This is a genomic window from Paenibacillus sp. OSY-SE (assembly GCF_000283315.1).
Classification (GTDB): domain Bacteria; phylum Bacillota; class Bacilli; order Paenibacillales; family Paenibacillaceae; genus Paenibacillus_B; species Paenibacillus_B profundus.
On the sequence record NZ_ALKF01000180.1, the window covers coordinates 57,672 to 98,988 of the forward strand.

Annotated in this window: 33 protein-coding genes (1 of these 33 running past the window's edge); 10 read left to right on the forward strand and 23 right to left on the reverse strand. The window is 48.8% G+C overall.

Annotated features, from left to right (window positions below; genetic code table 11):
• From A372_RS0114235 to A372_RS0114245, 3 genes are all read left to right on the forward strand, one after another.
• Positions 1–500 carry the 3' portion of an FAD-dependent oxidoreductase gene (locus A372_RS0114235; protein WP_019421535.1) on the forward strand. The gene continues 739 nt to the left of window position 1, outside the view, so 500 of the gene's 1,239 nt are visible here — the last part of the coding sequence; the start codon falls outside the window, past its left edge; its stop codon occupies positions 498–500.
• A 187-nt stretch (positions 501–687) separates the two neighbouring features.
• Positions 688–1,020 (forward strand): hypothetical protein, encoded by a 333-nt coding sequence (locus tag A372_RS0114240; RefSeq protein ID WP_019421536.1) that lies wholly within the window; start codon positions 688–690, stop codon positions 1,018–1,020.
• Positions 1,021–1,198: 178 nt separating this feature from the next.
• The gene (locus A372_RS0114245) at positions 1,199–2,227 is read left to right on the forward strand and encodes a phosphotransferase (protein WP_019421537.1); all 1,029 of its coding nucleotides are present in this window, start codon (positions 1,199–1,201) and stop codon (positions 2,225–2,227) included.
• A gap of 265 nt (positions 2,228–2,492) precedes the next feature.
• Here the strand turns inward: A372_RS0114245 and A372_RS0114250 are convergent, their stop codons facing one another.
• The 6 genes from A372_RS0114250 to A372_RS0114275 form a co-directional block, all read right to left on the reverse strand.
• Positions 2,493–2,921 carry a PaaI family thioesterase gene (locus A372_RS0114250; protein WP_019421538.1) on the reverse strand — a complete coding sequence of 143 codons (429 nt, stop codon included), beginning with the start codon at positions 2,919–2,921 and terminating at the stop codon, positions 2,493–2,495.
• A gap of 59 nt (positions 2,922–2,980) precedes the next feature.
• Positions 2,981–4,660 carry an AMP-binding protein gene (locus A372_RS0114255; RefSeq protein WP_019421539.1) on the reverse strand — a complete coding sequence of 560 codons (1,680 nt, stop codon included), beginning with the start codon at positions 4,658–4,660 and terminating at the stop codon, positions 2,981–2,983.
• A 35-nt stretch (positions 4,661–4,695) separates the two neighbouring features.
• Positions 4,696–6,474 (reverse strand): acyl-CoA dehydrogenase family protein, encoded by a 1,779-nt coding sequence (locus tag A372_RS0114260; protein ID WP_019421540.1) that lies wholly within the window; start codon positions 6,472–6,474, stop codon positions 4,696–4,698.
• Between the two features lie 30 nt (positions 6,475–6,504).
• Entirely contained in the window at positions 6,505–7,686 is a 1,182-nt protein-coding gene (locus A372_RS0114265; protein WP_019421541.1) for an acetyl-CoA C-acyltransferase, read from the reverse strand.
• A gap of 22 nt (positions 7,687–7,708) precedes the next feature.
• Complete coding sequence (locus tag A372_RS0114270) at positions 7,709–10,105, reverse strand: 3-hydroxyacyl-CoA dehydrogenase/enoyl-CoA hydratase family protein (RefSeq protein ID WP_019421542.1); 2,397 nt, start codon at positions 10,103–10,105, stop codon at positions 7,709–7,711.
• A 292-nt stretch (positions 10,106–10,397) separates the two neighbouring features.
• Positions 10,398–12,572, reverse strand: a complete 2,175-nt coding sequence (locus A372_RS0114275) for a (Fe-S)-binding protein (protein WP_019421543.1) — start codon at positions 12,570–12,572, stop codon at positions 10,398–10,400.
• 207 nt (positions 12,573–12,779) lie between these two features.
• Here A372_RS0114275 and A372_RS0114280 point away from each other — a divergent pair, with 207 nt between their 5' ends.
• Genes A372_RS0114280 through A372_RS0114295 form a run of 3 tightly spaced genes read left to right on the forward strand, consistent with a single transcriptional unit; the run spans position 12,780 to position 15,182 of the window.
• Entirely contained in the window at positions 12,780–13,364 is a 585-nt protein-coding gene (locus A372_RS0114280) for a TetR/AcrR family transcriptional regulator (protein WP_019421544.1), read from the forward strand.
• 23 nt (positions 13,365–13,387) lie between these two features.
• Positions 13,388–14,146, forward strand: a complete 759-nt coding sequence (locus A372_RS33955) for an electron transfer flavoprotein subunit beta/FixA family protein (RefSeq protein ID WP_019421545.1) — start codon at positions 13,388–13,390, stop codon at positions 14,144–14,146.
• A gap of 55 nt (positions 14,147–14,201) precedes the next feature.
• Positions 14,202–15,182 carry an electron transfer flavoprotein subunit alpha/FixB family protein gene (locus A372_RS0114295; protein WP_019421546.1) on the forward strand — a complete coding sequence of 327 codons (981 nt, stop codon included), beginning with the start codon at positions 14,202–14,204 and terminating at the stop codon, positions 15,180–15,182.
• Positions 15,183–15,819: 637 nt separating this feature from the next.
• Here the strand turns inward: A372_RS0114295 and pgmB are convergent.
• From pgmB to A372_RS0114335, 7 genes are all read right to left on the reverse strand, one after another.
• Complete coding sequence (gene pgmB, locus A372_RS0114305) at positions 15,820–16,488, reverse strand: beta-phosphoglucomutase (RefSeq protein ID WP_019421548.1); 669 nt, start codon at positions 16,486–16,488, stop codon at positions 15,820–15,822.
• Between the two features lies 1 nt (position 16,489).
• Positions 16,490–18,835, reverse strand: coding sequence for a glycoside hydrolase family 65 protein (locus tag A372_RS0114310; RefSeq protein WP_019421549.1), 2,346 nt, complete (start codon positions 18,833–18,835; stop codon positions 16,490–16,492).
• Positions 18,836–18,865: 30 nt separating this feature from the next.
• The gene (locus tag A372_RS0114315) at positions 18,866–19,696 is read right to left on the reverse strand and encodes a carbohydrate ABC transporter permease (RefSeq protein WP_019421550.1); all 831 of its coding nucleotides are present in this window, start codon (positions 19,694–19,696) and stop codon (positions 18,866–18,868) included.
• Positions 19,696–20,571, reverse strand: a complete 876-nt coding sequence (locus A372_RS0114320; protein WP_019421551.1) for a carbohydrate ABC transporter permease — start codon at positions 20,569–20,571, stop codon at positions 19,696–19,698. The genes A372_RS0114315 and A372_RS0114320 overlap by 1 nt, the downstream gene beginning before the upstream one ends.
• A 12-nt stretch (positions 20,572–20,583) precedes the next feature.
• Positions 20,584–21,870: an ABC transporter substrate-binding protein gene (locus A372_RS0114325; RefSeq protein ID WP_019421552.1), complete on the reverse strand. Its 1,287-nt coding sequence runs from the start codon at positions 21,868–21,870 to the stop codon at positions 20,584–20,586.
• A gap of 99 nt (positions 21,871–21,969) precedes the next feature.
• Positions 21,970–23,529, reverse strand: a complete 1,560-nt coding sequence (locus A372_RS0114330) for a response regulator transcription factor (protein WP_019421553.1) — start codon at positions 23,527–23,529, stop codon at positions 21,970–21,972.
• A 9-nt stretch (positions 23,530–23,538) separates the two neighbouring features.
• Positions 23,539–25,278, reverse strand: coding sequence for a sensor histidine kinase (locus A372_RS0114335; RefSeq protein WP_019421554.1), 1,740 nt, complete (start codon positions 25,276–25,278; stop codon positions 23,539–23,541).
• A 229-nt stretch (positions 25,279–25,507) separates the two neighbouring features.
• On the opposite strand from A372_RS0114335, the gene A372_RS0114340 reads away from it, so the two are divergent.
• Positions 25,508–28,681: a bifunctional cytochrome P450/NADPH--P450 reductase gene (locus tag A372_RS0114340; RefSeq protein WP_019421555.1), complete on the forward strand. Its 3,174-nt coding sequence runs from the start codon at positions 25,508–25,510 to the stop codon at positions 28,679–28,681.
• A gap of 409 nt (positions 28,682–29,090) precedes the next feature.
• Here A372_RS0114340 and A372_RS0114345 read toward each other — a convergent pair whose 3' ends face one another.
• Positions 29,091–29,687: a DUF4291 domain-containing protein gene (locus A372_RS0114345; RefSeq protein ID WP_019421556.1), complete on the reverse strand. Its 597-nt coding sequence runs from the start codon at positions 29,685–29,687 to the stop codon at positions 29,091–29,093.
• Positions 29,688–29,934: 247 nt separating this feature from the next.
• Between A372_RS0114345 and A372_RS0114355 the strand changes: the two genes are divergently transcribed.
• A complete protein-coding gene (locus A372_RS0114355; RefSeq protein WP_019421558.1) occupies positions 29,935–31,203 on the forward strand; it encodes a hypothetical protein in 1,269 nt (422 codons plus the stop codon).
• Positions 31,172–31,324: a DUF5780 domain-containing protein gene (locus A372_RS39080; RefSeq protein WP_272943471.1), complete on the forward strand. Its 153-nt coding sequence runs from the start codon at positions 31,172–31,174 to the stop codon at positions 31,322–31,324. The genes A372_RS0114355 and A372_RS39080 overlap by 32 nt, the downstream gene beginning before the upstream one ends.
• A gap of 220 nt (positions 31,325–31,544) precedes the next feature.
• Here A372_RS39080 and A372_RS33960 read toward each other — a convergent pair whose 3' ends face one another.
• The 4 genes from A372_RS33960 to A372_RS0114375 all read right to left on the reverse strand — a co-directional run bounded on the left by A372_RS33960 (position 31,545) and on the right by A372_RS0114375 (position 36,551).
• The gene (locus A372_RS33960) at positions 31,545–31,865 is read right to left on the reverse strand and encodes a CbrC family protein (protein WP_019421559.1); all 321 of its coding nucleotides are present in this window, start codon (positions 31,863–31,865) and stop codon (positions 31,545–31,547) included.
• Positions 31,866–32,706: 841 nt separating this feature from the next.
• Entirely contained in the window at positions 32,707–34,035 is a 1,329-nt protein-coding gene (locus A372_RS0114365; RefSeq protein ID WP_019421560.1) for a citrate:proton symporter, read from the reverse strand.
• A gap of 168 nt (positions 34,036–34,203) precedes the next feature.
• Entirely contained in the window at positions 34,204–34,926 is a 723-nt protein-coding gene (locus tag A372_RS0114370; RefSeq protein ID WP_019421561.1) for a response regulator, read from the reverse strand.
• On the reverse strand, positions 34,923–36,551 hold the full coding sequence (locus tag A372_RS0114375) for an ATP-binding protein (RefSeq protein ID WP_019421562.1): 1,629 nt from the start codon (positions 36,549–36,551) through the stop codon (positions 34,923–34,925). The genes A372_RS0114370 and A372_RS0114375 overlap by 4 nt, the downstream gene beginning before the upstream one ends.
• A 255-nt stretch (positions 36,552–36,806) precedes the next feature.
• Between A372_RS0114375 and nfi the strand changes: the two genes are divergently transcribed.
• Positions 36,807–37,496 carry a deoxyribonuclease V gene (gene nfi, locus A372_RS0114380; RefSeq protein WP_019421563.1) on the forward strand — a complete coding sequence of 230 codons (690 nt, stop codon included), beginning with the start codon at positions 36,807–36,809 and terminating at the stop codon, positions 37,494–37,496.
• A 159-nt stretch (positions 37,497–37,655) separates the two neighbouring features.
• Here the strand turns inward: nfi and A372_RS0114385 are convergent, their stop codons facing one another.
• From A372_RS0114385 to A372_RS38135, 5 genes are all read right to left on the reverse strand, one after another.
• Positions 37,656–38,897 carry a macrolide family glycosyltransferase gene (locus A372_RS0114385; RefSeq protein ID WP_019421564.1) on the reverse strand — a complete coding sequence of 414 codons (1,242 nt, stop codon included), beginning with the start codon at positions 38,895–38,897 and terminating at the stop codon, positions 37,656–37,658.
• Between the two features lie 41 nt (positions 38,898–38,938).
• The gene (locus A372_RS37970) at positions 38,939–39,295 is read right to left on the reverse strand and encodes a hypothetical protein (protein ID WP_192813612.1); all 357 of its coding nucleotides are present in this window, start codon (positions 39,293–39,295) and stop codon (positions 38,939–38,941) included.
• Between the two features lie 615 nt (positions 39,296–39,910).
• The gene (locus A372_RS37370; protein WP_157259559.1) at positions 39,911–40,084 is read right to left on the reverse strand and encodes a hypothetical protein; all 174 of its coding nucleotides are present in this window, start codon (positions 40,082–40,084) and stop codon (positions 39,911–39,913) included.
• Positions 40,085–40,192: 108 nt separating this feature from the next.
• Positions 40,193–40,756 carry a hypothetical protein gene (locus A372_RS0114395; protein WP_019421566.1) on the reverse strand — a complete coding sequence of 188 codons (564 nt, stop codon included), beginning with the start codon at positions 40,754–40,756 and terminating at the stop codon, positions 40,193–40,195.
• The coding region (locus A372_RS38135; protein WP_036704235.1) for a hypothetical protein at positions 40,756–41,317 on the reverse strand (562 nt) is incomplete at its 5' end. The genes A372_RS0114395 and A372_RS38135, both read right to left, overlap by 1 nt.

The following is a 41,317-nucleotide window of genomic DNA, read 5'->3' on the forward strand; positions in this document are numbered from 1 at the left end:
CTAATACGGAGCTATTCAAAGAGTTGATCGATTTGACTCCGCAAGGTTACATCCACACCAATGAACAGATGGAAACGAACGTTTCCGGTATTTTTGCCGTAGGCGACGTGCGGAATAAATGGTTAAGACAAGTCGCAACCGCTGTTGGTGACGGAGCTATCGCAGGGGTGGCTGCCGAGCGGTACATTGAAGAGAACGATTATTTTGAAACCGAGATCCTGCAGAAAGAGCTGCCCGCGCTCGTATTTTGCTGGGACCCGCGGGATGCGGCATGCCGCGATTTGTTGCCCGAGCTGGATAAAGTCAAAGCGCAATGGAACAATCAGCTCAAGGTCATCGCCATCGATATTTATAAAGGAGCCACTCTCGCGGAAAGGCTCGGACATAGGGGATCTCCTGCCATTCTGGCTATGCGGGACGGCAAAGTAATTCAGATCTATCAACTTGAAGGCGGAAACGCCGACTTTGAAGCAATCGCCAAGGATTTAGTGAAGTCATAAGGATGTCATGTCAATTGGCACAATCGATCGACCGCTCTCTCTGCAAAGAGGGCGGTTTTCTTGTCCATTAAATTAAAGGTTGAGGACACAAATAAATTAATTTTATTTTGTAATAATTTGGATGGACATCATTTACATTAAGAAATAATATTTAACAATTATTTCATACATATTGGAGTTGGGATTAGTGGTTATTTGGAAAGGGTTTGGCATCCTCAATGTCATTATTGTAGCTGTATGTTTCATGGTGATTAGCTGGATATTGTCCTTATATGGCATGGAATCCATCGATTCGCGCGGGCCGCTGGCTGTAACTTTCATCCTGTCTGGCGTCATCATCTGGTACGCCGGCAAAGCACTCAACACTAGTTCCGGTAAAGTATTAATCGATCCGGAGACGGGCCAGCAATATCAAATGGGGACACAACACAGCTTATTTTTCGTTCCAATGCAATTTTGGGGACCTATCGGCATTGTTATCGGCATCATCTTGCTGATCGCATCACTTGTCATAAGGTAAACCCTTATTACTTTTCATGTTCGTAGCGGGAGAAGGAATATAGTTATCCTTCTCCGCCTCGTTTTAACGCCACATTCAAACATGGCCTTCAAAAAAAAATGTTATCCGTTACCGCACACGAGCCGCCGAATAAACTGTCAACAGGCCCCATTACTGAAATGAAACGGAGGATCACGGTGTGGCAAACCGATTCCATAAAGCGCGGTTCAAAACTATCGTCAGGAACTACGGGCTCCAACTGCACAATGTTAAATCTTACGCTTCCCTGTACAAACCAAACGCGGCTTTCCGGGTGTCTACGGATGAGGGCGATTTTTTAATCAAACCCTTTTACCGAAGAAAGATCGGAAACAAACTAACTACCAAGCAGCAAATCGTCCGGCTCTCTTCGTACATCCAAAAATTAAAGGAACACGGATATCCCCATTTGCCTAATTGGCTGGTCACAAAGTCCGGCGGGTACTGGGTTACCCAGAGCGGAAGACCCTACTATATGATGGAATGGGTTGAGGGCGGCCAGCTGCAAAGCGAGCAAGACTACGAAAACTTGGGAAGCGCCCTGGCAACTCTTCATAACATTTGCAAGGGCTCTCTTCCTCCTATGTCTCGATGTACCCGTAACCAAACCAAGCTATTCAAAATGCAGGATATACTCTTTCGCCGCCGCTTGCCAACCATTCGTAAGAGAAAAGGCGCAGGGAAATGGTTTAATGAACATGGCGGCCATTGCATCAAGCTCGCGAACGAAGCATGGGGTGCCATCGACGCGCCAGAACCGAAACATATTATGGAAGAGGAAATTAACCATCCCGCATTGATTCACGGGGATGTCACGTCCCCTAATGTCATTATTCATTCGAACGGACTATTTCTGATTGACTGGGATCAGTTACGAATCGATTCGACCTACTACGAAATCGTGAAAACCTTGTTGAACACTACTAATTATAATCAGGTACAGATCGATGCTCTACTGCGGGGGTACGAACAATTAAAACCATTGATACCTGCGGAACGTGTGTTAGTCAGCTCTTTGTTCCGTTTGCCGGTCGAAGCATGGATTGCAGCCCGGGGAATTGCATCCGGCAGAGGTTCGCGCGTTTTTCGTCTGTTGGAGCGAACATGGGATGCACGTCTCAGCGCCATCCAGTGGATGGACGAATGGGCCCGGCGTCAGCCAAGTGACATCGCTTTCGTTCCGCACTGACCGCTTGAGGCGGCTTGGGAGTTAGTTGAGGTCTGCTGTGCCGAGTTCGTCTGAAAATTTTATTTTGGGCAGAGCAACGCCCCTGACGGAACCTTCCGTTCAGGGGCTGTATAACGCTCTGTTGGGCAAGAGTATTTTGTGTGACAGAACCGAGCACGTGCAGATATGGTAACAGGCTCTACCAACTATCGGCGCATGTTCGCTCGGCTAGCGTGCGTTCCGTACTGTTCGACGGGCGTCCCTGCGTGTTAATGGTTCGCCCGCGTCAAATGACGCGGAACGTCGCTGTCGCAAGCGATCCGAGCTGTCCATCCGCGCCTATCACCTGTCCAGTGCAGGTGATCGTTCGGCGCGTCTCGTGCGCAATGTCCGCTGTGACGCGAAGATCGCCTGCATGCAACGGTGCGACAAAATGAACGTTCAAGTTCGATGTCACCGTATTCTCGCCGGGACGAGCCAGCATCGTGACGAGTCCCATCGCGTTGTCCAAGAGAGATGACTGCACGCCGCCGTGCACGATGCCGATCGCGTTCAAATGGTGAAGCCCGGCGTCAAGCTTCAGGACAACCCTACCGGGCGCAGCCGACACCACCTCGCAGCCGAGATATTCCCAGAAGGTGCCCCGCGCCTGTTCGAACAGCTTTTTAAACTGTGAGCTCTCTAACGCTAAAGGTGCCGCCGTTTGATTCTTCATACAGGTCTCACCTCCGCTCCATTCCTTCGTTCGTATTCGTTGCATGTGACCCGTAACTCTTATCGCTTCAGCAGCATTTCTTCCTCTTCGAGAAGCTTTCTGCGCAGCACCTTGCCTGCAATCGTCTTCGGCAGTTCGTCGCGGAATTCGTATTGGCGCGGCACTTTAAAGGAAGCGAGACGTTCCCGGCACCAGAGATTGAGCTCTTCCGCAGTCGGCGCGCTTCCCGCACGCGATATGATATATGCCTTCACTGTCTCACCCCGGTACGGATCCGGTACGCCTACGACAACGACCTCCTGCACCTGCGGATGCTCGAACAGCACTTCCTCCACTTCGCGCGGATAAATGTTGAAGCCTCCTGCGATAATCAAATCTTTTTTCCGGTCCATGATGGTGAAAAATCCATCCTCGTCCACCCGCGCCATGTCGCCAGTATAGAGCCATCCGTCTTTAAGCGCCTTCATCGTTTCCTGCGGCCTATTCCAATATCCCTTCATCACTTGGGGACCGCGGACGACAAGCTCGCCGACTTCACCCGGCGGCAGATCCTCTCCGGAGTATGCATCGACCACCTTCGCATCCGTATTCGGGAAAGGAATTCCGATCGAGCCGTTCTTACGCGTGCCCCATAACAGGTTCGCATGCGTAATAGGCGAAGCCTCCGTCAATCCATATCCTTCGATAAGCACGCAGCCCGTCAACGATTCAAACCTTTCCTGCACCTCAAGCGGCAACGAAGCCGCGCCGCTGAGGCACATGCGGATCGAGGACAGATCATATTCATGAATGTCAGGATGGTTGATGAGAGCAATGTACATGGTCGGCGCTCCGGGGAACACGGTCGGACGCTGCTTGTGAATCAGACGCAGCACCTCGCCCGGTTCGAACTTCGGCACCAGCACGTTCATTCCCCTGCAAAGCATGCATAGGTTCATCAGTATCGTCATGCCGAACACATGGAAGAAAGGAAGCGCTCCCAAAAATATTTCTTCACCCCGCTTCACCTTATAGAACCATGTGCCGGCTTGCATCGTATTGGCGACAAGATTGCCATGGGTCAGCATAACCCCTTTCGAGGTACTCGTCGTGCCGCCAGTATACTGCAGCAGAGCCAGGTCGTTCTCCGCGTCGACATCGACGCAGGAGAAGCGAGGCGGAACGCTCTTCAGCAACGCGGTGAAAGCATGGACATCCTGGCCGTAACTCACCTCAGCTGTTTTTCCGCTCCGCTTGGCCTTGATCGGATAGAGCACATTTTTAGGAAACGGCAGGTAGTCCTTGATGGAAGTCACGATGGTGTGGCGCAGCTTCGTGCGAGCCTGAACGGCACGCACGCGCGGAAATAAAGCATCAAGCGTCACGATGGCCACTGCGCCGGAATCGGCCAGCTGCAGCTCGAGTTCACGCTCCTTATACAGCGGATTCGTGAGCACGGCGACACAGCCGGCCATCAGCGTGCCGTAATAGGCAATGACCGTCTGAGGACAGTTGGGCAGCATAATCGCCACCCGTTCCTTCCTCGCGATCCCAAGGCGCGTAAGCGCATTGGCGAAACGGCAGCTCTCCTCGTGCAGCCGCTTGTACCGCAACTGCTTCCCCATGAATTCGAGCGCGGGACGCTGCGGACAATCCCGCGCCGCGTCGATAAGAAATTGGGCGACATTATGCCGCGGGTAGTCATACGTCGGGTAGATTTCCTGCGGGTAATGACGGAGCCATGGTTTCTCCAATGGCATACCAACTCATCCCTTTCTCGCGGAATTGGCGCGTATTACGAGACCGCGTATTTTTCCGCCTGAATGACACGTGCCGCTATTTCGCGTTTCATGCTGACAGAATCGATCGGTGAGCTTTTGGTCAGCTTTTTCAGGATGGACAACTGCGTGCGCAGCATGTCGCCCGATTCCATGGCGGCCAACGTCTCCTTGGCGATTCGTTCGATGTCGGCAAACGCTTCGTGCACATAGACGGTCGTCATCTGTACGGCCAGCTTCGCCTTCGCTTCGCCGCCCTTGGCCATCAGCTTGCGCGTGCGCAGCAGGGCGCTCTCCATGGCATATACCGCAATCATCAGATCAGCGAGGTTGCTGAGTGTCTCCTGATGCTGCTCTAACGCCGTGCCGTACTTCTGCGCCGCCAAGCCGCCGACCATGAGGAACACCTTTTTCGCCATGGACACCAGGTGCCCCTCCTGCTCCAATGCGCCGCCCGCATCTGGCACGGATACGATCGACATCAGATCGGATTGCAGCGCCTGTGCCTTTTGCATGAGCGGAAGTTCGCCCTTGGCCGCTTTTTTGAGCAGAATGCCCGGAATGAGCAACCGGTTGATTTCGTTCGTGCCCTCGAAGATGCGATTGATGCGGGAATCACGGTAGATGCGCTCGATTTTATATTCTTGGGTAAAGCCGTAGCCGCCGTGAATTTGCACGCCTTCGTCGGCAACGAAGTCGAGCGCCTCGGAAGCAAATACTTTGTTGATGGAGCATTCGAGCGCATATTCGGCAATGCCCTTGGCCGACAGCATGCCTGAGTCCGGGTGCTGATGATCGATATCCTTGAGCGCGGCATCAACCAAGCCAGACGTGCGGTACACCATGCATTCCGTCACATAAGTGTGGATATTCATTTCTGCGAGCTTTTTGCCGATGAGCGGGAAAGAGGCTAGCGTCTTGCCGAACTGCGTGCGCGCATTCGCGTATTTCGCGCTCAGCTCGATCGCTTCCTTCGAAGCGCCAAGGCAGCCCGCACCCAATTTGAATCGCCCTATGTTCAAAATGTTAAACGCAATGACGTGGCCGCGGCCGATTTCACCGAGCAGGTTCTCCACCGGCACCTTGACATCCTCAAAAAATAACGGGCAGGTGGAAGATCCTTTAATGCCCATCTTCTTCTCTTCCGGACCGATCGTGAAGCCTTCCATCCCTCTTTCTACAATAAAGGTGGTGAAATCCTTACCGTCCACCTTCGCGTAAACGATGAAAATGTCGGCGAAGCCTGCATTTGTTATGAAAATTTTGGAGCCATTCAACACGTAATGGCTGCCGTCTTCGGACAGCTTTGCCGTCGTCTTCGCTCCGAGCGCATCCGATCCGGATGACGGTTCGGTAAGGCAATAGGCGGCGATTTTCGCTCCTGTCGCCAAGTCGGGCAAATATTTGCTCTTTTGCTCCGGCGTGCCGAAGAATACGATTGGCAGTGTCCCGATACCGACATGTGCGCCAATGGACAGTGCGAATCCGGACGCTTTCGTCAGCGTCTCGCCGATAAGCGTCGAGCTTACCTTATCGAGACCGAGGCCGCCATATTCCTCTGGAACGTCGGCACTGAGCAAGCCGAGTTCCCCGGCTTTGCGCATCAGCTTTACCGTCAGCTCATAGTCCAATTTCTCCAATGCTTCGTCGTTAGGCAACACTTCGCCTTCTACATAATCGCGGGTTGTTTCCACCATCATGCGTTGCTCTTCGCTGAAATCCTCCGGCGTGACGATCGCTTCCGGTTCTACATCCTCAATAACAAAGCTGCCGCCTTTAATCTTCGTTTCCAACATCGCAATCTTCCTTTCCAATGAATTGTTAAGTTAAGCAAATACTTCAAACACGCCGGCGGCTCCCATTCCCCCGCCGATGCACATCGAGACGACACCGTAGCCGCCGCCCCGGCGGCGCAGTTCATGCACGAGCGTCGCCGTCAGCTTCGAACCCGTGCAGCCGAGCGGGTGGCCGAGCGCAATCGCGCCCCCGTTCACATTCACTTTGCTCTCATCCAGCTCCAACTGGCGGATGATGTGAATGCATTGCGAGGCGAACGCTTCATTCACCTCGAACAGGTCCACTTGCTCCTGCGCAATGCCCGCCATACGCAGCGCCTTCGGGATCGCTTCAACAGGGCCTACGCCCATAATGTCCGGCTCGACGCCGGCGATAGCGAAGCTGCGGAATGCGGCCAGCGGTTGCAGGCCGAGCGCTTGCGCCCGTTCAGCGCTCATCAGCACGCAAGCCGCCGCGCCGTCGCTCATCTGCGAGCTGTTCCCCGCCGTAACGCTGCCTCTCGCGGCGAACGCCGGCTTCAGCCGGGCAAGAGCTTCTGGCGTCGTATCCGGCCGGACGCCTTCGTCCATATCGAACGTTATTTCTTTCTCCCATGGACGGCCGTCGGCGCCTACGCCTTTTTGCGACGTATTCACAGGTACGATCTCATCGCGGAATTTCCCTTCCGCGATGGCGGCCGCCGCCTTACGGTGGCTGTCCGCCGCGAAGCGGTCCTGATCCTCGCGGCTGATACCGAACCGTGTCGCTACATTCTCCGCGGTATACCCCATGCCCATATACACCTCCGGCATCTCGGATATAAGCTTCGGATGCGGCGACAGCTTGAATCCGGTCATTGGAACCGCGCTCATGCTCTCTATGCCGCCGGCCACGATCGTCTCGGCGGAGCCGGCCCTGATTCGTTCCGCAGCGAACGCTATCGACTGTAGGCCTGACGAACAGAAACGGTTAATCGTCACCGCAGGCACAGTCTCCGGATAACCGGCATACAGCGACACGATGCGCGCCATGTTCAACCCCTGTTCGCCTTCCGGCATCGCGCAGCCAATAATGACATCCTCGATCTCCGACTTGCTCAAGCCCGGTGCCCGCCGAACCGCCTCATCCAACACGATGCGGCCCAGATCCTCGGCGCGCGTGTGCGCGAGGATTCCCTTCTTTGCCTTGCCAACTGGCGTACGCGCCATAGATACAATGACTGCCTCTTTCATTGCAATCTCACCTCATTCATAATTAATTGCGCAGCGGCTTGCCTTTGGCCAGCATGTGCTGCATGCGCGCCTGCGTCTTCGGTTCGCCGCACAGGCTCAAAAATGCTTCCCGCTCCAAATCGAGCATATACTGCTCAGTCACAAGGCTGTTCGCCGGCACATTGCCGCCTGCGAGCACATGCGCAAGCTTGTTCGCGATAAGCCGGTCATGATCCGAAATGTACCCGCCGAGATGCATCGTATAGGCTCCCAGCTCAAGCACCGCCCTGCCCGGCTCTCCGATGACGCGGATGCGCTCCTCTTCCTGCGGCTCGTATCCCGCGCTATCCATTGCCAGCACGGCCATCTTTGCTTCATGTATGCGGCGGTCCTCATTAATGACGACGGAATCGCGCGGTCCCATGTACCCTAGCCGCTTCGTGTCATAGCCGCTCGTCGACACCTTCGCCATTGCGACCGTCTCGAAATACCCGCTCACGAACGGCTGCAAATCAGCGTCCGTATGGCCCGCCATCCGGCTTGAGCGCAAGGCCAATTCCTTGCAGCCTCCGCCTCCCGGAATTAGGCCGACACCCGTCTCCACCAGTCCGAAATACGTTTCCGCCGAGAAAATGATCTTGTCGGCAGGCAAGCATGCTTCCACCCCGCCGCCCAGCGTCATCTGATGCGGCGCTGCGACGACCGGTTTTTCCAGCCTCTTGAGCGTCAGCATGGTGTTCTGGAACTGGCGGATAATGAGGTCGATCTCATCCCATTCCTCTTCCTGCGCCTCCATCAACAGCAGCATCACATTCGCGCCGACGCAGAAGTGGCGTCCTTCGTTCGCCACGACGAGTCCGCGGTAATTGCGGCGCACCTCGTCGACGCTCTTCTGTATCATCGTCAGTATGTCGGCCCCGATGGCGTTGTTCGGCGAATGGAATTCAAGACATGCGACACCGTCGCCGATATCAATTAAGCTAGCGCCCGGATTGGACAGCACGACTTGGTTCTGTTGCTTGAGCCCTCGCAGCGAAATATGCTCGGCTGGCATCTCAAGCTCGCTCCAGTCCCCATTGCGGACATAGAAGCTTCTATTGTCCCGCTGCTCATAAAATCCGGTATGGCCGGCGTCTATCCAGGCACGCACCCACTCCGGCACCGTATCGCCCTCGGCCTCCATGCGTTTGGCGGTCGATGCCAAGCCAATCGCATCCCATATCTCGAATGGACCGAGATCCCAGTTGAAGCCCCACTTCATGGCGTTGTCAATATCGGCTATCGTGTCCGCGATCTCGCCCAGCTTGTGCGCCGCATAGAGCAGCACTGGCTTGAGCGTGTTCCAAGCCAGCTCGGAATACCGGTCCTTCGTCCCGAGCAGCGCCCTGATTTTATTGGCCGCCCCCTTCGCGGTCTTGGCCGCTTCGAGCGAAGCCGATGAGACTTTGCGCGACAGCGTGTACTCCATCGTGTCGAAGCGGAGCGCATGAATTTCCTTGCCGGCCTCCGTCTTCACCTTCTTATAGAAGCCTTGACCCTGCTTCTCGCCGATCCAGCCAAGCTCCACCATCCGGTTCAGGACATCGGGAGCGCTAAATACGTCCTTCTCTGCCGTGGCAGCCGTCTGACCATGCACGTTGGCCGCAACGTGGACGAACGTGTCGAGTCCGACGAGGTCAAGCGTGCGGAACGTGGCGCTCTTCGGCCGTCCCAAGGCCGGTCCAGTCACCGCATCGACTTCTTCGATCGTGTATCCCATTTCAAGCATATTGCGCAGCGTGACGAGCAATCCGTACGTGCCAATGCGGTTGGCTATGAAATTGGGCGTATCCTTGGCCACAACGACGCCTTTGCCGAGACGGCGCTCGCAGAATTCGTGCATGTACGACACAATTTCCGGATCGGTCGTTGCTCCCGGTATAATTTCAAGCAGCTTCATATAACGCGGAGGATTGAAAAAATGAGTACCTAAAAAATGACGTTTGAACTCTTCTCCGCATGAAGCAACCATGTCATTGATGGAAATGCCGGACGTGTTCGACGATACGATGGTGCCCGGCTTCCATACCCCCTCGATGCGCCCGAATAGCTCCTGCTTGACGTCAAGCCGTTCGACGACGACTTCAATAATCCAATCCACGTCGGCCAGCTTCGGAAGATCGTCATCCAGATTGCCCGGCGTGATTCGTTCGGCAAATGCTTCGCTGTATAAAGGTGCCGGTTTTGTCTTTTTCAAACGTGTGATTGCATTAACGGCAAGACGGTTGCGCACAGCCGGGTGCTCAAGCGTAAGTCCCTTCTGTGCTTCTGCTTCCGTAAGCTGAGCCGGCACGAGGTCAAGCAAGAGACACCGAATGCCGGCGCCTGCCAAATGGGCGGCGATCGCCGCTCCCATTACGCCGGATCCGATAACGGCGGCGCGTTGAATCGATTGGATCATATGCAGATTCCCTCCCAGATTGAAATGTTCTGTTTCAACATGATGAGATGACTGAATCGTTGTTGGTTGTGTTGACATGTACAGGATGTCGTTGCTTTGGAGTCGGACGTTGTTGTTTGTGACAGGTCATTGATGATTGGCTATATCGGGTAGGTCATTGTTGGTTGTAATCGTTGTGGTTGATTCATTGAGGTTTGTTCATTCGATGTCCATTCATTCGATGTTCGTTCCATATTAGTTCGATGTTCATACGTTGAAGTCGCAGTGCTTTCCATACAAAAACAATGTTGATTTACACGCTGACTGGCTGCTTGTCGTCTGACTTCACCGGGCCGAATACGGCCAATTCCAGAATCTCGGCGATATCTCGCGTCTGTACCGCTTCTTCCGCCTCCAGCAGCTTGGTGCCATCTTCCATCATGGTGAGGCAATACGGACAGGCCGATGAAATGACTGACGGCTTCGTGGCAAGCGCCTGTTCGGTGCGTGCCAGATTGACGCGCTTGCCGGCGGTTTCCTCCATCCACATCATACCGCCGCCCGCTCCGCAGCACATGCCGTTCTCGCGGCTGCGCTCCATCTCAAGCAATGTTACACCCCGGATTGCCCGCAAAATGTTGCGCGGCTGATCGTAGACGCCGTTGTACCGCCCTAGGTAGCACGAGTCGTGATACGTTATGCGTTCCTGCACTTCATGGCGCGGTACGAGACGCTCTGCGCGGATTAACTCGTCGAGCAGCTCGCTGTGATGAAGAACTTCGGCTTCAAGGCCGAATTCAGGGTATTCATTTTTCAGCGTGTTATACGTGTGCGGGCAGGCGGTTACAATCTTGCGCACGTTGTATTTTTGGAACGTGCCGATGTTCTCCTCGCACAGTTGCTGGAACAGAAACTCATTGCCCATACGCCGCGGGGTGTCGCCCGAGTTTTTTTCCTCGTTGCCAAGTATGGCGAAGTTCACTCCGGCTTCGTTCATGAGTCGCACGAGCGAACGCGTTATCTTGCGGCTGCGATTGTCGTACGAGCCCATCGAACCAACGAACAGCAAAATGTCGAATTCGGGGTTCTCCTTCACCGTCGGCACATGCAGCACGCCTTCAGGATCGATTTCCTGCACCCATTTGGCGCGATCGCTGCGGCTGATTCCCCATGGATTGCCCTGACGCTCGATGTTCTGCAGCGCCCTCTGCCCATCATGGGGCATGCTGCCTTGCGTCAGCACGAGATATCGGCGCATGTCGACGATTTTGTCGACGTGTTCATTGGCGACAGGGCATTGATCCTCACAGTTGCGGCAAGTCGTGCACGCCCATATTTCAGCTTCGGACATGACATCGCCTATAAGCTCCAGCTCTCCCGGCGCACGATTCGCCGTCGTCTGCCAAGATGCGGCTTGCGCCCGCATCGTCGGTCCGATGTCAGTCATCCCCTCGCCTTGCCACGCGCCGAGCTCTTGACCTCCGGTCTGCATGCCGTGTGTGCTGGCAGTCGAGAAGGCGAATGCCGGTATCCAAGGCGAGCGCGAAGTGACGGCCGCGCCTTTGTCCGTCAAGTGATCCCGCAGCTTGACAATCATGTGCATTGGCGAGAGCCATTTGCCCGTTCCGGCAGCCGGACAAACATTCGTGCAGCGCCCGCATTCGACGCAAGCATACAGATCAAGCAGCTGCTTCTGTGTGAAATCTTCCACCTTGCCGGCACCGAACGATTCCGCTTCTTCGTCTTCGAGATCGAGCTTGCGGAGACGCCCGGGCGATTCGGTACGCCGCAGCAGCAGATTGACCGGGGCTGACAGCAGATGAAAATGCTTGCTCTGTGGCACGTAGACAAGAAACGCCAGCAGAATAAGCAGATGCGCCCACCAGAATGTCACATACAGCGCCTCGGCCACGCCTCGGGACAACCCGGCAAGCGGAACCGCGATCAGAGACGATATGGGCGCGTATGGCGACTGGCCCTCCCCCTCGACCAGGCGATCGAACGCCATCGTCAACAGGACGGACAGCATGAGCGAAAAGATAAAGAAGACGACGATGGAAGGCTTCCATCCGCGTTTCAATCGCTCCAGCTTCTCGCCGTACCGGCGGTAAGCGGCATAACCCATGGCGACCAGCACGAGCGCCACCGTTGTTTCTTGCAGCAGCTCGAACGCCGCATAGCCGGGAATCGGAAGCGGCTGGCCCGACAGTCCTTTATAGATGATATCCAGCGCACCCAATTGCAAAATGATAAATCCGTAAAAAATGACAATGTGCATCAGACCGCTCTTCTTGTCCTTGAGCAGCTTCGTCTGGCCGAACACCTGAACGGCGAATTCACGCAAGTTATGCTTCGCTCGCCCGCTCCAATCCACCGGCTGGCCCAGCTTGACGTACATGTACCGATGGATGACCGCTTTGGCGAACCAGTAGACACCGAGTCCCGTGACGGCCAAAAACAGGACGAGCTGCACGATCGCTCCCGGCATCGGAACCATCTCCTTTCCCCTTTTGTAAATGAACGAATGCCCTCATAGGAATCGCTTCCATCGGCTGATATCACATGTAATCGTCTTGATGCGCACCCATTTTTCATCCAATCATTGACAAGGGTTTCGTTCTATTTTATGATATCAGCAGAAAATGAATGAGCGTTCATTCATTCGTATTCCACATTTTAGCACTGAGGTGATTCCATGGCAAGTCAGAAAAAAGAAAAATATACCCAAATCCTCGATGCAGCGGTCAAGGTATTTGCAGAAAACGGATTTCACCGTTCGCAAGTTTCCAAGATTGCCAAAACGGCCGGAGTCGCTGACGGTACTATTTATTTATATTTCAAACGAAAGGAGGATATCCTCATTTCCTTGTTCCGCGAGAAGCTGGGCGAGCTTGTCGCCAAGTTTCACGCCAGCCTCGAAGAAGCGACAGGGGCTAAGGAAGCGCTGCGCAAGGTATGTGAAATTCATTTTACCGAACTCGAAAATGATCCCGATTTCGCCTTCGTGACGCAGATCGAGCTTCGACAGAGCTCGATCGAACTCCGCAAGGAGATCGGCAAGACGATTAAGCCGTACATCGTGCTGATTGAACAAATTCTGCTGCAGGGCATTGAAGAGAAAGTGTTCCGTTCCGATCTGGACGTGAAGCTCACCCGTCTTCTTATTTTCGGTTCCATGGACGAGGTCGTTACCTCATGGCTCATCTCCGGGCAAAAGTATTCTCTCTCCGGACAACTGGACGGTGCGGTAGGCTTCTTTTTAAAAGGGCTCGAGGCATGAAAAAACGAAAGGGGCAATGAAAGATGAATATCATCGTATTAGTCAAGCAGACGTTCGATACGGAGGAAAAGATCTTCATCGCAGAAGGAGGCGTCGTCGAAGACGGGGTCAAATTCGTGCTTAATCCCTATGACGAATACGCAGTGGAAGAAGCGATTCGCATCCGTGATGATATGGGCGGCAAAGTGACCGTCGTCTCCTCCGGTCCCGAGCGCGCAGCCGAAGCGTTGCGCACGGCGCTCGCCATGGGCGCCGACGAGGCCGTGCTGCTGAACGACGAGCGTATCGGCGCGGATGAACACGCGGTCGCGCAAGCGTTAGCCGCTTTCGTCGGCACGGAGCCGTACGACCTTGTCCTGGGCGGCAACTTCTCCGTGGATAACGGTGCGGGGCAAGTGGCCGTAAGACTGGCGAAGCTGCTCGGCATCCCGCATGTGTCGGCCATTACGAAGCTGGACATCGCCGACGGACGCGCCGTGTGCTCCCGGGACGCCGAGGGTGATACGGAGATCCTTGAGCTGCCGCTGCCGGCGCTATTTACGGCCCAGCAAGGGCTGAACGAGCCGCGCTACCCTTCGCTGCAAGGCATTATGAAGGCGAAGAAGAAGCCGTTCCGCGAGCTGACGCTGGACGACTTTGGCGTGACAGCCGAAGCGCGCACCGCGCGCGCCGAGCTGTTCCTGCCCCCACAGCGCCAAGCGGGCAAGCTGATCTCCGGGGAACCGGGGGAGCAGGCGCAGGAGCTGTTCCAGCTGTTGCGTACAGAAGCGAAGGTTGTATGATTCCGATTCTGATTCCGATTCCGGCAAGGTCCATATTTGAAGGAGGCGATTGACCATGTCCAGAACAATTCTTGTTGTAGCCGAAGCGAAAGGCGGCGTTCTTCGGCAGGTATCTTATGAAGCGATCGGTGCGGCCCGCACTGCTGCCGGCGACGGCGGAACCGTGGCCGCTGTCATCATGGGTTCTGATGTAACCCGGCTTGCGGGCGATTTGGCCGTCTACGGCGCGGATTGTATTTATTCCGTTGATCATTCCGCTCTCACTCATTATCATCCGGAAGCTTACTTTGCCGCGTTGCAGGCAGTCATGCAGGAAGTCCGCCCAGACGGCGTGTTCTTCGGCCATACCGCGTGGGGCAAAGATCTTTCGCCCCAATTGGCTGCCGCGCTCGGCGCCGGCCAGATCTCCGACGTCATCTCCATGGACACGGACGACAGCGGCGAACTGCTGTTTACCCGTCCGATCTATGCAGGCAAAGCTATGGAGAAGAAAAAATTTATGTCAACGCCGTGGATCGTCACGATCCGCCCGAATAACATTCCGCCTCTGGCCGCTGAAGCAGGCCGGACGGCACCGGTAACAGCTGTCGCTTATCCAGAGCCGCCGCTGGCCGCCGTCATCCGCGAGGTTGTGCAAAATACGGCCGGCAAGATGGATCTGAGCGAAGCGAAGGTCATCGTCTCCGGGGGCCGGGGCGTCCGCAGCGCCGAGGGCTTCAAGCCGCTGGAGGAGCTCGCGGACGTGCTGGGCGGCGCCGTCGGCGCTTCACGCGGCGCGTGCGATGCGGCCTATTGCGATTATGCCCTGCAAATCGGCCAGACTGGCAAGGTCGTCACGCCGGAGCTGTACATCGCCTGCGGCATCAGCGGCGCGATCCAGCATCTAGCCGGTATGAGCCAATCACGGGTCATCATTGCGATTAACAAAGACCCGGAAGCGCCTATTTTCCAGGTTGCCGATTACGGCATCGTAGGCGACTTGTTCGAAGTTGTGCCGCTCTTGACCGAGCAGTTCAAGCAGGCGCTGCAGACGTAGGATGTAGCTTTTCCGTATCCGCTCATTCGGCCATCATTTCATACAAGAAGGGCATCAGGCAGCCTAATTAGAAGGCTCGGGATGCCCCTTAAATCCCAGTGCTTTTTTACTATTAATTATTCGATCATATCGTTCGCCATAGTTGTGACTCAGGCGGGGGAGGCTGCGAGTAACTCCCGCCCTGCAGTCACTTTTTTCTGGTTTGTTCCCCACTCCCACTTCGTTCCCCATTTCTGAATGCGCTCATTCATGTTAGGAAAGTTGATGTTCAGTACGGTCGAAGCTTGTTTCCATTGGAAAGCGTACAGCAGAAAGTACGGGTTAAGCTGCTCAACTGCATGCAGACTGTATTTTATACAGTAGATCCGGCTGTTTCTCGGCGATTGAGCCCGATAAGTGTCAAACCATTGGATGAACTCCAATGGAACCTGCCGCTAAGCGATATACACGCTGATTCCATTGGACAGAATCCAATGAATCATAATGAAGACGCCTAACCTGCGTCCTCGAATCACCTTTATCAACAGACCATCGTTAGCGATGCAACTCCATAATAAAAGCCGATCCTCAAAGTTGAGAGATCGGCTTCTTAGTGATACTGCCATATTCAGCTGCACTGGCACTGCCCGCAATCCCATTATTCCATAGACGCGGCTTTTAATAATGACGAGAGGTTCAATTCAGCTGTACTCTCGTATACGATATTCGCTCCTGCTATACGCAATACTCGCTCTTCACCAATGCCTACTGCGTACATTCCCGCAGCTTTGATAGCTTCAATGCCTGCTTGAGCATCTTCAATTCCGATGCAATATCGCGGGTCAGCTCCTACGGCTTCAGCACCATTCAAGAATATATCGGGAGCAGGCTTTCCCGGAATTCCGTCCGGACTCACCATGTATTGAAACATTTCCTCCAGTCCCAGCGACGTTAAAATGCGAGGCGCATTCTTGCTGGCCGAGGCAAGAACGGCAGGCACCTTTTCTTGCTTTAACTGTTCTAGCAATTCTCCAATCCCCGGATACGTATGTTCAGGCGAGAGCTGTGTCAGCAAAGAAATATAGTGTTCATTCTTCTCCTGTGCCAAGACTGTGCGCTGGTTAGGCGTGAAGTCTTGCGCACGGTTACCATGAATCAGGATGCGTTCAAGAGACTCCATCCGGCTGATTCCTTTCAGCGCCTCATTGAATTCGCGGTCAATCCCAATACCTATGTTCTCCGCCATTTGCTTCCACGCCAGATAGTGATACTCTGCCGTATCTGTAATGACACCATCCAAATCAAATAATACTGCTTGCAGCTTCATCTTAGTTATCCCCCGACGCTAGATTGACAGTTAACACGTGATCGAAGCTGTATTCCGTTCCATATACTTCTAGCGTTACTGGAAGCTGATCGAGAGCCGTTATAACGAGCTTGTCCTTCCCAATGGCAACCTCCAAGCGTTGGCCTTTCCAACTGATCGAGAACTCCAGCTTGTTCCAGTGCGCCGGCAGCTTGGGGTTCATTCTCAGCTTTCCATGGATCATGCGCACGCCCGCAAATCCCATAACGATAATTTGCCAAATTCCCCCAATGGAGGCCGTATGCATACCTAAATCCGAGGATTTCATATCTGGCCCCAAATCAATCTCGCATGCCTGCTGATACAATTGATACGCTAGCGAACGATCATTCAAGTCATTTGCCAGTATCGCATGCGTAGATAAGCTTAAAGATGAGTCATGCAATGTCTTCGGCTCATAGTAATGGTAGTTGGCGATTTTAACCTCTTCACTAAACTTATCCTCTAGCAAGTAAAACAGGATCATCAGATCAGCCTGCTTCGATACCTGAATGTCACTAAGCTGCTCCAAGCTATAGTCTTCAAAGATGGTGTTGACATGGGTTTGATTTTTATATTTCGTCAGATCAATGATTCGCTTCGTCAAGTAAGTGTCATCTTGCGGCACCAGCAAATCGGTGTCGCGCGGCTGAGGCAAATATAGTTTGTCGATGGCCTCATTCCATGCAATAGCGGCTTGTTCCAACTGAAGCTTCGCGTTTAATTTTTGATATACAGCCGTGTCCAGCTCCCGCAATTGCTGATAATACGTCACCGCAAGCTCTAAGTTAAAATGCGCGAAATAGTTGGTAAACGCATTGTTGTCAACATGCTCTTTGTATTCATCCGGGCCGATTACATCGTTGATAGAATATTGCTGCCTGCTGTCGTCCCATTCCAAGCGGCTCGCCCAGAATTTTGCTGTATCAAATATGATTTCATAGCCGAATTCTTCCATGAATGCTTGATCGTCTGTTGCCATGTAATACTGCCATACGGCAAAAGCTACATCAGCGGTAATGTGCTGCTCAATAAACCCTGTCCAGATCTTCGTTTGCTTCCCTGTAACAACATCAACCCGGCCCCACTCGGGCGCAACTTCCCCGTCGCTCGGCCATGCCGCTTCCCAAGGATACATGGCTCCTTCATATCCGTTGCTTTTTGCTTTTTTCCGCGCGCCTTCCAGTCCCAAATAGCGATAAGTCAACAACGAACGCGCAATCTGAGGATTCGAATAAGTAAAGAACGGCAAAATAAACATTTCGGTATCCCAAAAGGAATGGCCATGATACCCTTCACCGCTCAAGCCTTTCGCGGCTATTCCCATCCGTTCATCATGAGCAGGCGTCATCACTGTCAAATGGTACAGGGCGAATCTGGCTGCGAGCAAGTCAAAATCATTCTCGGAATCAATGTGTAACGGGTACACTCCCCATACTTTTCGCTCCCATGCTCGGGTATGCTCGAGAAGCAATGCATCATAGCCTTTGGCAGCACAGGCCCGCAAGCTTGACAATGCTTGTTGACGCATATCCTGCAGCTCCATTCCCGCCAGGTCTTTATCCCGCGAGGTATGGACCGTAGTCAGCTTCTCCAAAGAAAGCTTTTGGCCTTTAGCCACAGCGCTCTTAAACGTCAGCATCACAACTCTGCGATCAATGCGCATGAAGGGCTCTTCTAGCTCAACGCCGTCCAGACTTGCATGATGAACCGTGTGGAACATGAAATCGATTTGCGATTCGACTGTTTTTTGTATCATCTCGATATATTTCTTATCGTATATACGTTTCTCGCCTTCATAAAAGTGCTGTGAACCGCTATTGGCCACTTGCGCATTAATGCCGCTCTCGATGCTGATTTGTACATCCGCATCGAGAGCTTCGATCTCCAGGCTCATCGCAATGACGTGCAGGTTATCCAGCGATACAAATCGTTTGAATGTAAATGCCACTTCTTTTCCGGCTGAGGTCGTCCAAATGAATGAGCGAGTCAGCTCGGCTTCCTTCAAGTTCAAGGCGCGAACATAGTTGGCTGTTCGGGAGGGAGCTGCATCCAATCGTTCTCCGTCAACCCGGATATCGAGCCTGGTCACGTCTGCAGCGTTCGGCAGCTCGGATACTTCGATTCGATCCGATTGATTGAAGGTGCCGGCAACGAATAAGTTCCTTACTTCGCCAACATAAGGTTCTTCCGTTGCGCTCCGCAATCCCATATACCCATTGCCCAGGGACATAACAGCTTCGGCCTTGCCTAATAAATTTCGAGAAAAATCTGCTTCGGCAACGATCCAATTTTTAAAGTCGCCCTCTCCTAAGTCGTATTTCATCATAGCCATCTATTCCTCCGTTATACCGGCCCATCAGCCTTTTACCGCTCCTGCCGTAATTCCCTCAATAATATTTCGTTGCATAAAGACAAAGAACACGATTACCGGTATGGAAGCCATCGTCAATGCCGCCATCGCCAAATGCCATTCGTTCATATATTGACCGAAGTAAACGGATGATGCGATCGGAATCGTCTGATTCTTCTTGGAACTGAGCGTGATGAGCGGCAGCAGGAAGTCGTTCCAGATCCACAATGACTGCAAAATAGCAATCGTAGTCGTAACTGGTTTCAACAACGGAAGGACTACTCTAAAGAACGCGCCTGCAATGCCATTGCCGTCGATTAAGGCAGCTTCTTCAAGCTCACGCGGTATGGATTTGATGAAGCCGTGATATAAAAATACAGCAAGAGGAATACCGAATCCCCAATACATAATAATAATGCCGGGAATAGAATCCATAAGGCGCAATTCACTGGCTACCTTAACTAGCGGAATCATTAACGTCTGGAATGGAATAACGAGTGAGGACAATATGAGTAAAAACAAGAATTGACTCACCCAACCAGGACGCCGCACAAATTGATACGCAGCCGGTGCGCTGATCATTAAAATACCAGCCACTGAAACTACCGTAATGATGAGCGAGTTCATGAACACGCCGCCAAAGTTAAGCTGTTTCCACACCGTCGCAAAATTGCCAAAATGAAACGCGCTCGGAAGAGCTGCAACCGACGATACGACTTCATTGTACGATTTAAATGAATTGACTAACGTGATATACAACGGAAAAAATACCACTACAGCAAGCAAGGATAAGATGATGAATAGAATCGGCTTGCGTTGATTCTCGCGTTTATGCATTATAGCTCTACCTCCCTACGCTTCAGCACAATGGACTGTACCAAGGTTACCGCAGCAAGAATGAGGAAGAATACGACCGCTTTCGAAGATGCGTAGGTGAACAAATTCCTTCCGAAACCTTCCGTGTAGATATGATAAGCCAACGATTGTGTTGTTCCGAAGGGTCCGCCGCCCGTAAGGGAATAGTTCAGATCGAAGCCCTTAAAGCCGTTGGCAATCGCCAAAAACAAGTTGATCGTTAATGCAGGACGAATGAGCGGGAACACAACGTTCCGCATTCTGCTCCAATATCCGGCGCCATCGATTTCGGCGGCCTCAAGCATATCTTTCGGCACGCCCTGAAGCGCAGCCAAGTAAATAATCATAAAATATCCGACCGACTGCCATACAGCTACCATAACGATAGACCAGAAGGCATAATCGGGAAGACTCAGCCAATTTTTCTGAAACAGCGACCATCCCGTTGCCGAACCGATTTCGCTAAACAGATTCGTAATAATAAACTGCCAAATAAAACCTACGATTACCGAACCCATGACATAAGGCAGGAAAAAGATTGTGCGCAATACATTCCGAAATTTAATCGCTTGGTTCAACCCCAATGCGAGAAGAAGTCCAATTACATTGAGGAGAACCGTCGTAACCGCAACATACTTAGCTGTAAAAACAAAAGATTTCATAAATGCCGTGTCGTGAAGCAGCTGCTGATAGTTGCTCCACCCCACCCAACTAATATTGCTGCTGATTCCATCCCAATCCTGAAAGGAATAAACAATCGCTCTTAGGAATGGAACAAGAATAACTAAAGCGAAGAAGATGATAGCTGGTGCCACAAAAGCGGTATACATCAATCGCCCGCGTGTCTTAATCGTCATAAGTAATCATTCCTATTTTTTTACTTTTTGGTCCCAAACCTTTTGCAATTCCTGAATCGTCTGCTCTTTATCGAAATGTCCGCCTACATAAGCCTGCAAAGGTACAGTAAAGTCTTCTGCGATTCCGGACGGCCACAGCTGGAAGGACCAAATCAGTGTGTTATCATCTTGCAGGTACTTATTCAAATCAGCTGCCAAAGGACCCAACTCTGCTGTAGTCTTCAAGTCTGTGAAGGCCGGAATCAGCTTATACGAATCTACGATATACTTCTGCCCGTTCTCATGGAGCCACGTCAAAAACTTCTTGCTCTCGTCAATATTTTGCGAATCTTTATTAATCGAATAATACGTCGACACACCGACAGGCAACTTGGTTTCGTCAGCGTTTTCATTAAGCGGAATGGCGAACATGCCAATATTCATATCCGGGTTGATTTTCGTAATCGAGTCGATTGCCCATACGCCTTGCTGTATCATCGCCGTCTTGCCTGATGCAAAATCCGACACTTGGTTATCGTAGCTAAGGCCGATTGTATCTGCGCCTTTCCCGTATTGGACCGTCATATCCAACACATCGAAAAATCCGTTCAGGTTCGCTAAATCCGCAATCTTTGCTTCACCCTTGGACATGTTCTCGATTGTAGCAGCAGGATCTTTCTCAAATGCAAATGGCAAGTTGAACAAATGCTGACCCAGCACCCAGAACGACTTATACCCTTCAGAGTAAGAGGATATCCCTGCAGTCTTGAGCTTTTCATTCGCTTGCTTCAGCTCCGTTAGCGTAGTCGGCAATGTATCAATGCCCGCTTGCGCGAATAAATCTTTGTTATAAATAAATCCGTATCCTTCAACAGCGAGCGGGAAGCCCAGCTTCTTGCCATCCACCGTCATTCCAGGCTCAGAGGAAGGAACCACCTTATCCATCCATGGCTCGCCTGATAAATCTACTAATCTGCCGGACCAATCTTGAATGTCCGTATAAGCTCTGGTCATAAAAATATCCGGACCGTCGCCAGCAGCAAAGCGTGTTTTTAATAACGTATCGTAGTTGCTGGTTACTTGCGCTTCAATATTGACATTGGGATTCTGCGCCATATAATCAGCAGCCATTGCTTTGATTTTATCTGTGATTTCTGTTTTGAAATCCATGATTTTGATGGTGACTTTCTCACTGTTCCCTGCATTTGCCGCATCGCTTGCTGCTCCCTCAGTGCCGCTTGCGCTCCCGCCGCCAGCGCAACCGCTGATTAAGGACAAGGTAACAACACTCGTCAGAAGCATTAACATTAACTTACGCATCCCGATTCCCCCTCAAGTTGTTGGTTCTGTATGCCACACTTCTATTTTATAAATATTGAATTTGGCGAAACAGAGATTATCTTCGCTAAAAAGAGTAATTTATGAATCTCGCGCCTGCTTCCGGTACTTTAGAGGGGGCAAACCCTGATGTTTGCGAAATACTTTGCTGAAATAATTTTCATCGGAATAGCCGACAAGCTCAGCAATTTTAATAATGGGCATGTCTGTATGCGCAAGCAGTGACTTTGCTTTTTCCATTCGTAAATCTGTCTGGTATGTCACTACCGTTGTGTTGTACATCTCTTTGAATTTTTTGGCAATATATTGCGGGCTGAAATGGAATGTTGCAGATAATGCGGATAAAGTAACGTTCTCATGAAAATGCTGCTGAATGTACTCATGGATCGCTTGTATTCCTCTACCTTCATATCCATCAGCTCCGCTGTCTTCAATGAGCCTCCACCATTGTTGAATCGTCTTCGTTTCCCACTCCGCAATATAGCTAATCCATAGCGGAATCGATAAGTCAGCCGTATCCTTGCTGATCTGCCGGCTCGCTCTCTCCAACATATAATTAGCTTCCTTGGTATACATTTGCAAGTCTTTTAGAAGCAATGTGTTGCATGTACGCAATTCCTCCGCAAAGCCGTGTATGAGTTCAGCTACAAAAGCCTTGTTCCCGTCTTCTAACGCGATATTCAACAACATTTCCAGATTGGACAAGCCAGGCTCTGTGTAAGCGTTATCACATTTGGCTGAAATCGAGGATATATTGCATTGCAGCAAAGCGGTCCGCGCAGAGACAAGCTGCAACTGGATATGTTGCAGATCGGTTGCGCCGTGGCTTGTTCCCGTCAAAACCTCCAAGCCGATAGTCGCTTCCCATGCTGTTGTCACCTTTTTTATGAAATGATTCAGCTTGTTGGTCAGGCTGTAGTTAGCATCCTCAGCGGTCAGCAATAACCAACGGTATTCATCCAATCTGAACAATTGATGAGAGCCGTACCCTTCCATTGACTCATGTGCCATATTGATGAGCGCAAAAGCAAACAGCTCCCCATCCCCGTTAAACCGCTGCTCGATCAATGTTGTGCTGTTTCTCATCAGAATTACGGCGGCTCGAATATGCTCTATCGGCAGTCTTGACTTGAGTAAGTAACTTTTGATTTCTGAATAATGAGAAGTGTCGCCCTTGAGGAACTGCGTCATTTTTTGCTCGATGACCAAAAAATCAGCTTGCTGCAAGAGAAATTCTGTATCTCGTTCGATGCGCAAGCTGTTCTCCCGCTGCTTCCAAGACGTTACAGCTTGCAAAAGGGCTTGTTCCAAATCTTTCTTTTTAAATGGCTTCAAAATATAATCCACACCGTTTGCCTTTATCGTGGCGCGTGTATACATAAAGTCGTTGTATCCGCTCACAACAATAATCTTCATATCCGGATTATCCTCACGAATTAAATCCAATAACTGAACACCATCCATTTCTGGCATGCTCATGTCACAAAATAGAACCCCTGGCCGGTGCAGCCGGATCATGTTCAGGGCTTCCAGTCCGTTCTCTGCCTGATATCTTTCCTTAACGCCGAACTTATCCCAATCAATCGCTAATTCAATACCTTCCCGCACATGCTCTTCATCATCGACAATCAATACTTTCACAGTCGTCTCCTACCCCTCATTCTGATTTATGTTTATATACAACGAAATGATGGTCGCTTCATAAGGAACACTGCTCATTTCCCATATAAAATCCGAGCCGTAACATAAGCGCAACCGCTGCAGCACGTTAATCAGCCCGATTCCATTTTGCCCGTAGTGCAGCTTGTCCTCCGCATATTTCTGGCGAATGGCCTCCATCGTATCAGGCGTGATTCCTTTTCCATTATCAATGACCCGAATACGAAGCATATACGCCGAATCCTCAGTATCGCATTCGATATCAAGGTGTACGAATCCGAAACCGCTTCCTTTTTCGATGCCATGCACAATGCTATTTTCTATCAAAGGCTGAAGCAGCATTTTAGGAACCTTCATCGGGCGAGCTTCAGGAGGACAAGACAATGTATAGGACAATTTGTTTTTGAATCGACCCATTTGCAGTGACATATAGTCTTCGATATGCTTTAGTTCCAGCTCCAACATCACGATTTCCGTTTGGAAATCCATGCTATATCTTAAAATCGATCCCAATTCGGAGATTTTGTCACTCATTTCATAGGCCCCGTGCTTTAACGCTTCCGTACCGATAGATTGCAAGGCGTTATATAGAAAATGCGGATTGATTTGAGCCTGCAGCATTTTTAACTGTGCCGTTGACAGCTCTAGCCGATAGCGGTATTCCCGATTCATCAAGTCATCCAAATTACGAACCATGACGTAAAAACGGTCTTCTAGCAAACCCAACTCATCTGTCCGCTTGTTGCCCTTCTGAATGTCAAACCTTCCATTCTCAACTCTAGCGATATTACGAATCAGCCTTTTAACTGGCAATATCGTGAAATAGGACAATACCATCGCTAACAGAATAACAAAGGCTATGGCAATGAATTGAATCAGCAAAGAGCGATTAAGAGTCTGGTGAGCGGATTGATAGATTACTGCAGCCGGGACGAATTTAACTAAGGTGAACGGAAAATCCTTGTACTGGTTGCGCACATAAATATATACTCCTTCTTTGCCGTTGAACTCGCCCTCGAATGAACCTCTGCCACCTTGAAGCTTGGTTTGAATATAGACTGCGCCGTTAGCGTCTTCTCTGGAACTATAAAGCAGCTGCTGTTCATTTTTAATAAGCAAAAAATACGCATCGTCAGCAGAAAGCTGAGAATGAATCAATTTATCGATTTCCCCTTGTCCGATATACATATTTAACGTGCCGAGTATGGTCGATTTGGGATAGTCGATAAGGTTCTTCTGAATGAGCAGAACTTGTTTATTCCCCATTTGTTTAACGTCATATCGAGTTGATTCGGCGTTTATATGGCGGTCATCATCTTGCAGCAGTCTCTCTAGCTCGCTATTCCCGACATCGGATGAAGTAAAGGCTTGTTTTTTCAGATGGCTGATATAGCGCACGGCATGGAACTCGGGGCGGCTAATATACATGGCGTTCACTTTGTTATTTATGTACAACGATTGCAGAGGGGGCGTGTATTCCGATCTTAAATAACTCATGAGCTGCGGATCTACATAAAAGGAGCCTGACAACATATTCAGTTCTTGAAAGTACAGCTTGAGGTGATTCGAAATGATTTCCATGGAATTGTGGTTGAGTTCAATTAATTGCTGCTTCATCGAACTCGAGGTGGTCTGATAGGCAATCAAATTGGACAATGAAAATGGAACAACGGCTGCTAATAGCATCCCTATTAACAATTTGCTGAACAAACTTCTTTTGAGCCAGTTCATGTTGTTCCCCCCTAGTTACCCCGTATTAAAGAAAATAACTGAATTGATCAACCTCATAATAGCATGTTTAATTTGCAACTCCCATGTCAATAAATCACAGCGCTAATTTACGTCTCTTCAAAGAACCGATTCCCCCTCATAAATTCGGGTAATATTAACAAATGAGGGGATATTAAGATGTCGCGGATTATATACTCATCATATTCCAACACTAGGGAGGCCAATTGCTATGACCATTGCAATTCCACAGCCAAAAACATTTGGACCGTTGGGCAACTTGCCCCAAATCAACCTGGATGCGCCTGTTCAGTCACTCGTCAAGCTGGCTGAGGAGCATGGAACAATATTTCGCATGGATTTACCCGGCAGAAGCGAGATCTTCATCTCAGGTCATGAGTTGGTGGAAGATGCTTGTGACGAGTCCCGCTTCGACAAAAAGGTGTGGGCGCCTCTGCAGAAGGTGCGTTCGTTCACGAAAGATGGTTTGTTCACGGCCGAAACGGAGGAGCCCAATTGGCAGAAAGCACACAACATTTTGCTTCCGAGCTTCAGCCAGACGGCCATGCGCGGATATCACGAAATGATGGTGGATTTAGCGGTGCAACTGATTCAGAAGTGGTCGCGTCTGAATCCGGATGAAAGCGTCAATGTGCCGGAAGACATGACCCGCCTGACTTTGGATACAATCGGGCTGTGCGGCTTCAATTACCGCTTCAACAGCTTCTACAGAGAACAACAGCATCCATTCATCACCAGCATGGTTCGGGCGCTGGACGAATCGATGAGTCAGCTTCAGCGTCTAGGCATTCAAGATAAGCTGATGGTTATTACGAAACGTCAGTTCATGCACGACATGCAGGCGATGTTTTCCTTAGTGGATAGAATCATTGCGGAACGCAAGGCCCAGGGCGATCAGGACGGAAATGATTTATTGGCCCATATGCTGAACGGAAAAGACCCCGAGACTGGAGAAGCGCTGGATGATGAAAACATCCGCTATCAGATTATTACGTTTCTGATTGCCGGACACGAAACGACAAGCGGATTGTTGTCCTTCGCGTTGTATTATCTTTTGAAGAATCCCGACAAGCTTCACCAGGCATATGAAGAGGTCGATCGCGTTCTTATGGAACCGGTTCCGTCTTATACCGAGGTAAGGAACTTGAAATACATCCGCATGATTTTGAGTGAATCGCTGCGCCTGTGGCCCACGGCCCCGGCCTTCGCCTTATATGCCAAGGAAGATACGATGTTGGCCGGAAAATACCCGTTGAAGCAAGGGGAAAGCGTCAATGTGCTGATTCCCAAGCTGCATCGGGATACCGAGGTCTGGGGAGAGGATGTCGAGGAGTTCCGTCCAGAGCGGTTCGAGGATCCTAGCCGGATTCCTCATCATGCCTATAAGCCGTTCGGCAACGGACAACGGGCATGCATCGGGCAGCAGTTCGCCCTTCAAGAGGCGACGCTCGTGCTCGGGATGGTATTAAAGCATTTTGAGATTATCGATCATTCCAATTACCAATTGAAGGTCAAGGAAACGTTGACGCTGAAGCCCGATGGCTTCACGATGCGGGTGCGTCCCCGTGGCGGACAAGTCGGCTACACGTTAGCAGGCGCAGCAGAGACGCGAGCACAGGAAAAGAAATCGGCTGAACAAGCTTCCCCCAATCCAGTGGAGGCTCACAATACTCCTTTGCTAGTGCTATATGGCTCCAATCTCGGCACGGCCGAAGGAATTGCCCGGGAAATGGCCGATACGGCCCGGTATCAAGGATTTCGGAGCGAGGTCGCGCCGTTGAACGAATATGTGGGGAAATTGCCTAAGCAGGGCGCCGTTTATATTGTATCGGCATCTTATAACGGCAAACCGCCAAGCAATGCGCAAAAGTTTGTCCAGTGGTTGCAGGAAGTGGAGTCTGGGGAGCTAGAGGGCGTGCGTTATGCCGTCTTTGGCTGCGGGGACCACAACTGGGTCAGCACGTATCAAGAGGTTCCCCGCTTTATAGATGATCAGCTTGCTTCCAAAGGAGCCGCGAGGCTTACTCCGCGAGGCGAAGGAGACGCCAGCGGCGATTTCGAGATGCAGGTGGAGAGCTGGCGCGAGCATCTATGGCCGGATGTGATGACCGCGCTGGGTCTGAAGATGAATGAGAAGACAGAGAGGGAAAGCGGCACGCTCACCGTGCAGTACGTCAGCGGGTTCATCGGAACCCCGCTTGCCGAAACATACGATGCGACGTATGCCAAGGTGGCGGACAATCGCGAGCTGCAAGCAGAAAGCAGCGAGCGCAGCACCCGCCATATCGAGATCGCGCTCCCGGAAGGGATTTCGTATCAAGAGGGCGATCATTTAGGGGTTCTGCCTCGGAATCGGAAGGAGCTCATCGAACGTGTCTTGCGCCGATTCGGCATGGATGGCAACGACCATGTCGTGCTGAATGCGACCGGACGGAGTGCGGCTCACCTGCCGCTGGATCGCCCGGTAAGCTTAGACGACCTGCTGAGTCACAGCGTGGAATTGCAGGAAGCGGCGACCCGGGCGCAGCTGCGGGAGCTGGCGGCCTTCACCGTATGTCCGCCACATAAGCGGGAGCTGGAAGCTTTGCTGGAGGAAGAGGCGTACAAGACGAACGTTCTCCAGAAGCGGTTGACGATGCTTGATTTGCTGGAAAAATACGAAGCCTGCGAATTGCCGTTCGGACGCTTCTTGGAGCTTCTGCCTCCGCTGAAGGCGCGATACTATTCGATATCCAGCTCGCCGCGCGTGCAGCCGGAACAAGCCAGCATTACCGTTGGCGTCGTGCGCGGACCGGCATGGAGCGGCAAAGGCGAATACCGGGGCGTGGCCTCCAACTATCTTGCCGGACAGCAGCCGGGAGAAGCCATTGTCATGTTCGTCCGCACCCCGGAGTCCGGCTTCCAGCTTCCCGAGAATTCGGAAGTCCCCATCATTATGGTCGGACCGGGGACCGGGGTTGCGCCATTCCGGGGATTCCTGCAGGCTCGCCACGCGCTGAAAGAGCAAGGAAAAGCGCTTGGCGAAGCGCATCTCTATTTCGGCTGCCGCAACGAAGCGGACGAGATCTACCGTGAGGAGCTGGGACAGTTCGAACAAGAGGGGCTGGTGACGGTCCACACCGCATTTTCCCGGAAGCAAGGGCAGCCGAAGACGTATGTTCAGCATTTGATGCAGCAGCATGCGCGGGAGCTAATCGGCATCTTGGATCAGGGCGGACGGCTCTATGTGTGCGGAGACGGCAGCAAAATGGCGCCCGATGTCGAGGCAACCTTGCAACAAGCCTATCAAGACGTTCACGGAGTCGGCGCAGCGGAAGCGAAGCAATGGGTGGAGCGTCTTCAGACCGAAGGGCTTTACGCCAAGGATGTGTGGGCGGGCATTTAAGATATGTAGTGACGGAGCAGCCGAGGGGTGGTTAACCCTCGGCTGCTCTCTCGTTGATCAGGTCCTCGGGCTTGGCTAATCCGCATATAGAAGCTGTGGCGTATCTTGTTTTTCGCGGTCACACAGCAGCCCCATTGGATTTCATGCAGTAGAAAGTCAGAATGTAGCATGTAAACGGCATGCAGACTGCATTTGATCCAATGGATTTGGAATTTTTCTGCCAAATGTTGCGCAATAAGTGAAAAATCATTGAATCGCATTGGATGATTTCCAATGAAGCATCACGTAAAGAGGTAGATAGGCTGCTTTCATTGCACAAAATCCAATGGACTGGCTGAAAAAGCAGAAACTATGGCTAAAAGTTATCCGATTTACAATTGTTTATATTGCAGCATAATACGATTGTTCTTTATTCTACTCCAAGTATCGTCCTTGTACCTTCTTCCAAAGGATATTCTCGTTCACTAGGCAGCATGCTCGCTTCAAATGTTTGTGATTGGATTGATTCCCTTAGCCCTCTCACCTCCTCTGTAATATCAGTAATTTTTACAATCCAATCATTAACGTAATTTTTAACCATGTTGCCCTTTAAACCTAATTGAATAGCCCGCCTATCCAAAGGATTCCCATATATATCTCTATCCGGGTCCCACTGGCATCTAACCTCTGAGATTCTAAGCTGAGACTTCCAATTTTCATTCGACCCGTGTACGCCTTCCTTAAATTTTGCTAGCACTGCATTCTCAAGAAGATCATGGAACCCTGTTCGTTTAATATCGATTGCCAATATCCTCTCTTGGTCCTTTTTCGTTGCCCACCCTGACCTATACATCATCCATAGAAACGATGGTTTTATCCAAGTCATTCTTTCTATTTTGAAGGATGGACCAAACGTCCCTAATCTTACGGCTTCATCTGCGATTTTATTATTATAGGCTTGATACACTCTAATTGTATTTTCGTTAAATTGGGCTAGGACTTTCTTGCTATTATCAATTTCTTTCATTATTTTTCTCTCCCTTATTCAAATCATTATTCTCTATCTCTTCTTTTGGCATTTTTTCTAAATCCGTGTCTAAGTAAGTCATTATCTGCTCCTAACCTCCAAAGTTAGGATGTGCTGGCTGCTCGATATATTTGTTCCTATTTCAATTGAATTATTTTTTTGTAGCATTCAGAACGATATTTCTCGCATAATTGAGTTCGAGATGAACATGATATAATAGAAGCATCATGACAACGAGGTGCAAGGCATGGACATCACAATCGAAGGAATTATAGCTGCCACACGGCACAAATTTGGCTTAGACAACTACTATCTGCATTCTCACGAGCTGTATCGGGACGTAAATATGTTCAATGATACGATCTACAGCTTGAGTATGGAATGGTATCCTTCTCATATCACGGAGCAGGAAGAGGAAGGACTGAATCCAGCAGGTGCTGCAGTCATTCAATATGACTTGGGTGCTCGCCAATATAAGAGTGTTATCTTTGTCCAAGGAAAGTCTTATGCCAATGGGCCAACCTATCAAGACATCAGCTTGGATGAAATTATCAAATGGGTTGCGGCGGAAGCAGGGATTGTCTACGGCGAGCAGTTTCAACTATTGAAGGAACAAGAAGGCGCATTCCATTTCAACGAGTGTGTGGACGGTATTCCCGTCTCCCCCTCCGGACATATTGAGATTCGATTCGATGAAGATGGGAAGCTCGTACAATATTCGGTGTACGGACATTTTCCTCCTACATCAATCATACAAGAAGAGACCTATTCGCTGTCCCTTGAAGATGTGGAGCTACTAGCCAAGAAGCAATTGCAGTTGATCGAGTATCCCGTTGACGAAGAGCAGTGTCTCCTTCCGCTCTATGGGATCGAGGAAATCTATGTTACGAACGATGGAACGGCTGCGATCCCATTTGAGTTCATTGTGCAAACAAGATCACGCTTGAACATAGATAAGGTTATCGAGTGGGAGCTGCCGAGTACACGGCCGTTCGAGAGAGTAGACATAGATCAGCGCGAGGAAGTCACCATTGAACAAGCACTCGCATGTGAACCTCATCCTGATACCTTCCCGTTCACTGAGGCTGAGCAAGAGAAGTGTATTATTGCGGTAAAAGAAGGGTTGCGTCAACTCTATCCGAACGATTCCAGGCAATGGGTGCTCAAGACTTTGCATCGTGAAAAAAGCTATATTCAAGCGTTATTGCGAGAGAATAAACCGACCAAACGCGTGTTCCAGCGCAAGCTGCTGTTGTTCATCGATGCCAACCGGCATGAGGTCATTAATTATATGGATAACAAGCCATTGCTCAGTATGTTCGACGAGTTTCAGGTGCAAGGAGATATTACCGTAAGTAAAGACGAAGCCTATGCCAAGCTCACGGAATTCATCGAATTAACGCCCGTCTATGTGTATGATCCAGGACAGAAGAAGTATGTGTTGTGCGGGAAATTAGACTGTCAGTACGCTGTGAACGCAACCAGTGGAGAGGTCGTGGCATTGGGGAGTTTGTAGAAATCAATCGAGGCGCTGGTCCATAATTAAAGCTGTCAAATTCATCGCTTGTGTGAAAGAAGTCGAATACTACGACGGCTCCAAGTGGGAGAATGAGTACTATCAATATTCAATACAATAATAGAAGGGTTCGAGAATCCGGGAAGACTCTCGAACCTTTTCAATAATCATATTTATTCGTTAACATAATCTTTTAGATGATGTTTTAGAGCTTCTGCTTCTCAGCTTAACTTTGATGATATTCTTTTTTCTATTAGATGTATTAATCCTTTTTAGATTTGATTCTTCCAAGCGCAATCCATTGATTTGCCAATTCCCACCCCAAATATTTGTTTTCTTTTTTAGGTATGATCAAAATGCAATCTATACTGACCACATTTTGGACATTGGAATAAATACAATCCTAACAATCCTATATCATCTCCTATTTTGTTTAAAGATAAACCGTAATTCTCCTCTAAGCGTCTAATTTCATCTTTTAAATCCTCTTTCATGCCATGCAGTTCATTTTTATTCAAATATCCAATAAAAATACAATATTCATCGCAATGACTTAACCACTGTGGCTCTTGCCACGCTACGTAACCAGGTGTACGGAAGATTAATTCTTCTAAACTTTCATCATCAATACGCTCAACTTTATCATAATCAACAAAATACATATACTCATTTGTATCATCATTGAACGTAACCGACAGCAGCCATTAGCCTATTAAACCTTAAGCAGGTAGAATTTATTCCAATAAATTATTCCCCTCGTTCATCCTCTTCATCTTCAATTAGTCCCATAAAAAATTCTGAAAAGGTGTTCCATGTTTGAGATGGTGTAACAAAGGACAAGTTCTGAAGTCCTTCTACATCGGTGGCGTCACACCATATAACAGATGGCGTGTTTTCCGTATCTATAACAATAATGCTTTGTGGTGGTTCTGCTATTACAATAAAGCGAGAAGGCAATTTAATAGTAGTTCTAAGTCTGAGTGTCTCATCTAAAATATTTGGATTGAAATTGTCATATGCAAAAACACTAATACCCCCAAGCAGCCCTCCACTGTAGAAGGAAGCTATCTGCCGTTCTATCTGTTCATGGTGGCTGTCATGGTATGGATCGCGTTAAGCTGAGCGCAGACTCTCGGACAGCAGAGCTATCTGATGCAATGCCCCCTGATACCACAGACATCCAGCGGTGTTGTGAATAGGGTAATGGAGTGAGGGGCGAACATGCTTTGCTGCATTCTCCCATTGGGTCAGAATCGAGGGCTCTCCAGCCGAGTCTTTCGACGGTACTCTCCCCTCTAATCAGAATCCGTTTTGACCATTGGCAAGATATATAAAAGCATATAAAAAAGACCCAAGATGAACTCAGGTCTTTAACATATACTGCCAACTTACATCCTCTGCCTGTTCCCATTTGAGATCGTTCACCTCAACAAACCGGGCCGTACGGAATGATAATAGTCCTATCTCCTTATAACTGTGAAAATTAGTCACTATTACTAATAATTAAATAATTCCAATTAATGTGGCTATTACTACGAGGATGATGCTAATTCCCCATATCCAGAAAAGAGAGTAGCGGATATGACGTCCCATTTCCAGTCCAGCTAAACCTAACGCAAGCCAAAGAGCTGGTGAAAGCGGGCTCACGAACGTGCCGACGATATTACCGATAACCATGGCATACGCCGTGGATAACGAAGCGACTCCAAAGCTAGAAGCAATCTGATCGACCACGGGCAGCAGCGCAAAGTAGTACGCATCCGTGCTTAATATTAAATCAAACGGCACACCCAACAAACCGACGATAATATGCAGATAAGGAGCAATGGTTCCCGGAAGCACCTTAACGGCGTCATTGGCAATTGCATTGAGCATTCCGGTCCCGTTTAGTATTCCTAAAAATAAGCCGGCTGCAAGAATGATTGACGCCATGGTAAGAGCATTGGGCGCATGCGCGCGCAATCTCTCCATCTGATCATTTACTTTGAAGAAGTTAAGCGGCAACGCAATACTTACCCCAATCATGAAAGCCAAGCCTGCCGGGATGATTCCGGCCACAAGCACGCCGACTACCGTTAAGGCCAGGCAAGCATTGACCCAAAGCAATTTAGGACGAGCCAGGCCATTCGCCTGCTCGGTCTTGACGGAAGCTTCCTGCGCTACCGCTGTCGCTTCAAGAGATGCCGCAACCTCTAACGAACCATAATTTCGGATGATTCTTCTCTTCTCCCTTATGCCTAGAAGAACGGCTAAAGCAATCATGAGAATCATGCCGATGATTTGGATAGGAATAAGCGGCTTCCATAATTCCGTGACATCCGTTTCCAAGACGGTAGCTGTTCGTCCTAAAGGACCAGCCCACGGAATCATATTCATGATACTTGCGCTTCCCCCAACTAATAGGAGCAACAAATAGGGATTCATTTTTAAACGCTTATAAACGGGTAAAAGCGCAGGAATGGTAATTAAAAAGGTCGAAGCGCCCGATCCGTCTAAATGGGCAATCGCTGCCACCACGACGGTTCCGACACTAACGGTGATCACGCTTCCGCGTGAAAAAGCGACCATTTTATTAATTAATGGATCAAAAAGTCCAACGTCCTGCATAATGCCAAAAAAGATAATCGCAAAAATAAACATAATCGCAACATTGATGACAGAGCTTACGCCATTTCCAAAAAAGCTGCCAATTTCCACGAAACTATAACCCGCTATTAATGCGCCTAGAATCGGTGGTATAACCATGGCAACAATCGGAATCACTTTTCCGCTGATAAGCAATGTGACAATAATTAAAATCGTAATCAGACCAATCAAACTAAGACTCAACATGATATCCCCTTTCCGTGATAGCCGCGTTTCACACGTAACCTCATTCCACATCGGATGAATGCGTTTACAATTCAATGTAAAACCATAATCCTTTTTAGATTAGTATGAAATTTATCACAGATGAAGTGGAGGATATATATTGTGAACATAAAAACAATATTACTCATTTTAATGATTTTGTTCATAAGTTTCACAGATGATATATCTTCGTTCCGGCCTTCCTACCGTGCCATAGATGAGCTTCGTTTTTACCATTTTAAGAGAAACTAAATATTCTAAATAACGCCGCGCAGTAGAACGGCTAATGCCTAGCTCGGAGCTTAATTCAACAGCCGTAATTCCATCCATTTCTGTTGTTGTGAATACGCGATGAATCTTGTCTAAAGTAAGAGAGTCAATTCCTTTAGGAAGAGCTGCATCAACCCTTGCGGAAGAATCAGGAACACGGTGAAAGCCAAACAAAGCATCGATATCGCCTTGTTCCATTTCCTTTTTGGAGTGCAGGATGCTCCAGTACTCTTTATATTTTAATAATGTTTGACTAAAGCGCTCCTCACCTACAGGCTTAACGATATAATCAAACACGCCGCCGCGAAGAGCTTCCTGAATGGACTTTACTTCCTTTTCAGCAGTGACGATGATGATGTCGGCTTCATGGTAAGAATGACGAATCTTCCAGAAGAGATCCATCCCTTCCACATCGGGTATATATAAATCCAATAAAAAGATATCCGGAATCGTTTCACTGTTTTCAAGATAATCTAACGCTTCTCTTCTGCTCTTGGCTATGTATTGAACGGCAAAGCCGGCTGTTTTTTCAACATATTGACGATGAATGTCAGCGACTCTAAAATCATCCTCGATAATAAGCACCGAAAATAGGTCCTTCACAGCGATCCCCTTCCGTCCTTTGGTATGATGATCATAAAACAAGCTCCTCCGAGCTCCCCTTCCCCTTCTTCTAACAATATCTCGCCACCAACGCCATTCAGCATCAGCTTCGTAAGAGCCAGGCCTGTTCCTCTATGGCTGCCCTTCTTCGTTGAAAATCCTTGTTCAAAGATGCGAGTGAACTTCTTTTCAGCCACCCCCGAGCCCGAATCTTCAATTTCAAAAATACAATCGTCCCCAATATCAGTAAAAAAGATGGAAACCTTGCGCTGACCGCCTTCCTTTTGTTTTACCGATTCCAATGCATTTTCGATCACGTTGCCCAGCGCGGTTAACAGCGCATCCTGTTTCCCCTCTGAAAATGGATAATCGAACCGGCTGTCTGGATGAATGACCATAGAAATGCCAAGCTCATTGGCTTGGTTGAACTTCCCTTGAAATAAGGCCTGAATCATAGGGTCAGCTACTTTCTCCGATAAAAACGTTAGCCTGTCTTGCTGGATATTGCTTTCTTTCTTTATAAAATCGATCGCCTCATTTTTTCGATTGTTTTGCACAAGCCCAAGTATGATATGCAGCTTATTGGAGTACTCATGCGTTTGTGCCCGCTGCGCATTCGCATATTGTTTAATTCGTGAAAGCTCCTCTGTCACGGTTTCCAGCTCTGTTTTTTTACGGAAAGTATAGACGATCCCCGTGGATGCATCTTCACTTAAAATGGGTGTCTGGTTGACAAGAACGACAGCTTCGCCAAGCACCATTTCCCGGTTAACCAATCGACTTCTATGTTTTACATGCGCATCAATATTTAGTGAAGGAACAATCTCATTAATGGATGCGCCCACATAATTCATTTGTTTCTGCCCCATTTGTGTGAACAGAATGTCTTTGGCCGCTTTATTTATCGCCGTAATCGCCCCATGATTATCCACTGCGATAATTCCTTCATGCGTAGACTGCAAAATCGCTTCCTTCTGAAGATACAAATGAGAAATCTCCTCAGGCTCCATATTATGCAATAATCTTTTGATATAATAAGCAATAAAGATAGCTCCGGAAATGCCAAATAGAATAATCATACTTAAAGTTAACCAGAGTGATTTGCTTTGGTCCGCAACGATTCGATGTACATCATTATTGAGAAAACCGACAGACACGATCCCCACGATCTTCCCTTCCGAGAAAATGGGCACCTTCCCCCGAATCGATAACCCCAGCGTTCCTTCCTTCTTTGATACATAGGACTCGCCATGAAGCAAGGCCCTGTCATTATCACTCCCTACCATTTTCGCTCCGATAATGTTCGAATTGGGATGGGATTGTCTAATTTCGTCTGTATCCCCAACAACAATAAATTCAGCTCCTGACTCCTGCTGGATCGGCTGAACAATAGCTTGAATCACTGCAGAAGGCTCTTCCAATTGAAAAGCTTCTCTAATTTCCGGTATATTCGCGACACTATGTGCAAGACTTAAGGCTCTTTTTCCTGTTTGATCCTCCGCCATATTCAATATAAAACGTTCTAGAAATACAGCAAAAATAAAGCATATTCCAATAATCAAAAAACTGATGAGCAAGATCATCTTCAGTCTTAAATTACATTTTATATTAGAAAACCGCTTCATGTTTTATACTCCTAAAAGTTGAAATAATTATTTTTTAGCTATGGTTAAATAATCCTATTATATCATTGTCCTATTTTAGTAAAAACCGGATGTAGATGAAATTTGGAACCCTGCATCATTCTACATGAATCCTCTTTGGTCTTCGTGATTGTTCAGACAAGTGAAGGCAATCCAGATCGGTTATAATAATTACCGGAGTAATATTTGTAAAGTACGGCGATTCCTTAGGATTCTAATAGTTGTGGAGGTCTATAAATGGAACAAAAAGTAAAACATCCATGGAATTTATGCGAAATGGACGCCATTAAATTACAACAAGAATTATCTTTGAAAGTTATAAAAGAAGACAAAATCACTGAAATCAAGTATGTTGCTGGAGTAGACGTTGCGTATAGCGAACATAGTGATAAATTAATTGCCGCAATAGTTATTTTGGAAGCAAGTTCATTACGTTTAATGGAATCAATAGTAGTCGAAGACACTGTAGATTTCCCTTATATCCCCGGATTATTTTCCTTCAGGGAGTTACCTCCTATAATGAAAGCACTTAAGCAAATAAAGCTCCTTCCTCAGCTAATCGTCTGCGATGGTCAGGGAATTGCTCACCCCAGACGATTTGGATTAGCGAGTCACTTAGGGGTTCTGCTCGACATTCCTACAATAGGATGTGGAAAAACTAAGTTATTAGGAGAGTTCAAAGACCCCGATCTAAAAAGAGGGGCTCATTCACCATTAGTTGACAATTGTGAGGTTATTGGGAGTGTACTAAGAACTCAGGACAACATTAAACCTATTTTCGTGTCGATTGGTCATCGTGTTTCCTCAAAAACAGCCTGTGAATGGATTTTAAAACTCTCGCCTCGCTATCGTTTACCGGAAACTACACGTCAAGCTGATCAACTTGTTAATAAGGTTTTATCTAACATTCAAAATGATCCAAAATAAAATGAAGGGCGATTTACCGCCCTTCGAAGCTTCGTCTACACGCAAAGAAGGCTTACCCCTACTCAACTTCAAGTGGAATAAGCCTTCTAAGTTTATCAAGCGTGTAACCTATAACGTGTCAATGACGTTGAGCGCTTGCAATTACAGTCTACGATTTATTCAATTTCGTGTAGGAATGGGCCCTGATTGAGCCTTGCTAACAACATTCATGACCATCTCTGCAGCTCGCTCATATCCGCCAGCTTGGCGCAGAGATTCACCGATGGCGCGGGCATGCTGCTTGTAGGACGATTGATTCAATACTTCCAAGAGCGCATTTCTCAACACGGCTGGCGCAAGCTCGTTCTTATCCACGATAACACCTGCCCCAAGCTCCTGTACTTGCTGTGCCACCATAGGCTGATCGGATGTTAATGGAATCATGACTAGCGGAACATCGTAATATAGTGCTTCGCTTGTACTGTTCATGCCGGCATGAGTAATAAAGGCATCAACCTGCTGAAGCACTTCCAACTGCGGAAAGTATGGCTTCACGATGAAGTTGTCCGGAATATGCTCTGCGAGCGGCTCCATATCCGTGCCTTTGCCAGAGGATAGAATAAACTGAATCGGTTCATCACGAAAAGCCTCGAAGCAAAGCTTATAGAAGTTAATGTCTTTGTTTAAAATGCTTCCCATCGAAATATAGACGGTATGTGCATAGGGAAGCTGATGTCGATCCAACGAAAAATCGGGTGCATCTGTGCGAGGTACGATGGAGGAACCTGTGAATATATAGCTATCGTCCAGCTCCTCCACCTGTGGTTGAAAATAACGGCTTGTATGCACGATCTTTAATCGTCCATAAGCTTTGACAATATCATGAATGGCAGGTACGGACAGTTGGTAACGGTCAGCTAATTGCCGCGCTGTGTTCATCGTTGACTCATAGATGGATTGTATCTCTCCATCATCCAACCCATCCACGTCATGTTCAGATCCAAGCGGCTTCACGAAAACAAATGAGGAGATGGAGCATACTGCGGGGATGCCGAGCCTCTCCGCGATCATTTTACCGCCCCAGCCTAATAAGTAATCATAAATCAAATAGTCGTACGAATTCTGTTCGGTCAGCGCGAGAACCTCCGGAATGACGGGCTCGATAAAGCCGCGCATCACCATATGGATAAATTGATAGGGATGTCTATATACAATTGGCTTTAATACAGGATCATCCGCGAATGATCCTCTGGCGTAAGTGTAAGTCAAGACTTTCGCTCCAGTTGCTTCAATCCGTTTGCGATATTCTTCCGTGCATACATAAGTGACTTCTTCGCCGCATTTCACCAACTGTTGAACCAATCCCAACGATGGATTGACATGTCCTTCAGCAGGAGTGATGACAACCAATACACGTGCCAAATTCTCCACCTCCGATAATGGAAATCTACATGACATATTTTCTACAAGGAAGCTTGTGCATTTGAACTTCCTGTTTGATTAAGAGATGACTGTGGAACGTCGCGAGCCTCCGTTGCAATGCGGAGAGAAGCGAGCAAGCTCAGAATGACGAAGCATAGCTGGAGAGACAATACCAGCATGACTCCGGTGAAGATCCCCCATTGGAAACTTAACGCGAGTGCTATTCCTACCCAATCGGATATTCTGCCTAACCCGTTCAGCGGCATGCCTGTTCCAACAGCGAGCAGTATGGCGTATATTTCTTTGTGACTGTCTTGTAAAGCGGATGTCTTAGGTGCGGGTATGTTGCGAAAGGAAGGGAGTGTCATGCTTAGCGCGAGCGCGATTAACGAAAGCACAATCCAGAACACCAATCCCAGGATATCAAATGATGCCGATGGTCAACGCTCGGTACTGGGGATGGAAAATCCCTATCTCTTCTGTGCTTATTTCTTTTACACCTCCTGGGATTAGTAGTTGTTTAAACAATACTCGTCATAGCAACTATTTGTTTGAAAAAGAGACATAGCCTAAGTATCACGGTACTACTCAATAGCATGTCCCTTTCCTTGATCAAAACAGTTGCTATGACTATTATATTCATGACCACTATTTATGTCAATACCTGTAAAACAACAAACTTCACCAATTTTCTTGCCGCTTGATCCACAGGTTGCCTTCCATGTTGAAATGTTCGCCGAGCGCTGTCCTTTTGATCGTGTTTTACGGAGCGGATAGATACGGTTTGCGGCTGTAAAGCTCCTACTTTTTTTCCGTTGACTGCATCGTATATCAGAGTGGCCTCCGTCAAGGATGACGATTTCCGCTTTGCGCAGGATTTAATACCCATGTCTTGCCTTTATAACGATTGATTGGATACCAGCTCAGTCCCCCGTCGTCTACTTGTTCACTGATGATGGGCGCAGTTTGAGCTGCCAAGGCCTCGACCGTCATACACGAAGCGGCTGGTGACGCTATTCTCGCGCAGGCCGCTGCGGGAAACCCTCGGGGTCGTACTCATGGTGAATATGGCTGCCATCCGGTTTCTCCACCTTGGCGGTCCGATTGAACGCCTCATAGGAATAGGTGACGGTGCTGCTGCTGTCGGTCTGTTTTGTCATGTAAGACTTAAAAGCTGATTGTGCCAATGCCCCTCTATCTTTTTGCCTTTCAGACGATTCTCAATGCAGACAACTTTAGCGATCTATGTAGTATTTGATGCACTAGTCGTTTATGACAGCCTAAATTGAACCATGTTAATCATTGTCTTCCTCGTCTTCTTTTCTTTCCACCTCAAAAGTCTCCATCCAGTATTTAGCCCTATATGCAATTTTTTCGTTAGATGAATCTACCAAAGTAGAAATAAAATCTTCTGCATTTTCATCATTCCATACAATCGTCTCAAAATATTTTTCAATAACCGATGCAGACCAAGCTTGATTAATATGTTCCGCTAGTTTTTTTAATTCGGGTAAAGCAAGTTCAGAAATGGTTTCAGGCATATATTGTATAACGTCTAAAGCCCAATAATGAGGTGCTGTAGGATTTGGTTCGTTCAATATCTTCAAAAGATAATCTATATATTTTGAAGACGGATGATAGAGTATTGAGCCTATCCATTCAGGAGCATTATTCCACTGTTTTGTTTTAAGATTTTCTTTAATATACGAGATAATATCTTGCTCAACATCATCATGTTTTAATGCACGGACTTGTTCCCCAAAAAATTTTCGTGCTTTTTGTCCTTCTCCACGTACTACTGTTTGCATCATTTCGTTATACATTCTCACTAAATCTCCAAGAGAACTTTTACTTTGCATTATTTCTCCCTCCATGAAACTCTTTGCTTATTGAAGAACTCAAGACCTTTTTCACTTGATCCCAAACCTAAACTTAAAACGTCACCTCTCTCAAATTTAACTTCAACGAGACCGTCTTTGTGTACAGGTAAATGAGAATAGTCTGGATGATTTCGAGTAGATTCATGAGTTCCACCAAATTGATTGATCAATGTATCTTTTGTACCCGGTTCAACTTCAAACTCAACAAAACGAGTGTAGTTTCTCGATTTTTGTGACTTGCGTTTAGAAAGATCTCCCGAACCATAGTGTGGATCATCAGTAATTTTGAGTTCACTTTTTCCTTCAACTCGTTTGGTCAGAATCCCGTCGTTCTTCTCTAACTTAATGAATTCTTTTTCAGACATAACCCGATAAAACTTTTCGGTTTTCTGGTCAGCTTGTTGTGTACCCTCAAAAGGCCCTTCCTTCTTGCCGCCGCCACCGCATCCAACAGACTGGCTGCTATACCCGCTCGGGTCCACGTAATTAATCGGGTTGTTCCCGACATACGCATACAGATTCAGACCGTCGCCGCGGTAT

Coding starts and splice junctions, on each gene's coding strand:
- A372_RS0114320 (WP_019421551.1), bottom strand. CDS start 20,571: ATGACGATTAAGACACGCGGGCGATTGATGTATACCGCTTTTGTGGCA.
- A372_RS0114260 (WP_019421540.1), bottom strand. CDS start 6,474: ATGTTGGAAACGAAGATTAAAGGCGGCAGCTTTGTTATTGAGGATGTA.
- A372_RS0114275 (WP_019421543.1), bottom strand. CDS start 12,572: ATGCCGGGAGCGATCGTGCAGCTCGTCCTGTTTTTGGCCGTCACGGGA.
- A372_RS0114375 (WP_019421562.1), bottom strand. CDS start 36,551: ATGAAGCGGTTTTCTAATATAAAATGTAATTTAAGACTGAAGATGATC.
- A372_RS0114335 (WP_019421554.1), bottom strand. CDS start 25,278: ATGAACTGGCTCAAAAGAAGTTTGTTCAGCAAATTGTTAATAGGGATG.
- A372_RS0114250 (WP_019421538.1), bottom strand. CDS start 2,921: ATGAAGAATCAAACGGCGGCACCTTTAGCGTTAGAGAGCTCACAGTTT.
- A372_RS0114340 (WP_019421555.1), top strand. CDS start 25,508: ATGACCATTGCAATTCCACAGCCAAAAACATTTGGACCGTTGGGCAAC.
- pgmB (WP_019421548.1), bottom strand. CDS start 16,488: ATGAAGCTGCAAGCAGTATTATTTGATTTGGATGGTGTCATTACAGAT.
- A372_RS0114355 (WP_019421558.1), top strand. CDS start 29,935: ATGGACATCACAATCGAAGGAATTATAGCTGCCACACGGCACAAATTT.
- A372_RS0114395 (WP_019421566.1), bottom strand. CDS start 40,756: ATGCAAAGTAAAAGTTCTCTTGGAGATTTAGTGAGAATGTATAACGAA.
- A372_RS0114315 (WP_019421550.1), bottom strand. CDS start 19,696: ATGCATAAACGCGAGAATCAACGCAAGCCGATTCTATTCATCATCTTA.
- A372_RS0114280 (WP_019421544.1), top strand. CDS start 12,780: ATGGCAAGTCAGAAAAAAGAAAAATATACCCAAATCCTCGATGCAGCG.
- A372_RS0114325 (WP_019421552.1), bottom strand. CDS start 21,870: ATGCGTAAGTTAATGTTAATGCTTCTGACGAGTGTTGTTACCTTGTCC.
- A372_RS33960 (WP_019421559.1), bottom strand. CDS start 31,865: ATGTATTTTGTTGATTATGATAAAGTTGAGCGTATTGATGATGAAAGT.
- A372_RS0114270 (WP_019421542.1), bottom strand. CDS start 10,105: ATGATCCAATCGATTCAACGCGCCGCCGTTATCGGATCCGGCGTAATG.
- A372_RS0114310 (WP_019421549.1), bottom strand. CDS start 18,835: ATGATGAAATACGACTTAGGAGAGGGCGACTTTAAAAATTGGATCGTT.
- A372_RS0114365 (WP_019421560.1), bottom strand. CDS start 34,035: ATGTTGAGTCTTAGTTTGATTGGTCTGATTACGATTTTAATTATTGTC.
- A372_RS0114295 (WP_019421546.1), top strand. CDS start 14,202: ATGTCCAGAACAATTCTTGTTGTAGCCGAAGCGAAAGGCGGCGTTCTT.
- nfi (WP_019421563.1), top strand. CDS start 36,807: ATGGAACAAAAAGTAAAACATCCATGGAATTTATGCGAAATGGACGCC.
- A372_RS0114345 (WP_019421556.1), bottom strand. CDS start 29,687: ATGAAAGAAATTGATAATAGCAAGAAAGTCCTAGCCCAATTTAACGAA.
- A372_RS0114265 (WP_019421541.1), bottom strand. CDS start 7,686: ATGAAAGAGGCAGTCATTGTATCTATGGCGCGTACGCCAGTTGGCAAG.
- A372_RS33955 (WP_019421545.1), top strand. CDS start 13,388: ATGAATATCATCGTATTAGTCAAGCAGACGTTCGATACGGAGGAAAAG.
- A372_RS0114255 (WP_019421539.1), bottom strand. CDS start 4,660: ATGCCATTGGAGAAACCATGGCTCCGTCATTACCCGCAGGAAATCTAC.